This is a genomic window from Acidobacteriota bacterium, from assembly GCA_016716715.1.
In the GTDB taxonomy this organism is placed as follows: Bacteria; Acidobacteriota; Thermoanaerobaculia; order UBA5066; family UBA5066; genus Fen-183.
On the sequence record JADJVE010000005.1, the window covers coordinates 1 to 55,676 of the forward strand.

A 55,676-nucleotide genomic window follows, 5' to 3' on the forward strand; every position below is an offset into this window, starting at 1 on the left:
TACGCGGACTCCAGCGTCTTCACGCCGTCGTTGTCGCCGACGACGTACTTGCTGCCGCTCCAGATCGCGGCGCCGGCGGTTCTTCCCTTCGCGTCGACCGCGTAGAAGTTGACGTTGAACTTCGGACGGCCCTTTTCGTCGCGGTGGCGGGGGACTTTGTGCGTCTTCTCGTCGATGCGCTTGAGGGCGAGGAGGCAGGCCTCCTCCGGGCTCTTGCCCTGCCGCATGAACTCGACGACCGTGTGCGAGCCGCACGTCAGGAGGTTCGCCTCGCCGCGCCCCGTGGATCCGCAGCTCCCCACGCCGTTCTCGGAGTAGATGCCCGCGCCGATCACCGGCGAGTCGCCGAGGCGGCCGGGGATCTTGAAGAAGAGGCCGGACGTCGTCGTGACGCCCACGAGATCGCCCTTGGCGTCGCGGACGGACATGTGAATCGTCCCCTGCGGCCGGAAGAACTCGCTGCCGTACTTCTTGATGAACTGCTTGATGTCCGGATCCTCGGCTTCCTTGCCGGCCTCAATCCAGTCGTCGCTGTCCGACAGGCGCTCTCTCCAGTAGAGCCAGATCTTCCGCGTCTTCTCCGTGAGGAGGTCCTCGACGGGGAAGCCGTGCGCCGTCGCGAACTTCCGCGCGCCCGCGCCCACGAGGAAGACGCGGTCGGTTCTCTCCATGACGAGCTTCGCGACCTTCGACGGCGTCTTGCAGCCTTCCAGCGCGCCGACGGCGCCCGCGCGCAGCGTGCGCCCGTCCATGACGGCCGCGTCCAGCTGGACGACGCCCTCCTCGTTCGGGATTCCGCCGTACCCGACGCTCATGTCGTTCGGGTCGAGCTCGTTCACGTTCACGCCGACGATCGCGGCGTCGAGCGGGTCGTAGCCCTGGATGAGCGCCTGCCGCGCGGCCTTCGCGGCCTCGACGCCGTTGGCGGACGTCACGAGGACGTAGCCGTCGGTTGAGGGCGCGGCGCCGGGAGACTGCGCAGAGAGAATTTCTTCGAAGGGTGAAGAGGGGAAGGCGCTCGCGGCGGCTACAGCGGCCGCGGCCTTCAAGAATCGCCTGCGGGTATTAGCCATGCGGCGCAGGATACGCCGCCGGCCTTACTCCTCCGGCAGCTCGACTTCCTCGGACTCCTGGCGGACGCTGCCGGGCAGCGCGTACTTGAGGATGATGTCGCCGAGGTTCTGGGAGAACGTCGAGCGCATGAGCACCTGGTCGCAGCCGGACTTCTTGGCGCGCTCGATCAGCTCGAGCTGTTTGTGCTCGCAGTAGCCGACCACCATGATCCCCTTCGTCTTCGGGGCCTTCTTGAGGGCCGTGATCGCGGCGATCGGGTCGCTCTTGAGGGCGAGGTCGATCAGGACGAGCCCGACGCGGGCCGGATCGGCCTTTTTTTCGATCTCGGCGGGCGTATCGAGGAAGACGCCCGGCGTCTGGCTGGATTTCAGCGCGTGTTCGATCTTCGTTCTCCAGAAGAGGTCGTCTGTCAGGACGAGCACGGTGCGATTCATGGTCCCTCCTCGGAGGAGGCAGACCCCGGTCCCGGGTGGCCCGGCCGTCTACGTGGGACTGCGTCACCCTGAAGTATAGCCGCGACAGGCGTTTCCCGTTCGACAATCCGGGCGCTGGAGTGTCAGACTCCGCGCGTTTCCATGACCGAATATCGCCGAATGCACCGGCCGGCCTCACCCGCGACCCGCGGTGCAAGGAGGATTTTTTCCGCATGAGCGACAAGGATTTCAAGCCGTTCGTCCCCGCCGACTCCCAGATGCGGGAGTTCACGGGGCGAGCCCTCGTCCTGGGCCTCCTCATGAGCGTCATCCTGGGCGCCGCCAACGCCTACCTCGGCCTGAAGGCCGGCATGACGATCGCCGCGACGTACCCGGCGGCCGTCATCGGGATGGCGGTTCTCCGGATCTTCAAGGGCTCGCTCCTCGAGGAAAACTTCGCCCGAACCGTCGGGTCGATCGGCGAATCGGTCGCGGCCGGCGCGATCTTCACGATCCCGGCGTTCGTGATCCTCGGGATGTGGAAGTTCCAGGGCTGGAACGCCGCCGAGTACCTCACGGCGACGGCCCTCATGATCCTCGGCGGCTTCCTCGGCATCCTCTTCGTGACGGTGCTCCGGCGCGTCATGGTCGAGGACAAGTCGCTGCCGTTCCCCGAGTCCGTCGCCGCGGCCGAGATCCACAAGGCCGGCCAGCGCGGCGCCGAGGCGGCGCAGCAGCTCTTCAAGGCGATGGGCGTCGGGGCGGTCATCAAGTTCCTCGGCGACTTCGGGCTCTTCAGGGCCTCGAACGATTTCCAGATCGCGGTGGGCAAGGTTGGCGAGAGCTTCGTGCGTCTCGGCCTCAAGGGTGACGCGCGCAAGATCGAGACCGGCGGCGTCACGACGATGTCCGCCCCTGCCGCCACGCCCGCGTACTTCGGCGTCGGCTACATCATCGGACCCGAGCTGGGCGCCCTGAACTTCGCGGGCGGCCTCCTCGCGTGGGGCCTCTTCGTGCCGCTCCTCGTCTTCTTCCTCGGTCCGAACCACATCGGCGCCTACACGGCCGCCGACGGCACCCAGAACTGGGCGGGCCTCGCGGGCCACCTCTACCGCTACATCGTCCGGCCGATCGCGGTCGGCGGCATGCTAGTCGGCGCGTGCTTCACGCTCTTCCGGATGCGGAAGAACCTCGTCGCCGGCATCAAGCGCGGCGTTCAGGACGTCAAGAAGTCGGCGGCGGCCGCCGCGGCCACCTCGCGCATCGAGAAGGACCTCAGCCTGAAGGTCGTCGGCCTCGGCATCGCGGCCGTCTTCGTCCTCATGGTCGGCCTCTACTACTACTTCACGGGCGTCATGGGCGGCGCGTTCCTCGCGGCGCTCGTCATGCTCGTGACGGGCTTCTTCTTCGCGGCCGTGTCCGGAAATCTCGTTGGGATGATCGGCTCGTCGAACAACCCGATCTCGGGCCTCACGCTCGCGACGACGATCGTCGCCGCGCTCACCATGGTCATCATCGGCGTCAAGGGCGCGCAGGGCGTCGCGGCCGTCCTCGGCGTCGCGGCGGTCGTCTGCGTGTCGTCGGCGGTCGCGGGCGAGATGCTGCAGGACCTCAAGGTCGGGCACATCCTCGGCGGCACGCCGTGGAAGATGCAGCTCGGCGACATCCTCGGCGTCCTCGTCGCGGGCCTCGTGATGTTCTTCCCGCTCTACCTCCTCCACACGTCCGACCTCGCCTCGAACCCCGGCGTCGGCGGCTTCGGCGGGCCGAACCTCCCGGCCCCGCAGGCGGGCCTCATGGCGGCGCTCTCGCAGGGCATCGTGGGCGGCGAGATGGCGTGGCCGCTCGTCCTCGTCGGGATCGCGATGGGCCTCTCGCTCATCCTCATCCGCGTCAAGAGCCCGATGCTCTTCTCGGTCGGCATGTACCTGCCGCTCGAGACGACGTTCGCGATCTTCATCGGCGGCCTCATCAAGGGCGCCGTGACGAAGTCCGCCGACAAGCGCGGCTACAACGAGGCGCAGAAGGCGCGCGTCGAGAACGCGGGCGTCCTCGCGGCGTCCGGCCTCATCGCGGGCGAGGCGCTCGTCGGGCTGCTCGTGGCGGGCGTCGTCGCGTTCCGGTCCGACAACAAGTTCCCGCAGATCGGCGGGATGTTCGACGCGGTGGGCGGATGGCTCGCGATCCCGATCATGCTCATCCTCGCGGCGTACCTCGTCTGGGTGCCGCTCGGGAAGGCCGGAGCGGCCGACGAGCCGGCTCCTCCGACCGCAATGATGTGAGCCGTCGAAAGATACTGAGCCTGGGGACCGCCGCGCTCGCCGCGGCGGTCCTTTTCCTTTTCGACCCTGCGACGACGGGCTTCTACCCGCCGTGCCTCTTCAAGACCATCCTCGGAACGCAGTGTCCCGGCTGCGGCTCGCTGCGCGCCGCGCACCAGCTCCTGCACGGAAACATCAGCGAGGCATGGGCGCTCAACAAGTCGCTCCTGATCGCGCTGCCGCTTGCGGCTGCGATCTCCCTCTTCACCTTTCTAAGAAGATCTTCGAAACCCCCGGTCTGACCTGCGCAGGCGTCACAGAAACGTGCACTGTCCCCTCTTCGCTGCACGAAACCGTGCGAGGCGTGATGAAAGTCACGCCCCCCGGGCTGGCACGGCCTTGCAACTCTCTTTTCGTCCGGGGCAAGACAGCCCAGGGCAGAAAGAGAGGCCGATCATGAACACCAAGATGCGCAACCTGACGCTCGCCGCCGCGGCCCTCGCGGCCCTGACGGTGACCGCTCCGAAGGCGGCTGCGGACGACCACGGCAGGAATCAGAACCGCCGCGAGACGCCGAGGCAGGAGTACCGCGAGCGCGGGCGCGGCGGGAGCGGCCGCTACGAGGGCCACCGCCGCGCGTACGTCGCGCCCGTCCGCCCGGTGGCCCGCTACGGCTACGGCCACGGCTACGCCGCGCCGTTCCGGATCTTCTCGGGCTTCCGCTTCTACTCGGCGTATCCCGGCCCCGGCTACGTCTACATCGCGGACCTCGGCTGGGTCGTGCCGCCCTTCTTCGGCGCGGTCTGGATCCCGAGCCACTACGACGTCGGGGGCTACTGGGTCGACGGCTTCTGGCGCTGAGCGAAGCCTGCGACGCGGACGGCGGGCGGCCTCAGGGCCGCCCGCTCTCGCGTTTCAGGAGCTCGCGCTTGCGTGCGACCCCCCATCGGTAGCCGCCGAGGGCGCCGTCGTTCCTCACGATACGGTGGCACGGGACGACGAGGGCCGCCGGGTTGTGTGCGCAGGCCGAGGCGACGGCGCGCGCGGCCGAGGGCCGGCCGATCGCGGCCGCGAGCTGGGAGTACGAGCGCGTCTCGCCGCGCGGGACTGCGCGCAGCGCTTCCCACACGCGCCGCTGGAACGTCGTCGCGCGCAGGTCGAGCGGGATCGACGAGAGGTCGACGGCCTCCGCCAGCGACCGCGCGATGCGCTCCGTCCACGCCGCGAGCGCGGCGGGCGCCTTCTCGATCAGGGCCTCGGGGTACTCGCTTCGGAGGCCCGCCTCGAGCGCGCGCTCCGAGTCGCCGAGCGTCACGGCGCAAACGCCGCGTTCCGTCGCCGCGACGAGGAGCCGCCCGAGCGGGGTCGGGACGGTTGCGAATCGGACGTGCAGGCCCTTGCCGCCGCGCGCGTAGCGCGCGGGAGTCGTCCCGAGGTGGCGTGGGGCGTTCGCGTACGCGCGGCTGGACGAGCCGTACCCGGCCTCGAAGCTCGCGGAGGCGACGGGCGCCCCGTCCTTCAGGAGCGCCTTGAGCCGGTCGGCGCGCTGCGCGTCGGCGTAGCGCTTCGGCGTGACGCCGAGGAGCTTCTTGAACGTCCTCTGGAAGTGGAAGGGCGAGAGGCCCGCCACGCGCGCGAGCGTCGCGAGCGGGACGCTCTCGTCGGCGTGCGCCTCGAGGAACGCGACGGCCCGCCGGACGGCGCGCACGGCTTCGGGCGGCTCGGTCGTTGCGGGCCTGCAGCGCAGGCAGGCGCGGAAGCCGGCGGCCTCGGCCTCGCCGGGCCCGGCGAAGAAGCGCACGTTTTCGCGGTTCGGGCGGCGGGCCGCGCAGGACGGCCGGCAGTAGACGCCGGTCGTCGCGACGGCGAAGACGAAGCGGCCGTCCTCGGAGGCGTCGCGGGAAACCACGGCCTTCCAGGCGGCGCGGGGGTCGGGGGAGGACGGCGCGGGCATCGCGGTGATCATCATGCCGCCAATGTGCGGCGGGGAAGGCCCTTCCTCTCCCCGGATCTTGCTGCCGAATCCGCTCCAGGAAACGGTCAGCGCTTGAACAGCGGCAGCAGCGTCGTCTCGAGGCGCTTGAAGAGGGCCGCCGTCGCTTCCACGTCGCGCCGGCAGTACTCGGCTACCTCGGCGAGCCGCCCCTCGCGATACGCGTCACCCACGGCGTAGCCGTGCATCTCCTCGCTCTTCGGCGAGGGGATGCCGAACGCGAGGCAGGCGGAGTGAAGGGAGGGCCACTGGTCACGGGAGACGGTTCCGTAAAACGTCAGCACTTCGAGGAGGTCGATATGCGATTCGACGGAATACCGATAGCCGGAAAGATTCTTTGAAGGTGAAAGAGCGTGGGCCGCGCTCCTCACGGAAAGGAAGGGTCCGTCGAAGGCGCGGCCGTTGAAGGAGACGAAGACCTCGAACTTCGAGAGGGCCGTCCAGAACTCGACGAGCATCTCCCGCTCACCGCATCCGACATATTCAAAGAATCCGTCTTCTGACTTCTCTTCGCGCCGATCCGCCGCCTCGTACCAGACCTTTCCCTGCCCACTCTCGGGATTCATCATCGCAATCACGATGACCTTGCCCGTATAGGGAGAGAGGGCCCCGCCCTCTTTCATTCTAAGAAAATCCTCGTGGTCTTCGGCCCGGCGCGTCAGCTTCTCCCTCTGGAGGGGGTCCAGCTCGAGCCACGGGAACGACACCGTCTCGATGTCGAAGACGACCGTCTTCACGGGGCGGAAGCTTACTTGAGGCGCTCGGAAAGCCAGTCGAAAACGGCCTTCTCGGCCTCGGGGTGCTCGCGCAGGACCGCGAGGTTGTGCGCGGCCCCCGGAAGGAGCAGCAGGCGTTTCGGGGCCTGCGCGGCCGCCTCGAGCTTCTTCGCCGAGTCGGCGCGGCCGGGGTCGGCCTCGCACGCGAGGAGCAGGAGCGAACGCGCGACGGGCGGACTCTGCCCCGCGAGGCCCGCGACGCGCGGCTCGTTCACGGAGATCACGATCGCGGCGTCCACCTGCCCGCGCGCGGCCGCGAGGAGCGCGAGGTACCCGCCCACCGAGAAGCCGAGCGCGGCCGTCTTCGGCGCGCGCGCCTTCATCCACGCCGCGGCCGCCTCGACGTCGCGCGGGAAGCCGTTCGGATCCTTGAGGAGCCGCGGAGAAATCGGGATCGGCTGTCCGCTCTTCTTCGTCGACTCGCCGTGGGCGCGCAGGTCGATCGCGAGCGTCGCGTAGCCGGCCGCGCCGAGTTTTTCCGCGAGAGGCTCGAGCTCGCGCCGCTCGCGCGAGAAGTCGTGGATGAGCAGGACCGCCGGCGCCTGGGCGTTTCCGTCGACGGGCCGCCACGACGCCGCGAGCGCGACGCCGTCCGGAGTGCTGATGGTCACCCGGGCCGGGTCGGGCGGGCGCGGCACGGCCGTGGGCTCCGGTGCCTTCCGCTTCTTCTTCGCGGCGGCGGCCGGAGAGGCCGTGAGAAACGCGACGGCCGCCAGGGCGGCGGCCGCGCGGCGCAGGCGGAACCGGTGTGCCGTCACTTCGGGCGGAAGCCGCTCCCGAAGGCGAAGAGCACGTGGTCGTGCGCGTAGTGCACGAGGAGGAACGACAGGACGACCGCGTAGTAGCTCGGCTCGGCCGGCAGCTTCAGGACGATCGTGAGGAGGACGATGATGAACGTCGCGCCGGTCGTCAGCAGGATGTTCCAGCCGTAGTAGCGGAAGAACTTCCCGGGCTTGGCGAGCCTCTTCGCGAGGCTCTCCTTCGCGATCGTGTTGTCCTGCTGGAGGATGAGATACGTGAGGCCGAGGTACTGGAAGGAGTGCCACGCGTTGAAGCCCTGGAAGGAAACCGAGAGCTCGGGCATCCGCGGGATGACGAGCGCGACGCCGACCGTGAGCGCCATGAAGAACACGTACGGTCCGCCGACTTCCTTACGCCGGATCTGGTTCAGCGTGTAGACGACCCATGTGGCGATGAGCCCGGCCGTGACGACCGCGAACGAATCGGCGAACCAGGCGTGCTTGAGGAACTCCGGGAACCAGAGCGACGTGTCCCCGATCTTGAACGTCCCGTTCACGTGCCGGTACATCGCGTAGCTGTAGAGGGAAAAGAGGATTACGGAGACGTCGAGGCCGCGCTGCCAGGGCCTGGCGGCGCCGCCCTTCTCGCGGTAGAGGTACGCGATGTACGAAGCCTGGTCGCACACGTGCATCGAGGCCCAGGTGAAGAAGAACGTGAGGAGCCACTGGAAGGCGAAGACGGCCCCGAAGATCACGATCACGGGGATGATCACGACGGGTGCGAACGTGAGCGCGGGATGGAGCTTCCGGAAGTTCGGCTCGAACACCGTCTTCAGGAAGGTCGCGTACATGTGGGGGCCGCCGACGAGAAGCGTGATGAGGATGTCCACCCCGCCTGCCGTCGTCTTTCCGAGGGAGTGGACGAGCGGCGGCACCGCCACGAGGACGGCGGAGAAGGAGAGGACGATCAGGTCCCAGCGCGGATTCGAGATCCACGGAGACGCGGAAGGCGATGAAATGGCTTCGGCGCGTGCGCTCATCTATACCCCGCTGGCCCTTCCGGCCTTCGGCGCGGCGAGTGTAGCAAAGGGAATTCCGGGGGTTTTGCCGGGCGTTAAGATGAGCCGCATGAGTGCGATCGATTCTCGTTCCCTCGAGGCGGAGATCCGGCGCCTGAAGAAGGAGCGGAACGCGATCGTCCTCGCGCATTACTACCAGGAGTCCGAGATCCAGGACCTCGCCGACTTCGTGGGCGACTCGCTCGAGCTCGCCCGCCGCGGCAAGGAGGCGACGGAGTCCGTCATCGCCTTCGCGGGCGTCCACTTCATGGCCGAGACGTCGAAGATCCTGACGCCGGAGAAGACGGTCGTCGTGCCGGACCTCGAGGCGGGCTGCTCGCTCGCGGACGGCTGCCCGGCGCCGCTCTTCGCCGAGTGGCTGAAGAAATTCCCGGGCCACACGGTCGTCAGCTACATCAACTGTTCGGCCGGCGTGAAGGCCCTGTCGGACGTCATCGTGACGTCTTCGTCCGCCGAGGTCATCCTCAGGCAGATCCCCGACCCCGTCGTCTTCGCGCCGGACCGCAACCTCGCGGCCTGGCTCGAGAAGAAGCTCGGCCGGAAGTTCGTCGTCTGGCCGGGGACGTGCGTCGTCCACGAGACGTTCTCGGAGCAGAAGCTCCTCGACCTCGTGGCGCGCCACCCGGAGGCCGAGGTCATCGCGCACCCCGAATGCGAGCCGCGCATCCTCGCGCACGCCGCGTTCGTCGCGTCGACGTCCGGCCTCCTCAAGCGCGTCGTCGGGTCTCCGAAGCAGGCGTTCATCGTCGCGACCGAGGAGGGGATCCTCCACCAGATGCGCCTCGCGGCGCCCGGCAAGACGCTCATCCCGGCGCCGCCGGTTGCGGACTGCTCCTGCAACACCTGCCCGCACATGAAGCGCAACACGCTCGAGAAGCTCGCCCGGTGCCTGCGCGACCTCGCGCCGCAGATCGAGGTGCCCGAGGCCGTCCGCCTCCCGGCGAAGAAGGCGATCGACCGCATGCTCGAGATGACGGCGGGGCAGACGCTCGCGCCGGCCGGCGCGCGGTCTTGAGCGCCCGCCTCCCGCGCGTCTCGCTCTTCGGAGGCTTCGCCCTCCTGGGGGCCGGCCTCGCCGCGGCGTTCGCCGTCCTGCCCGAGTGGCGGGTCGTGCCACCGCGCCCCTCGAATGCGGTGGAGTCCGCGCGCGCCGCGATGCGTGATGCGGGGGCGACGCTCGCGAAACCGGCTCTCGTCTTCGAGGCGCGCCCGAACCTCGCGTCGGAGTTCGAGCGGGCCTACCGCAGGCTGGGCGCGGACGCGCGGACGTACCTCGAGACCACGGGCGGGGCCTTCGCGTGGACGGTGAAGGGCGCCGTGTCGGTTCCGGGGGGCGGCGCGGGCCCCGTCGAGATCGCCCTCTCGCCCGACGGCTCGGTTCAGTCGGTGGACTGGTCGCCCGAGGGCTCCATCTTCGAGGGGCCCGACGAGAAGACGCGCGCCGCGCGGCGCGCGTTCGCCGCGAAGCTCGAGGACCTCGTGCGCGGCGGCCGGAGAAGGGCCGGTGAGGAGCTGGCCTTTCCTGCGACGAACGTCATGGTCCGCATCCAGCCGCTCGAGTCCGCGCCCGGCGCCCCGGCCGAGAACGTGCAGACGCTGGAGTCCGGCGGGATCAAGCTGTCCGTCTCGCGCCGGCTGCGCGATCCGGAGGCGCCGAGGCACTTCAACGCCCAGGGGCTCGCGCGGCGCCTGTACAAGTTCATCCCGTCTCTCGTCGTCTTCCTCGCCGTGGGGGTCGCGTTCGGCCTCCTCCTCTACCGGCGCCGCCTCGGGTTCCGGATCGCGATCTTCCTCGCGACGCTGGCGCTCCTCTACGAGGTGCTCGGCGGCGTCTCGGGCGAGGATCTCTCGGCGGGGGGCTTCGTCGCGTTCGCGATCGGGATCCGGATCTTCTCGCTGCTCTACCTCCTCGCGCTCTGGGCCGTCGCCGAGTCGCTGCTCCGCGACACGGTGCCCGGGTTCACGACGAGCCTCGATTCCTTCGTCGCCCGGCGGCTCGGGCCGCGCGGGGGCGTCGCGATCCTGTCGGGGCTCGGAGCGGGCGCGGCGACGATCGGGATCACGCTCCTCGCGTTCGCGGCGGCCGCCCTCGCGGCACCGCACGGCGCGTGGCCGACGGGCCCGTCGTTCGCGTACCCGCTCTTCCAGACCCAGAAGGGGCCGTTCTACGAGGGCACGTTCGACGCGGCGCTCTTCGTCCTGTTCGTCGCGCTCCTGCGGTTCGTTTTGCCGCGCCGGTGGGCGGGGACGGCCGGAGCGATCCTGTTCGCGCTGTATCTCTCGTCCGCGATGCCGCTCGCGCCGTGGGGCGCGGGCCTTGCGCTTTGCCTCCTCTACGCGCTCGTCTTCCGCAGCGTGTTCGATGCGCACGGCCTCGCGGCCCTCCTCGTCGCCGCCGTCTCGTCGGCGCTCCTGAGGGACGCGCTCGTCGCGTGCCGCGCCCTCGACGGGAACGCGCTCGCGGCTCTCGCCACCGTGCTCCCTCTCGCTGCGATCGCCGCGGCCGGAGTCATCGGCTGGATGCGGCCCGACTCCGAGGACGAGGGCCGTCTCGACGCGCCCGAGTACGTGCGGCGGCTCGAGTCCGAGCGGCGCGTGAAGTACGAGATGGACCTTCTCTCGCGGATGCAGCTCTCGCTGCTGCCCGAGAAGCCCCCCGCGGTCGAGGGGCTCGACCTCGCCGTCAAGACCGTCCTCGCGACGGAGGCGGGCGGGGATCTCTTCGACTTCGTCGTCGACGATGCGGGCACGCTCTGGATCGCGGCGGGCGACGTCTCCGGGCACGGGTACTCGTGCGGCATCCAGCAGGCGATGGTCATGGCCGCCCTCTCGAGCCTCGTGAAGGCCGGGCGCAAGCCGTCGGAGATCCTCGTCGAGATCGACCGCGTGCTCCGCATGGGGCGCAGCGGGCGTCTCTTCACGTCCGTCGCGCTCCTGAGCCTCGACCCGCGGACGGGGAAGGGCCTCCTCGCGAACGCGGGGCACCCGTACCCGCTGCTGCTCGAAGAGGGCGGGTGCCGCGAGATCACGGGCTCGGGGCTGCCGCTCGGTCAGGGTCCGAAGCGCACGTACGACGACATCCCGGTCGACCTCCCGAAGGGCGGCGTCCTCATCCTCGCATCGGACGGGCTCTACGAGGGGCCGGACCTCGTCGACGTGCCTTACGGTTACGACCGGCCGCGCGACGTGCTGACCGCGGTCAGCCTCTGGCGCCGCCCCGCGGAGGCGATCGTCGAGGCTCTGTTCGCGGACTGGCGGCGGCACGTGGGCGAGGGCACGCCCGCGGACGACACGACGATCCTGGTCATCAAGCGTCCGCTCTTCTGATGCGCAGGCCGCCCCTCGACGGCGTCGTCGTCCTCGATCTCTCCCGCGTCCTCGCGGGGCCGCTCGCGACGATGCTCCTCGCGGATCTCGGCGCGCGCGTGATCAAGGTCGAGGAACCGCACGGCGGCGACGTCTCGCGCAGCTGGAAGCCGCCGGCTCTCGACGGCGAGGCGGCGTACTACCTCTCGGTGAACCGGCGCAAGGAGTCGGCGGCCGTCGACCTCGGCACGCCGGAGGGACAGGAGTTCGTCCGGCGCTGGGCGGCGAAGGCCGACGTCCTCGTCGAGAACTTCCTCCCGGGCGCGCTCGAGAAACGCGGACTCGGCGTCGCGTCGCTGCGCGCTCTCAACCCGCGCCTCGTCGCGTGCTCGATCTCGGGGGCCGGTGACGAGGGCCCGCAGGCCGGCGACCCCGGATTCGATCTCCTCGCGCAGGGCGCCACGGGCCTCATGTCGATCACGGGGCCCGCGGAAGGCGCCCCTCACAAGATCGGCGTCGCGCTCGTGGACGTCCTCGCGGGGTGGGCCGCGCTCGCGGAGATCCTCGCGGCGCTCCACGCCCGCGAACGCGACGGGATCGGCGCGCACGTGAAGACGAATCTCGTCTCGACGGGCCTTGCGGCGCTCGTCAACGTGGCCGGCTCGGCGCTCGTGACGGGGCGCGAGGCGACGCGCCACGGAAACTCGCACGCCACGATCGAGCCCTACCGTGCGTTCGAGGCGTCGGACGGGGGCTTCCTGCTCGCGGTCGGGACGGACCGGCAGTTCGAGGTCCTCTGCGAAAGGGTCATCGGGCGGCCGGACCTGGTTGCGAATCCGCGATTCGCCACGAATGCGGGACGCGTCTCGAACCGCGCGGAGCTCGTTCCGATCCTCGAAAAAGTCTTCGCGCGGGAGTCCCAGGCCACGTGGCTCGCACGCGCCCGCGAGGCCGCTCTTCCCGCCGGGCCCGTGCTCGGCGTCCTCGAGGCTCTTCACGCCGCAGGCGCGCGCGCTCGGGAGCGTCCTCGTCACGGAGCGCGACGGGCGGAAGGTGCCCACCGTCCGTCCGCCCTTCTTCCTCGAAGGATTCTCCGATCCGCCGCAGCGGCCCCGCCGCGTCTCGGCGAGGACACGGAGAGGCTCTTCGCCGAGGTCGGCCTCGTCGCGCCGCGTCAGCTCGTGAGCGTGCGGACGAACATCTTCACCGACTCGACTGCGTTCCCATAGTCCCCTGCGTGCCCGGACCCTGCAACCCAGGCTTTGGCGCGGCAGTCGGCGTCTTGTTCTGAACGCCGGGGAGTTGGATCGCCGGAGCCTTTGCCGCGGAGGCCTGGACCGCGGGAAGCCGGACCGCAGGCAGGAGCAGGCCGATCAAGACCTCGTTGCTCCCCGGCGAGGCGATGGCTCGCGTCTCGCCCTTCCGGACGCCGCCCTGCGACAGGGTCGCGCGGACCGAGCCGTCGGCAAACGTCGAGACGTGTACGTCATACGCGCCCGGCTCGATGCGGGTCCTCACCGATCCGTCGCAGAAGCCGGCCTGGGAGACCGTCAAGCGCGCATCGAACCCGCTCTTTTCGACCAGCGAGAACGTAGCGCCCGGACGAGCCGTGAAGAGGGCCGCGAGGCCGATGACGGCTATGAGGAACTTCGTGCGGGCTTTCATGAGGTTCTCCTCTCGAGAGAAGCGGTCCCCTGCGGCGTTCACTTGGCGGGCTGAACCTTCTGCGCTCCCTGCGCGCCCGGCATGTCGATCGGGCCGATGATGCCCTTCTGGACCGCGGGCAGCAGGAGGCCGATCAGGATCTGGTTCGTGCCCTGCCCGCTGACGACGAGATTGAGCTTGTCGCCCTGCTTCTGGAAAGCCTGCGCCGAAGTCGGGTGAAGGCCGAGGTCGTTGAAGGAGGTGGCGTTCCTGCCGCCGGGGCCCGGGCCGGGGCCCGGACCCTTGCCACCGCCCAAGGCCTGGTTGCTGCCGCGGACGGCGATGATCCCGTTCGCCTCGCCCTTCTTCGCACCGCCCTGGAAAAACGTCGCGCGGACCTTGTTGTTGCCGAGCGACTCGAACTTCACGTCGTAGGCGCCCTTTTCCAGGCGGACGCTGCCGTCGCAGAGCACGGCGCTCTCGAGGACGACGCCCTTCTGAAACGTCTGACCCGCCGCGACGACGGGACCCGTCTCGACGGCGGTCGGCATCGCGGAGGCTACGGTCGAGGAGAGGAGGACGGCGAGCAGGGCTTTTCTCACTTCACTTCTCCCTTCATTTCTCCCGGAGGGTCGGCCTTGCGGGGCTGCACGGGCGCGGCGGCGGGGTTCACCTGCACTGCCGGCAGCAGGAGGCCGATGAGGATCCGGTTCGCGCCCGGGTTGCCGATCACGAAGTCGACCTTGCCCGCGCTCTTCGTGAAAGCGTACGGCGCGTTCGCGTCGAGGCCGAGGTCGGCGAGCTTCAGCGCGCCCTTCCCGTCCGGGCCCTGGCCCGCGCGGCGGGCGGGGCGGCTGTTGACGATGATGAGCCCGCTCGCCTCGCCCTTGCGAAGGCCGCCCTGGAAGAACGTCGCCTTGACCTTGCCCGCTCCGAGGGACTCGATCTCGACCTCGGCCGGGGAGCCCTTCAGGAGCATCCCGCCGTCGGGGAGGCGGGTCTCGGTGTCGATTGAGACGTTCGGCCGGCGGAAGCGCTCGCCCGCGGAAACGTCGTCTGCGTTCTGGATGGCGGGTGCGGGCGCCGCGATCACGGCGGCGAACGCGGCGGCGATGACGGACGGTCGGATCTTCATGGCGCTCTCCTGTCAGCTCGGCAGCGTGAGGCCGATGAGGATCTGGTTCGAGCCCAGGCCCTTCACGATCACGTTCAGCCTGGTGCCGACCTTCTGGTAGACGACCGCGCTCTGCGGCGTGAAGCCCAGAGTCGCGAAGGTCTGTGTGCTGGAGGTGCCGAGCGACGTCGTGCTCAGCGAAGTCGGACTCAGGGAACTCGTCGCGGCCGTGAGGGTTCCGGGCGCCTGGCAGGTCTTCCCGTTGCCGCTGAACGTCCCGCGCACGTTTCCGGGGCTCAGGGACTCGATCTTGAGGACGTAAATGCCGGCGGGGAGGAGGATGCCGGTCGTGCCGCACTTGGCCGGAGACGCGAGTTTGACGTTGATCTGGAACGCGGCCATCGAAGGCAGGGACGGGCTCGTCGACAGCGAGTAGCTCTGCGCGGGCAGGGGGCTCGTGGTCAGAAGGAGCACGGCCGCGAGGAGAGACGCGAGGATCGGGCGGCGGATCTTCATGTGTTCAGTTCTCGGGATCAGTGGGGCTTGTTCGCCGCCTCGCGGACCTTCTGGACCGCGGGAAGCAGAAGGCCGATCAGGATCTGGTTCGATCCCTGGCCTTTCACGATCACGTTCAATTTGTTCCCCTGCTGCTGGAACTGAGCCGGACTCTGCGGCGTGAAGCCCATGGTCGCGAAGGACGGCGCGGCCGGCTGCTGACCGGCTGGCTGGATCTTCTGCACCGACTCGGCCGCCCCGGGCTGAAGTCCGCCCTGGACGACGACCTCGTGTCCCTGGACCTTCCCGGTCGCATGACCGGTCTTCCCGTTGCCGCTGATCGTCGCGCGAACGGAGCCGTCGCCGAGGGACTTGAAGCTGACGTCGTACAGGCCGGGCTCGAGACGGACGCTGCCGTCGCATAGCACCGCCTGCTTGAACTCGACCTTCGTCCTGAGCGCCAAAGTCGCCCCGTTCGGGATGTTCATGTAGATGGGCGCCGGCATGGGACTGACCGCGAGGAGAAGCACGGCGGTGACGATCGACGCGAGGAGCGGGTGGCGGGTCTTCATGGGGCCTCCTTGTTCACGGCAAATTAGTCCGAATCGCACCGGGAATCGAGGGAGACGCTTGGACCGGGCGCGCCAGACGATGGTCTGCACGCGCCGGAGTGAGGAGGATCACGTCCTTACCGGGTGCGGTAGTCTCGCCCCCGCATGAAGGTCGCGTTCATCGGCACCCACGGGGTCGGAAAAACCACGCTCTGCTACGACCTCGCCGCGGCGTTGAAGAAGCGGGACCTCACCGTCGAGCTCGTCCGCGAGGTCGCCCGCGAGTGCCCGCTCCCGATCAACCAGGAGACGACGCTCAAGGCGCAGTCCTGGATCCTCCACACCCAGATCGCGTGGGAGCTGCAGGCCGAGGCGAAGGCCGACGTCGTGTTCTGCGACCGTGCGGTCCTCGACAACTACTGCTACATGAAGCGCGCGTTCACCGGCGCCCCCGAGGAGGCGGTTCTCGAGGGCCTCGTCCGGAGCTGGACGCGCTCGTACGACGCCCTCTTCAAGGTGCCGATCGTGGGCGACCCCCGGTTCGACGGGGTGCGCGACACGGACCTCGCCTTCCAGCACGAGATCGACCGCTCGATCCAGCAGATTCTCGCCGTGTGGGGCGTGCCCCACGTCGTGCTCGATCCCGCGCGGCGCGCCGACTGGTCCCAGAACGTCCTCGACACACTGCTTCCGCGGCTGAAGCCGCAGGAGCTTCTGTTCCCGGAGCTCGACAAACCCCTGAACGGCGTCCGCGCCGGCTGAGGAGACCCCATGGAAGACTTCGAACGCCGCCGCTTTTTCGAGACCCTCGCCACGACGCCGCAGACGCTCAAGGCCGCCCTCAAGGGGCTGTCGAAGAAGGTCCTCCTCTGGACGCCCGCGCCCGGCAAGTGGTCCATCCTCGAGATCCTCTGCCACATGCGCGACATGGAGCGCGAGGCCTACATCGAGCGCTACACGCGCATCCTCGCCGAAAACGAGCCGGCGCTGCCGAACCTCGACGGCGAGGCGTTCGCGATTCTCCGCGCGTATCGCAGCCAGAAGGCGCCCGAAGTCGTGCGCGAGTGGGTGGCGCTCCGCCGCCAGACGCTTCAGCTCCTGCGCAAGGCCGGCAAGGCCCAGTGGGCGCGCGCCGGGGTCCACGCGACCGCGGGCCGCCTCACGATGGAAGACATCATCCAGCGCCACGCGGTCGGGAACGACGAGGCGCACCTCCGCCAGATCGAGGCGATCAAGCGGCGCTACACGGTGCTCGAGCGGCTCGCCGCCTCGCCGGCCGCGCTGGCGGCGGCCCTCAAGGGCGCGCCGGACGACGTCCTCCGCCGCAAGGCCGCAAGCGGGAAGTGGTCGATGATCGAGCACGCCGCGCACGTCCGCGACATCGAGCGCGTCTACCAGGCCCGCTTCTCGCAGATGGCGTTCGGCGACAAGCCGTCGTTCTGGATGCTGGACAACGACCGCGCGGCGGAGGCTTTGAAGTACGCCGAGGCCGACCCTGCCGAGGTCGCCAAGGAGTTCAAGCGCCTGAGGGAGGACTCGATCGCGCTGCTGCGCGCGCTCCCGCACGAGGGCTGGCAGAAGACGGGGCTGCACCCGGAGGCGGGCGAGATCACGGTCGAACAGCTGGCCGTGCGCCTCGCGGACCACGACGACTCCCACCTCGGGAAGATCAAGGCTCTCCGAGGGTAGCCACACCTCGGGGAATAAAACGCGCCTCTTCCGGATTCCCGGAGGGCACTCCTTCGCGTGCCAGAATCCCGGCCGCTTGAGGGGGACCCATGGACGCTTATTACAAGCAGGAGCATCTCGCGCACTTCGCCTCGATCGCCGAGGGCAACAAGGACCTCGCGGACAAGTTCTTCGCCTGGTACGGCGCCGTCTTCGCCGACGGGGCGCTCTCGGCGCGGGAGAAGGCGCTCATCGCGCTCGCCGTGGCTCACGCGGTCCAGTGCCCGTACTGCATCGACGCGTACACGCAGGAGAGCCTGAAGAACGGGGCGGACCTCGAGCAGATGACCGAGGCCGTTCACGTCACGGCGGCGATCCGCGGGGGCGCGTCGCTCGTACACGGGATGCAGATGCTCGAGCACGCGAAGAAAGCCTCGATGTGACGCTGTCGCTGCACGCGCGGGGCGCTCCGCTGGCCGCCCCGGAAAAGCAGATCGCCGCGGTCGAAGCCGTGGACCTGTCCGCCTCGGCGCACGGGGGCGACTTCGCCCGCGCGCTCGCGGCGAGCGGGCGGGACGCGCTGCGTCCGGGCCCGGTCGAGATCTTCCAGATCAACCTCGGCAAGCTCTGCAACATGACGTGCCGCCACTGCCACGTCGACGCCGGGCCGGACCGGACGGACGAGATGATGGACCGGGCGACGGCCGAGGCGTGCCTTCGCGCCCTCGACCGGACCGGCGCGCACACGGTCGACCTGACGGGCGGAGCCCCGGAGCTGAGCCTGCAGTTCCGGTACGTCGTCGACGAGGCTGCCGCGCGCGGCAAGCACGTCATCGACCGCTGCAACCTGACGATCCTCCTCGTGCCCGGCCTGCGCGACCTGCCGGCGTGGATGGGCGAGCGGGGCGTCGAGGTGGTCTGCTCGCTGCCGCACTGGAGAAAGCGCGGCACCGACGCCCAGCGCGGCGACGGCACGTGGGAGAAGTCGCTCGAGGCGCTCCATCTCCTGAACGAGGCGGGCTACGGCGCGGGAGATCCGCGCCGCCGGCTGACGCTCGTGTCGAACCCCGTCGGCGCTTTCCTCCCCGCGAACCAGCACGCCACGGAGCGCGAGTGGAAAGAGGGGCTCGCCCACGAGCACGGGATCGCGTTCGACCGGCTCATCTTCCTGAACAACATGCCGATCTCGCGCTACCTCGAGTGGCTCGAGTCGAGCGGAAACCTCGCGAGCTACCTCGAGCTCCTCGTCGCGTCGTTCAACCCGGGGACGATCGACGGCCTCATGTGCAAGAACACGCTCTCGATCGGATGGGACGGCCGCGTCTACGACTGCGACTTCAACCAGATGCTCGACCTGCCCGCGCGCGGCTCCTCGAACGGCGGCTTTCACGTCCGGGATCTCGACGTTTCCGCCCTCGCGGCGCGCGAGATCGTGACGCGCCGCCACTGTTTCGGCTGCACGGCCGGAGCCGGCAGCTCGTGCGGCGGGGCGCTCGAACAGGCCTGACGGGCGTCAGCGGCCGTCGAGCGGGATCAGGACTTCGTTCCGCCGCAGGAACCACGGCGTCCAAGGCGGGTTGTACCGGGCGAAGACGGGCGGCGCGCCGGCGGGGGAGAGGCCCTCTCCCTTCGCGTCGGACGCGAGCTTCGCCGCGAGCGCCTCGAACTTCTCCGCGCCCCACGTGCCCGAGAAGCGCACCGCCGCGACGCGCCGTGCCGGAACCTCGCGGAGCCTCACGCGCGCGTCGTCGGGGACGGGCAGCGTCTTCAGCGTGAAGGACGAGGGCATCGTGAAGGAGACGACCCAGCCTTCGGCCGTCTTTTCCGATCCGACGGGCGCGGTCATGGCGATCGACGTCCCTTTCGGGCCCGGGGACGGCTCGGCGCCGACGGGCGCCGTCATCGCGATCTTCCGGTTGCCGTCGTTGCCGCCGAAGATGTAGCCCGCGAGGCGGCGGAAACCCTCGTTCGTCCCGTCGCCGAACGAGCCCGTCACGGCCGTCTCCGCGACGACCGTGGGCTCGTAGACGCGGACCTCGAACGATCCGTAATCCTTTTCAATGCGATACTTCGGTTCTTCGGTGGCCAAGGCGACTCCTGTCGCCCCGAGCAGAACGAATCCGATCGGGGCGAGACGCGAGAACGTCATGCCGTCTCTACGCCGGGAGGCCATCCTCCGGTTTGGGGTTGAAACTTTTCGGCGCGAATTGCGTCTTCTCTAGGCAGCAGGCCCTTCGGGGCCGCGAGGAAAGGGGATCTTGGGAATCATGGAATCCGCGGCGGAACTTCACGAGGCACGTGTTCTGAGGGCGCAGATCGAGATCCGCGAGGGCGAGCTGCAGTCCGCCGGCAGGGAGGACCGCGTGCTCCTCGCCGAGGAGATTGCGCGCCTCAAGCGGGACTACCGGCGCGTTCTCGCCCGGCAGGCCGACGACGACTACCGCCGCCGGCGGGCGCAGTGGCGCGAAGAGCAGGACGCCGTGCCCGCGGCCCGGGCCTGCGCCTGAAGCAGCGGCCCGCTACTTCCGCCAGACCTCGAGCGTGACCTTGATGGTCTTCGCGAGCTTGTACTGGTGGGTCTTCATCCTGAGCGACAGCTTGTTCGTGTCCTCGCGCTTGCCCTTGTCGAGGGTTGCGGTCCGATCGTTCTTTCCGTAAGCGCCGTCGGCGCCTCCCGGGACCGTCACGGTGTACACGCACTTGTAGTCGTGGTCGTCGTCCCGGTTCGAGTACGTGAAGTCGACCCAGGCGGTGTGGGTGTCGGAGTGGTCCTTCTCGCCCTTCTGGAAGTCGTCGGAATCGGGCCAGTTCCGGATCCGGAAGGACTCGATCGTGACGTCCTGGTACTTGAACCCGATCTTGATGTCCTTGTCGCCCGTGAAGGGGAAGCTCTTCTCGAACTTCCCCTTCGCGGCCGGCTCCGCCGCCGCGAGCGAGAGGGATGCGGCGACGGCGAGGAGCGCGAGGGACGTCAGGCCGAGGCGTTTCATTGGAACCTCCAGGTTCTTGAATCCTATCGCCCGCCGGCGAGCCGTTCGTAGACCGTGAGGAGCGCCTGGGTGCCGTCCTCGCCGCGGCCCTCGGCCTCGAGCGACGCGAGGAGCTGGTGGACGAGCGCGACGCCCGGCAGCGGGACGCCCGCGGCGCGTGCGTTCGCGAGCACGATGGCGAGGTCCTTCTGCTGGTGCTTCACCGCGAACGCGGGCTTGAAGTCGCGGTCGATCATCTTCTGCCCGAGGACTTCGAGAGCCCACGAGCGCGCCGCGCCGCCGACGAGCGCCTCGTGCAGCGCTCCGAGCGGGAGGCCCGCCCTCGCGGCGAACGCGAGCGCCTCGCATACGGCCATGAGGTTGTTCGCCACGAGGATCTGGTTCGCCGCCTTGCCGAGCTGTCCGGCGCCGGACGGGCCGAGGTGCGTGATGCGCCTGCCCATCGCCTCGAAGACGGGCCGCGCCCTCTCGAGGGCGGCCGCCTCGCCGCCGACGAAGAACGTGAGCGTTCCCTCTACGGCGCCCTTCTGGCCGCCGGAGACGGGCGCGTCGAGGAAGGCGATTCCCTTCGCGGCGAGAGCGGCGGCGATCGCGCGGGCGCGCGCGGCGTCGATCGTCGAGCAGTCGATCACGACGGCTCCCCGCGCCGCTGTCTCCGCCGTGCCGCCGGGTCCGAGATGGACCTCCTCGACCTCGGGCGCGTCCGGGACGCACGAGACGATCACGGAGGCCCCGCGCGCCGCGTCGGAGGGCGTCGAGGATGCGCGCACGTCGCGGCCGCCGCCGGCAAGCTCGTCAGCGATCGTCGCCGCCTTGCCCGGAGTCTTCGTGGCGAGAGAGAGGGGGAAGCCGGCGCGCGCGAGGTTCGCCGCCATCGGGCGGCCCATCGTTCCGAGGCCGACGAAGGCGACGCGCGGGAGCGGGGAGTTCGTCATGGTGACGCGAGTCTAGATCCTGCTACCATTCGTGCGTGGAGCCATCGGAGAGACGCGCTCCCGCGCTCGCGGCCGGCGCGGCCCTCGCCTTCGCCGTCGCCGCGCTCTCGTACCTTCCCGTCGCGCGGCTCCTGCACTACGCCTCCTTCTCGGGCGACGTCGACGCCTCGCGCCTCGCGTGGCTCGTGCCGCTCGCGGTCGCCGGCGCGTTCGCCTTCGAGCGCGTGGTGCGCGGCGCCTTCTACGCCTGGCTGCGCGCGAAGGTCCCGGCAGGCCTCGCGGCGCCGGCCGTCGCGGCGCTCGGCGCGATCCCGATGGCGGCCGCGCGCCTCGCGTTCGGTGCGCACTTCGACGGGCCACCGGTTCTCGGGCTCGTTCACGCGTACCTCGTCGCGTTCGCGCTGGGCCTCGGGCTCGCGTGGCTCGCGCTCGGAACCGGCTCGACGCTCCCGGGCGGCGCCGCGCTGGCCGCCGTCTGGGCCGTGAAGGCGGCCGCGCCCGTCGTCTCGCACGGCCGGCCCGTGCCTCTCCTGGAGCTTCTCGCCGCGGTCGTCGCCGCGGCGGCCGCCGCTCTCGTGCTGCACAAACCCCTCGCCCCGCATCGCGACGCGATGTGGGGCGCGTGACGTGGAGGCCCGCCGATGGACGCAGTCCGCTCCGGATCCCTCGTCCAGCTCGACCTCTTCGAATGTGACGCGCCGCCTCCCGAGGAGGTCCGCGCCGGCGAGCGTGACCTGCAGGCGCGCTACGACGCGCTCGCGCAGGCGCACGGCCTTCCGCCCGCGCGCGTGGTCCTCTCGGGCCGCCGGGCGACGGGCGGCGTCATCCAGTACGGGACGCGCGGGGACCCGCACGTAATCCGCGTCTCGAGCCACATGAGCGCGGACGACCGGCTCCAGACGCTGCTTCACGAGACGGCGCACGCGATCTGCGCGGCGCGCTGGGGCGCCGAGGAAGGCCACTCGCCGCGCTTCTGGGCGATCGCGCGCGAGCTCGGCGTCGTGCGCACGGCCGCGCCGGAGACGGAGCGCCTGCGCCGCGTCCGCGAAAGAAACGCACGCTACGCGTACCGCTGTCCCGGCTGTGCGGAGGAGTGGACGCGCCGCACGGCGTTCGGCCGCGCGCGCCTCTGCGCCGCGTGCGAGCGCGCCGGGCGGCCCGCCCGCCTCGTCCTCGTGCGGCGGCCGAAGCCCGCGCGCGGAGGCCGCGCGTGAAACGGCACGAATTCATCGCGGCGGCCCTCGCGGCCGCGACGGTGCTTCTCCTCGCGGCGGCGGCGTTCGCGGCGGGCCGCCCGTCTCTGGAGTGCTACTTCCAGACGACGCTCACGGACCCCGTCTACCAGAAGAAGACGTACGAGAAGGTCGCCGCGAAGTGGAAGTCGCCGGCGGCCTCGGAGATCCCGGCGGTCGGAAAGAAGACGGTCGTCCAGGCCGTGATCGCGAAGGACGGCGCGCTCGCGACGACGGAGGTCTCGATGTCGTCGGGCAAGAAGGGCTGGGACGCGGCCGCGCTGAAGGCCGTGAAGGCAGCCGCGCCCTTCGACCCGCTGCCGGCCGGGTTCAACTACCCGACCGTGCAGGTCCACTTCCACGTGTCGGTCGTCCCCTAGATCTCAGACGACGCCGAACTCCTTGCCGACGGCGATGAAGGCGTCCACGGCCTCCTGCAGGTCGTCGTCCGAGTGGACGGCCGAGATCTGGCACCTGAGGCGCGCGTGGCCCTGCGGGACGACGGGGAAGCCGAACCCCGAGACGTAGACGCCCTTTTCGAAGAGCGCGTTGCTCATCGCGAGCGCCTTCGCCGTGTCGCCGACGATGACGGGGACGATCGGGTGGATGCCCTCGGGGATCTTGAAGCCCGCCGCCTTCATCTTCGCGCGGAACGTCTTCGCGTTCATCTGGACCTTCAGCGCGGGCGCGGGGTCCTCCATGAGCATCCGGAACGCCTCGAGCGAGCCGGCCGCGACCGCCGGCGGGAGGGCGTTCGAGAAAAGCGACGTCCGCGAGCGCTGGCGCAGGAGGTCGACGACGGGCGCCGGCCCCGTCGTGAAGCCGCCGGCCGCCGAACCCATGGCCTTGCCGAGGGTGGACGTGAAGATCTTCACGCGGCTCATGACGCCGAGCTCCTCGGCCGATCCGCGCCCCGTCTTCCCGAGGACGCCGGTCGCGTGCGAGTCGTCGACGACCATCGTCGTGTCGTATTTCTCGCAGAGGTCCGCGAAGGCGCCGAGCGACCCGATCTCGCCCTCCATCGAGAAGACGCCGTCCGTGATGAAGAGGCGGCGGCGCTGGGATTGCGCCTCCTTCAGCGACGCCTCGAGGGCGGCGAGGTCGCCGTGCGGGACGAGGAAGCGCTTCGCCTTGCACAGGCGGATGCCGTCGATGATCGAGGCGTGGTTCAGCGCGTCGGAAAGGAGCGCGTCCTCCTCGCCGAGGAGCGGCGCGAAAAGCCCCTCGTTCGCGTTCCAGCAGGACATGTAGAGGATCGTGTCCTCGGTGCCGAAGAACTTCGAGATCGCGGCCTCGAGGTCCTTGTGGAGCTGCTGCGTCCCGCAGATGAAGCGAACGGAGCCGAGGCCGTTCCCCCATCGGCCCAGCGCGTTGCGCGCGGCGTCCACGACGCGGGGATGGTTCGCGAAACCGAGGTAGTTGTTGGACGTGAGCATGAGCACGCTGCGCCCGTCCACGCGCACGCGGGCTCCGGTCGGTCCCTCGAGGACGCGCTCCTTCTTCCAGGTCTTCGCGGCCTTCAGAGACTCGATCTCGGCGTTGCAGTATTCGATGAGGCTCGTCATGCGACGAGCCTACCCGAAAAGAGATCGGCGGGCCGCGCGGCCCGCCCGCCATTACTTCTTCGTGATCTCGGTCGCGAGGATCTGCGGCGTCGCCGCGGGCGCGAAGACGGCCATCGGAAGCGTCACGCCCTTGACGTGCACGCGCGTGCCCTTCGCGATTCCGGCGTCGACCTTCGTGACCTGCGAGACGAGGACGTCCCTGCCCGAGATCGTCCAGTGGCCGAGAGGAACGCTCTTGAGGCCGGCGAGGCTCGGAGGCATCGACTCCACGATGCCGTCGAACTCCACCGTGCGGTCCGTCGGCGGGGGCGGCGTCGAGACGACCTTGACGATCGAGATGGCGACGGGAATCGGCGGCGGGGCCGCCGAGCCGGGCGGCAGGACCTGGACCTTCGCGAGGACGTCGACCGTGTCGCCCACCTTCGGATCGCCGACGATCTTCGTGTCGGCGTTCACCTGCACGCTCCTCCGGTCGATCGTCCACAGGGTTGCGTCCTGGGTCTCGACCTTGCCGCGGAACGCCTCGATCCGCGTCGTCGGGGGCGCGTACGCGAATACGCTCTTCGCGGTGACGCCGCTCGCGTCGGCCGTGACGACGGCGACCGCCTGCATGCCGGCCGAGAGGTCCGAGAGGTCCTTGACGCGCGAGCCGTCGGCCTTCGTGCCGGACCACTCGGTCGCCGTGTTCGTCTTGACGCTCGTGTAGAGGAGCGTGAACGTGCCCTGCGCCTCGCCGATGCCCTGCACGATTCCGGAGAGGCTCCCCGAGCTCGTGAGGAAGACGACCACGCTCGTCGCGGGGAGGCGCGGCGGGAACACCGCGGGGATCGCGTCGGGCACGGTCACCTGGGCGACGATGCGCGAGCCGGGCAGGATGCCGGCCCAGGGCACGGGGCTCGCGAAGCGGTCGTCGCCGCCCGTGATCTTCGCGTTCGTGACGTCGAGCTGAAGCGAGCCGCCCAGAACGTCGAGGATCGGCCCGCTCACCCGCAGGACCACGGAATCGACGCTCGAAACGGGCGCGGCGATGGGCATCATCGCCGTGCCCATCGAGCCCTGCGCGAACGCGGGCATCGCGGAAACGGCCAGAACCGAGAGGACGAGAGCCACGACGACCGGGGCGGTGGGATTGGGGCGGATTTCGTGGCGGGCCATTTGAGGCGGGATGGAGACGAACGTCATGGCTCCTCCTGTCGGACATTTCGGAGTGCCGTCCGGAGGAGCCATCCCACGCGGGCCGCGCGCCGGTCAGCGCCGGCGGGTGGGCTTCTTCGCGGCCTTCTTTGCGGCCTTTTTCTTCTGCGCCGGCTTCTTCGCGGCCTTCTTCGGCGCCGGCTTCCGGGCGGCCTTTTTCGCCGCCGGTTTTGCGGCCTTCCTGGCGGGCTTCTTGCCGGTTCCGCGCGCCTGCTCGCGTTTCTTGCGCGCATTGAGCTTCTGCTTCACGAGGTCGTCCACGCCCGAGGCCGGGACCCACTCCTCGTCGGGGTGGAGCTCGGAGGCCTGGAACAGGATGATCCGGTAGCCGTCCGGATCGAGGATCTCGGCCGAGCGGCCCGTGAACTCGTCCGCGGGAGGCCGCGTGACCGTGACGCCGCGCTCCTTGAGGCGCGCGATCGCGTCCTCGAGGCCCGCGGTCGAGAACACGGCGGCGACCTGGTTGCGCGCGGGAACTTCCGAGGGGCGGAGCGGGGTGAGCTTCAGGAGGAGCGGACCGAGCGCGAACTCGACCCAGTCGTTCTCGAACCCGCCCGACTCCGGGAGCCCCAGCGTTTCACCGTAAAAACGGCGCGACCTCGAAAAGTCGCTCGCGAAAACATGGATTCGCCTGAGGGCGAGGAACATCTTCAATCCTCCGAAATGGGCGCCGGAGGATAACAGGAAGTCCCTTACTTTTCAATGGGTTTACGCGGAATCCGGATTTCCGGAGGGGGCATGCGAGGGGTCCCCGCAGGGTTCGACCCACGAGGTTCCGTCCGGCCCGAACTCCTTTTTCCAGATCGGCACGCGGGCCTTGATGGCCTCGATTCCGGCCCGGCACGCTGCAAAGGCCTCGTCCCGGTGGGGCGCCGCGGCCGCGACGGCGACGGCGACGTCCCCGATGGCGAGGCTGCCGATCCGGTGGCGAAAGGCGACCCGGACCCCCGGATGGGCCTGCTCGATCCCGGCCGCGATCCGGTCCATCTCCTTCTCGGCCATGGGGATATAGGCCGAGTACTCGAGCCGGGTCACGCGCTTTCCGTCGTTGTGGTCGCGCACGACGCCCACGAAAAGCGCTAGGCCGCCGTCCCCGTCGCGCCGAACGGCGGCGAGGAGCTCGGCGGGCTCGATGGGGGTCTCGGTCAGATGCGACATCGACTCATGATAAGACCCGCCGCCATGACCCTGCGGCGCCGGAGAATCCTGGCCGTCTCGGCTCTCAAGGGAGGCGTCGGCAAGACCACGACGGCCGTGAACCTCGCCGCAGCCGCCGCTCGTGCCGGCCGGAAGACCCTCCTCGTGGACGTGGACCCGCAGGGCAGCGTCGCGACGTCCCTCGGTCTTCCGGCGTCGGCCGGTCTCTCGAAGTGGCTCCTGAAGGAGGCGGACTTCGAGGAGGCCGTCGTGCGCGGCTCGCGGCCGAACCTCGACGTCCTGCCGGCCGGCGAAGACCTCCTCGGCGCCGAGGACGTTCTCCGCGAAAAGGGAAAGGAAAAGCGCGTGGGCCGGCTCGCGCGGCGCTTCGCGTCGCTCGAGGACGAAGGTTACGAAGCGATCGTTCTCGACTGCCCGCCCGCGGCGGGGCTCCTGCTCGAGAACGTCTACCACGCGGCGGACGAGATCCTGCTGCCGGCGAAGCTCGACTTCCTCTCGCTGCCCGCGCTCGAGAAGACGCGCGTCTTCGTGAGGCACGCGAACGCGACGCGCGAGAAGGCGCTGAAGATCGACGGCGTCCTCCCGACGTTCTACGACCTGCGCACGGCCGTTTCCTCCGAGCTCCTCGACACGCTGCGCGAGCGCTTCACGAAGATCCTCACGCCCATCCGCATCAACGTGGCGCTGGCCGAGGCGCCGTCCGTCGGCAAGACGATCTTCGAGTTCGACGGATCGGCGCGCGGCGCCGTAGACTACGCGCTCCTCGCCGAGGAGCTGAGGCTGGATTAGCCGCCCGCCGGGATGACCAGAAAGGTCTATCATCTGGTCATGAGCAGCGTTTCGATCGCGGACCTGAAGGCGCGGCTTTCGCATTACGTGAGCCTCGCGCGGCGCGGGAGGATGGTGACCGTGACGAATCGGGACATCCCCGTGGCGCGCCTCGTTCCCCTCGAAGAGAAGCGGGCCGCGCTCGTGGCCCACCGGCCCGCGCCCGGCACGCCGGCGCCCGGCAAGGTGAAGCTGCCGCCTCCGTTGAAGACGAAGCGCGACATCGTGGACCTTCTCCTCGAGGAGCGGCAGAGCCACCGGTGATCCGCTACGTCGATTCTTCGGTCGTCCTGAGGGCCGTCCTCGGGCAACGAGGCGCTCTCGCGGGATCGGACCGACCCGGCCAGTCGATCACGAGCGCACTGACCCGGGTGGAGTGCCTGCGAACTCTGGACCGCCTGCGACTCGAAGAGGGTCTTTCGGACGACGAGACCGTCCTACGGCGGGAAGCGGTCTTTCGCGTGCTCGCCAGCCTCGTTCTCGTGGACGTGACCCCGCCGGTCCTCGAGCGCTCCGCCCAGCCGCTTCCAACGGTTCTGGGAACGCTCGACAGCATCCATCTGTCGACGGCACTGCTCTGGCGGGAAATCGAGGCGGAGCCCGTCTCCTTCGCGACGCACGACCACGCCTTGGCTCGCGCGGCCCGGGCCTGCGGGCTGGAAGTGATCGGGGCTCCCTGAGCCCGATGTCCAGCGGTCAGCCGCCGGCGACGGGCGGCAGGAGCGCGACCGTGTCGCCGGCGTTCACAGAGTCCGTCTCGCGCGCCCACGTTTCGTTCACGGCGGCCTTCGCCTTGCCGCCGAAGCGCGCGATCGCCGGGTAGGCGGCCTCGAGCGCGCGCACGAGCGACGCGACGGTCGCCGGCTCGGCGACCTCCACGGACACCTGCGGCCCGAGCTCGTCCTTGAGCGCCGCGAAGAGGAGGACGTCGACCTTCACGTGAGGAATTCTATTGCGGGAACGGGAGAGTTCATCGGAAGAAACCGTTTACGTCGAGGATGAAGTGAACTGCGGCCGTCGAGTCGTTGCGGACCGTGACCGTCCCGGAGGGAGTACCGCCGAGCGCCACGATCGCGTTGTTCGCACGGGTCTGGCCCGCACGGAAGCTCACGATTCCCGTTTGCGGAGGGACGAGGCCTGCCGGGAAGGCGTTGACGGAACCCCCCGATTGGGGGACCGTAACGGTCGCGTTGGCGGAGATCGCGACCGCATCGGCGGGAATGCCGCACGTTCCGGAGATCGGGAAGTCACGCTCCGAGGAGCCTGCGAGAGCAGGCCCGCCGAGCGCGGCGGCCGCGAGGCGCGTGTCGAGGACGCGGCAGGGGGCGAGGGGGAAGAACGAGGCGGAGCGACCCAGTGCGACGTGGGAATACGCGAACACGTCCTCCGTGTGGTTCGCATCCGCGGAGGCGAGATCCGACGAGAAGCTCCCGAAGACGACCGTGTTCCCGTCCGCGCTGATGATGGGAAGGAAGGACAGGTCGTTGCCCGTGACGTCGTCGGCTCCCAGCGCGTGGCTCAGGAGCCACGTCTTCGAGGAATCGCGGTCGAAGAGAAAGACGTCGTCCCCTACGTTCGATTTGGTCATGGACGGGATGAGGTCCTGCGCGGCGCTGTTGAACGCCACGCGGCGCCCGTCCGAGCTCATTACGGGATTGACGGAGTTGCCCGACGCGCCGCTCGCGGGCCCGGAAACTGAATGGCTCACGAGTCTCGTCGTGCCCGCTGCGACGTCGCGGAGGAATACGTTATAGCGCCCGGCAAGTGACGCCTGGCCGGCGACGAGGTTCGTTGCCCGGCTCTCGAACACGATCCATGCGCCGTCGTCACTCACGATCGGCTGGACGGAAGTCGCATTGGCCGGAGCCAAGGGAACAGAGCCGACGGTAAGGACCGAGCTTGTTCCGGTCTGGCGGTCGTAGAGATAGAGGTTCTCCACACCTGGCGCCACGGCCGCGCCCGAGACCAGATCGGTCGCGAGACTCTCGTACGCGACAAGCGACCGTCGCGGCTCAGGCTCGAGAGAAACGAAGCGGACGCCTGATTGCCGGGGACCAGAGGCTCCGCAGCCCGGTGGCTCACGAGCGTCGATGTTCCCGACGTCCGATCGAACAAGAAGACGTTCTGCGAGGGCGTCGGCCCCTGGCCGGCGACGAGATTCGTCGAACTGCTCACGAACAGGATCCACCGGCCGTCCGCATTGATGGCGACGCCGCCACCGCCGTGGTCGCCCGTCGCGGACGGGGATGCCAGAGCACGGCTCACGAGCATGGAGTCGCCCGTCGTGCGGTCGTAGCAGAAGACGTCTATCGAGAGGTTCGAATCGATCTGACCCGCCACGAGATTCGTCGCGCGACTGGAGTAGAGAACGAAGCGGCCATCCTGGCTGATCCTCGCGATCAACGTCGACGAATTCCCGAGGTTGGCCGTCGTCATCGGATCGATCGCGTCATGCGAGATGAGCGTGTTGGAGCCGTCGAGGCGGTCGAAGAGAAAGAAGTCGTAGTCGTCGTTGTTGTCGACGATTCCCGCGACGAGATCCGTAGAGCTGCTCGCATAGGCGACCCATCGTCCGTCGGCGCTGATGCTCGCCAGCTGGGAGTTTCCGTCCCCGTTCTTCAGGGGGGAGGAGGCGGAATGGCTGACGAGCGTCGTCGTCCCGAGGACGCGATCCCGGAGGTAGAGGCCCGTCCCTCGCAGGGGAACCGGCGCAATCTGGCCGGGAACCAGGTTCGTGCCGTCACTCTGGAAGACCACGTACCGTCCGTCCGCGCTGACAGTCCTGAGCGCGAGATTCACGGGCGTGCTGGTGTCGCTGTGTTGGTTCGCGGTGCCGCCCGTGGAGGCGACCGAAATCGGTTCGAGGACGCCTGCGGATGCGACGTGCGTCGCAAGACACGCCAGGAACACGGACACGGGCGCGAGGCGGTTCACGAGGAGCAATTTACTCCTTGAGGCGATCCTGACCCTCTTAGAATCGCCCCCTTCGGAGGTCGCGACATGGCCGGACGTCTCGCCGGAAAGAACGCTCTCGTCACGGGTGCGAACAAGGGCATCGGCAGGGCCATCGCGCTCCGGCTCGCGGCCGAGGGCGCGCGCGTCGCGGTCGCCTCCCGCAAGGAAGCCGAAGCCGAGGCCGTGGCCGCCGAGATCGTGAAGGCCGGCGGCGAGGCCCAGGCGATCGTCCTCGACGTGACGGACCCTGCGTCCGTCGCGACCGGCGTCGAGCGGGCCGCGCGGCCGGACCGGCGCATCGACATTCTCGTGAACAACGCCGGACTGGGCGGACCGTCGCCCCTCGACGGCGACGCCCGCTCGGACGAGGCGTGGCACGCGATCCTCGAGGTGAACCTCACGGGGGTCTGGCGCGTCCTGCGCGCGGCGAACCCGTTCCTCGCGTCCGGCGGGCGCGTCGTGAACCTCTCGTCGGTCACCGGGCGGTTCGGCGTCGCCGGGATGGCGGCGTACACGACGTCCAAGCACGGCGTCATCGGTCTCACGCGCGCGCTCGCTCTCGAGCTCGCGCCGCGGAAGATCACCGTGAACGCGATCTGCCCGGGCTGGGTCGACACGGAAATGGGCCGGTCGGGCATCGCGCGGATGGCCAAGGGGATGGGGAAGAGCTTCGACGAGACGTTCGCGTTCGCGGGAAAGATGGCGCCGCTCGGCGAAGTGCTCACGCCGGACGAGGTCGGCGGCCTCGTCGTCTATCTGGCGTCGACGGACGCGCGGAACGTCACGGGTCAGGCCATCGTGATCGACGGCGGCCAGGTGATGCCCTGAAGCCCATCCGGGCCGTCTTCTTCGACGCGGGCGACACGCTGCTCCGCGCCGACCCGCCGGTCGAGGAGGTCTACCGCGAGGCCTTCGCGCGGCACGGCGTCGTCGCAAACGCGGAGGACGTCCACGGCGCCGTCCACGCGACGTGGCGCGACGTGGACGTCGCGCGCGAGCGCGGCGAGGAGCGCTGGGGCGGAGTCGACGGCGAGGCGGGATTCTGGCGGCGGTTCGTCGGCACCGTCTACGCGCGCGTGGGCGGCGGCGCGATGCCCGGCCCGCTCCTCGGCGAGCTCATCGCTCATTTCGGCGCCGAGCGGCACTGGGCCGTGTACCCCGAGACGCACGCCGTCCTCGCGGCCCTGCGGGCGGCGGGACTCCGCCTCGTGATCGTCTCGAACTGGGACTCGACGCTCCCCTCGCTCCTCGAGCGCCTCGGGATCGCGGCCGCGGTGGACGATGTCGTGGTGTCCGCCCTCGTCGGCGTGAGCAAGCCCGCGCGCGGGATCTTCGACGAGGCCGTGCGGCGCGCGGGCGTCGCCCACGCCGAGGCGCTGCACGTCGGGGACTCGCTCACGGACGATTACCACGGCGCGCGGGACGCGGGCCTCTCGTCCCTCCTCCTCGATCGCCGCGGGCGGGCGCGGGAGGGCGTCGAGGCGATTTCCTCTCTCGACGAGGTCCCGCGCCGCATCCTCGCCCGTTAGACTCCTGCGACCCCGTCGCGAAACGAGAGGAACGAGAGGGAGGCTCCTTGCTGAATCAGCTGTTCCGGACGAAGACCATCGAGCAGCTCAAGGCGAGCGTGGACGAGCCCGGCCACGGCCACCTCAAGCGCACTCTCTCGGCATGGGACCTCACGCTCCTCGGCGTCGGCGCCATCATCGGCGCAGGCATTCTGTCGAGCCTCGGAACCGGCCTCGCGGGCGGCTTCGACTCGTCCTATGGCGTCACGCGGCCCGCGGCGGGGCCGGCGCTCGTCGTGAGTTTCCTCCTCACCGCCGTCGCGTGCGGGTTCACGGGCTTCTGTTACGCGGAGATGGCCTCGATGATCCCGGTCTCCGGCTCGGCGTACACGTACGCCTACGCGACGCTCGGCGAGCTCATGGCGTGGATCATCGGCTGGGACCTCCTCCTCGAGTACGCGATCTCGAACGTGGCGATCGCGATTTCGTGGGGCAGTTACGCGAACAACCTTCTCCTCGGGATGGGAATCAACCTGCCGGGCTGGCTCGCGATGGACAGCCGCACGATGCTGCAGGTGACGGCCGACTTCCTGAGGGCGCATCCGGACGCCTCCAGCATCTCCGCGCGCCTCGGGTACCTCGCGCAGGCGAAGGCCGGAGCGCTCGCGGGCGGCGACGTCTTCGCGAACTGGTCGACGGTCCAGGGCGCCCCGCTCGTGGGCGGCTTCCCGGTGGGGATGAACATTCTCGCGATGCTCATCACGATCCTCATCACGGCGCTCTGCGCTTGGGGGATCAAGGAGTCCACCCGCTTCAACAACGTCATCGTCGCCGTGAAGATCGTCCTCCTCCTCGGCGTCATCGCGATCGGCGCCTTCTACGTGAAGCCCGCGAACTACCACCCCTTCGCGCCGAACGGCCTCAAGGGCATCCAGGCGGGCGCCGCGATCATCTTCTTCGCGTTCATCGGCTTCGACGCGGTCTCGACGACGGCGGAGGAGACGAAGAACCCGGGCCGCGACCTGCCGCGCGGCATTCTCGGGAGCCTGGCGATCTGCACCGTGATCTACGTCGGCGTCTGCGCGGTCGTCTCCGGAATGCTCCCGTACACGGCGTACCACGGCGTCGCGGACCCGATCGCCCACGCCTTCTCCTCGATCGGGATGAACAAGGTGGCCGGGATCGTCTCGATCGGCGCCGTCGCGGCGCTGTCGGGCGCGCTCCTCGTGTTCCAGCTCGCGCAGCCGCGCATCTTCATGGTCATGGCGCGCGACGGGCTGCTCCCACGCTGGTTCGAGAAGGTCGGGCCGCGCGGCACGCCCGTGAACGCGACGTGGGTGACGGGGATCCTCGTCCTTCTCCCCGCGGGCCTCATGAACATCGACGAGGTCGTCCAGCTCACGAACATCGGAACGCTCTTCGCGTTCGTCCTCGTGAGCGCGGGCGTCCTGATTCTCCGCGTGAAGCGCCCGGACGCGCCGCGCAAGTTCAAAACGCCGCTCGTCTGGTTCAGCGCGCCGGCGGGAATCCTCTTCTGCCTCTGGCTCGCGCTCGGCCTCCCGCGCACGACGTGGGAGCGCTTCGTGATCTGGCTCGTGATCGGGCTCTTCCTGTACTTCCTGTACAGCGTCCGGCACAGCCACATGCGCCGGACGCCCGAGTAGCCGTTACTTCGCGGTCTTGTCGCCCGGGTTCGTGCCCTTCGTGATCTCGTCGAGGTTGGACACGCCGTCGCCGTCCGAGTCCTTCTTCTCGATCGCGGCGAAGTCGTACTTGCCGTCCTTCCCCTTTGCCGCCTTGACGTCGTTGCCGTAGGCGTTGTTCGCGTGGTCGCCGTCCTTCTTGGGCAGGGCCATCGTGTGGCACGTCGAGCACTTGCCGTTTACGGCCTTGGCGTCCGGGTACTTCTCCTTGAACGCCTTCTGGATGTCCATGGTGGCGAGCAGGCTCGTGCCGAGGCCGAGGGCGGCGAGAAGGGCGAGAACGGAAATCGTCGGTTTTTTCAAAGGGTCCTCCTTGACGGTGAGTATTTGACCAGAGAATCGGATCAGTTGATCGGCACGCCGAGCGCGAGGTAGAAGCTGTGGTAACCGCGGTCGGCGAGGCCGAACGCGACGTAAAGAGGCCCGAGCGACGTGTCGGCCGCGAGGAATGCGGAGCCGGCGAGCCGGAGATCGGAGGCCGTGAGGCCAGAGGCCCAGGCGTTTCCGGTTTCGATCGAGATCCCGGCGTAGACGCCCGTCCCGAGGAGCGAGTTCATTTGAGCGAGGCGCTGGAACGCGATGAGACGGGCGAGGAACGCGTTGTCGGCGTAGAGCTGGCCGGGCGCCAGGCCCGAGAGATTCAGGAAACCGCCGAGCTGGGCCTGGTCGTACAGGGGCCGCAGATCCGGGCCTATGCGAACGTCCGCCTTCAGGCTCGCGACGACGGTGCTCTCGCCGAAGCTCTTCGCGAACCCGGCGCCCGCCTTGAATTTTCCGTACCGGTCGTCGCCGCCGGCGCTGTCGAAGGCCTCGAAGACCTGGAGGCGCGCAACCCAGCCGTGGCGCGGGAACGTCACGCTGTCGGTCTGGTCGAGGATGGCGCGCAGCTGCAGGGCGGCCGTCTGCGCGGTCCCCTCCGTCGGCTGGCCGGTGAAGATCTCGGTCTTGAAGTTCGTCTGCGCGCGGACGGCGCCGAGCCGGACCTCGCCGTACCGGCCGAGAGACACGCCGACGTCGAGTGATCCGGCGATCTCGTCGGTCCGGAATCGCGCGACGTTCGCGTTGTCCACGTAGAAGTCGAACGGCAGGCGGGTGAACGAGACCGTCGGGGAAACGAAGAACCGGCCGTGGAAGTCCGTCGGCTGGTAGAACTCGAAGAGGATGCTGTTCTGCCGGCCGACCTCGATCTTCGTCCTGAGCTCGCCGCGCAGGGCGTTCAGCCGCGTGAAGTAGGCGCCGAGCCTGAGGCCGAACGAGCTGTTCGAGAAGTCCGTGTTGAGAAGAAGGCCGAACCGCACGCGGGTGGGGGCGGGAGGCTTCGGCGCGCCGCCGAGGACGAGGATCTTGCGCGCCCTCGGATTCGATGCGGAAGTCGACCGTCTCGTAGTCGCCGAGCTCGTAGAGGCGGGCGAGGTCGCGTTCGAGGACCGGCCAGCTCACGGGTCCCGGCTTCGAGTCCACGCGGCCCGCGATGAGGCGCGGGTCGACGCCGGGAGGAGGCTCGACGCGCACCTCCTGGACGACGGGGTCCGTGCGCGGGACGCGCTGCCTCTTCAGGAACGCCGCGTACTCGGCCTCGGAGACCGCGTACGGCGCGAATTTTTCGCGCATCGCGTCCGCGGCGAGGAGGCCCTGCGAGGAGGCCTTCGGGAACTGCTTGAAGTCCAGCGTGTCGACCATCTCGAGGTCGGGGACCACGAGGATGTCGTGGTCCTTCTTCAGCGTCGCGATCTGCTGCTCGACGTTGAGGCGGGTCAGGAACCCCGACGTCTGGCCGGCGATCGAGAGGAAGCTCGTGATCTCGTCGCGTTTCTTGAGCGGGGTCGAAATGTCGATCGCGATCACGACGTCGGCTCCCATCGAACGCACGACGTCCACGGGCAGGTTGTCCGCGGTGCCGCCGTCGGTGAGGAGCTTCCCGTCGATCTCGACGGGGTCGAAGAATCCCGGAATCGCCATGCTCGCGCGGACCGCGCGGGCGAGGTCGCCCTTGCCGATGACGATCTTCGCTCCCGAGACGATGTCCGTCGAGACGCAGCGGAACGGGATCGGCAGCCTGTCGAAGTCCCGGACGTTCGAGGCGGGGAGCATGAGCCGGCGGAGGAGGTAGTTGAGCTTCTGCCCGGCGACGAGGCCCTTCGGGAGGACGAGCTTGCCCTTGTTGAAGCCCAGCTCGGCCTTGATGAGGTAGAGCTGGTCGTCCTCTTTCTGGCGGTAAGGCTGGTCCTGGCGCGGCTGGTCGTCCTTGAGCGCGTCGTCCCAGTCCGTCGTCGCGAGGACCTTTTCCATTTCGTCCGGCGACATGCCGGAGGCGTAGAGGGCGGCCACGATCGACCCGATGCTCGTGCCCGCGACGACGTCCACGGGCACGCGCATCTCCTCGAGGACCTTCAGGACGCCGACGTGAGCGCCGCCGCGGGCTCCGCCGCCCGCGAAGGCGATGCCGATTTTCGGGCGCCGGGCGGGCGCCGGAGCGTCCTGGGAGAAGGCGGGCAGGGCGAGCGCCGCCGCGAGGGCGGCCGCGGCGGCGGTGCGGGATCTCAAGGCGGTCAGCGCTTCTGCTGCGCGAGGAGGTCGCGGATTTCCTTGAGGAGGACCTCCTGCGGCGGCGGACCGGCGGCGGACGCGGCCATCTTCGAGCCGAACTTGTTGAACGGCAGGACGATCAGGAAATAGAGGCCGGCCGCCTTGATGAGGAACGCGATCAGCGCGTTGATGAAGTTGCCGACCGCGACCCCGCCGACCTTGATCGCCGAGAAGTCCGGCTGGCCGCCGACCATCCCGATGATCGGCGTGATGAGGTCCTTGACGAGCGAGTCGACGACAGCGCCGAACGCGGCGCCGATGATGACGCCGACCGCGAGGTCGATCACGTTACCGCGGGCGACGAAGTCCTTGAATCCCTTGAGCATGTTTCCTCCCTGTCGGGCGATTCGGGCGGGAGTTTAGCGGAACAGGCCGAGGCCTCCCGCCCCTGCGTAGCCCGTCATTTCGACGTACGCGCGTCCGGCCGGGGCGCCGCCGGGCGTCTTCACGTCGCACGCCCCTTCCCAGTACGTGACGCGCGTCGACTTCTCCGTGACGAGCTCCTGGTCCGCCACGAGCGGTGCCACGTCGAGGACGAGGCCCGCCTTCGGGACCTTCAGCGTCCAGCGCGCCGGATACGTCGCGCCGCTCCTCGCGCTCTTCCACTTCGCGGTTTCCTCGATCGTGAAGTCCGCGGATCCGAGGGCTACGGCGCGACCGTCCTTCTCGACGAGCGTGCCCGACGAGAACGGCGTTCCGTTCCCGGCGGCGCCACGCAGGCGGTAGAGCATGAGGTCGCGGCCGTCGAGGAGGTGGACGGCATACCAGTCCCAGCCCTGCGTCTCCTTGCCGATCGAGCCCGAGCCCCACTCGTGGTCGAACCACGAGAGCCCCGTGACGGCCTCGCTCGTCCCGCCGGACGTCCACCAGCCCGCGCTCGCGAGGCGCGTGAGGCTGACGTACTTGCTCACCGCGTCGGGCTCGGGGCCCTTCCGCGAGATCCCGTTCGGGCCGTGGAGAACGGGAGGCTTCTCCGGCGAGAGGATGAGCGACAGCTCGTCGCCGCCGTCCCTCGCAAAGAGGACGATCCGGCCGCCGGCTTCCTCGAGCCGCCAGTCCTCGTTCGCGACCGACAGTCGCCCCGAGCGCGCGTACGCGGCGCCGGGGCCGTCGCGGTGCAGGCGCTCGGCGAAGCGGAACGTGCCCGCCTTACCTCCCGTCACGTCCGTGCGTGCGAAGTGCGCGAGGTGGACGTCCTTCGCCGCGAATGACGACGCGCGCGGCGCGGCGTCGTCCGTGACGCCGGTGCGGAAGAACGTGAGCTGGTAGCCGAGCCTCTTCCCCGACGCCGTCTCGAGCTGGCCCGTCACGTACCACCACTCGACGCGCGAATCCTCGTGCGCCCCGTGGTCGCGCGGGAAAGAGATCTTCTGGTTCGGATCGAGAGGCTGGAAGCGCCCGGCGAACAGGAGCAGCGCGAGTGCGAGATGTTTCATCACTCTTCCTTCAGCGCGGCCGCGGCGTCCGTCGCGGCCGCGAGGCCGGCGGGGCGCGCGGCGGCGAGGAGCGTCGTCGCGAAGACGAGCGCGAGCGCGCCCGCGAGGAACCCCAGTGGCCAGTGCATCGCGATCGTCCAGCCGAAGCTCTGGCGGTTGATGACGTGGACGAGGACGAGCGCCATCGCAGCGCCCGATGCGAGGCCGAGGGCGATCCCCAGGCCACCGATCGCGGCCGCCTCGTACCGCACGGCGCGGCGCACGCGCGCGGCCGACGCGCCGAGGACGCGCAGGAGGCCGATCTCGCGCCGCCGCTCGAGGACGAGCGCCGTGAGCGTGTTGAAGACGCCGAGGACCGCGACGGCGATGGCGACGGCCTCGAGCGCGTACGTCACGGCGAACGTGCGGTCGAAAATCTGAAGGACGAGCTTGCGAAGCGTTGCGTTCGTCCGGACGCGGAGCGCGAAGCGCCCGCGCACGGCCTGCTCGATCCGCCGTGCGCCCTCCTCGGGGGAGACGCCGGGCGCGAGGACGACGCTCATCGTCGACGCGCCGGAGAGCGGCCAGATCCGCCGGAAGTGCGCCCGGTCCAGCGTGACCGTGCCGCGGTCGTTCGAGTAGTCGGTATAGACGCCGGCGACGCGCACGCGCACGAGGCCCGACGGACCGGGCAGGTCCACGGAGTCGCCCGTCTTCACGCCGAACTTCTCGGCGTAGGGCTCGGAGACCATCGCCTCGCCGTTCGCGAGGGCCCCGGCGAAGACCCGCTTCGGGTCGCGCCCGTCGACGAGGGGGAGGTTCCCGTACTTCGCGACGTACGCGAAGAGGCCCGAGCCGACGGTGTAGGGCGCGCCGTCCCGCGTCGCGGAGAACGCGAGGAACGGGTCGACGTCGGCGACGCCGGGGACGGCGCGGATCGCCTCGATCGCCTCCTCGGGGACGCGCCCGAGCGACGGCCCCGAGCGCCCGCTGGCGGGTCCGACGAAGACGTCGCCGGCGAGCGTCTCGCCCACCCACGTCGCGACGGTCGTCCGGAAGGAACCGACCATCACGGCGACCGCGACCATCATCGAGAGGCCCATCGTGAGCGCGGCGACGGCGACGGACGTGCGCGAGAGGCTGCCCGTCAGGTTCGCGCGCGCGATCCGCGCCTCGACGCCGAAGAGGCGGAGCGCGAGGCCGTCCGCGCGCGCCGCCGCGAACGTCACGGCCGCCGGCGCGAGGAGCGACGCGCCCGCGACGACGAGGAAAACGGAGACGAAACCGAAAACCGGAAGACCGAGCACGGGCCCGGGCCGCGTGGCCGCCCACGCGAGGACGAGAAGGACCGCGCCCGCGAGCGCGAGCGGCCGCGTGCGCCGCCGGCGCGCGGCCTCGACGGAGCCGTGCCGCATCGTGGCGGCAGGCTCCACACCGGCCGCCTCGAAGGCGGGTGCGAGCGCCGAGAGGACCGACGTCGCGACGCCGAGGGCGAACGCGAACGCGAGAACGCCGGGGTCGAGGCGCAGAACGGGGTGGGCGGAGGGGACGTACAGCTCCGTCGCCGTGCCGCCCACGACCTTCAGCGCGCCCGCGGCCAGGGCCGCGCCGAGCGCGAGGCCGAGGACGCTGCCGAGGACTCCGAGCGAGAGGCCCTCGAGCAGGAAGGCCGCGAAGACGGAGCGGCGCGAGGCGCCCAGGGCCCGCACGACGCCGATGTCCGCGCGGCGGCGGAGGACCGAGATCGAGAGCGTGTTGTAGACGAAGTACATCCCGACGAGGAGCGCGATCGCGCCGAGCGCCGAGAGGTTCACGCGGAACGCACGCACCATGCGGTCGACGGTCTCCGTCCGCCGCTCCGGGCGGCCCGCGGTCACGCCGGGCGGAAGCGACGCGGAGACCTCCTCGAGGACGCGGGCGCGATCGGCGTCGGAGAGGGACGCGGGGAGAACGACGTCGATGCGGTCGAGGCGCCCGACCTTCCCGAACGCCTCCTGCGCGGCGGCGATGTCCATGAAGACGATCGAGCCCGACGCTGCGCGCGCGGCGCCCGCCGGACGCAGCACGGCGGCGACGCGGAACGTGCGTTCGACGGAGTTCGTGACGAGACGAAACTCGCTGCCGGGCTTCACCGCGTGACGAGCGGCGAATGTGCTCGTGACAAGAATGGATTTTTCTTCGAATATGGAGAAGAGACCGGGAGAAGGCTCTTTCCTCTCTTCACCTTCTAAGAAAATCTTCTCTTTCTTTTCTTTCCCCTCTTCAGCAAAAGAATATTCCCGGGCAGAGGGGTCCGCGAGCGGGTCGATGCCGAGGACCTCGATGATCTCGCCGTCGTTCGCGCCCGTCGCCGCCGTCTCCGTGATCGCCGGCGCGAGCGTCGCCCCGATCCCGCGCAGCCACGCGAGGCGCTCGAGCGTCTCCTCCGGGATGCCGGGGCCGTCCGCGAGGATCGTGATCGACGCCTTGCCGGCGACGAAGTCGACCGTGTCCGAGAACGACGACAGGACCGACGCGTTCGCGAGGCGGATCGCCGCCATCGTCGCGACGCCGACGGCGATGCCGGAAACGGTGAGCGCGAAGCGCAGGCGGTCCTTCGCGGCGGGCCGGAGGACGAGCGGCGGAAGGAGGTGGCGGATCAAGGGACGAGCCGCCCGTCGAGGAGGTTGAGGACGCGCGACGCGCGCGCGGCCGCACCGGCCGAGTGGGTCGCCATCACGACCGTGATCCCCTTTTCCGCGACGAGACCCGAGACGAGGTCGAGGACCTGAGTGCCCGTCTTCGAGTCGAGGTTGCCGGTCGGCTCGTCGGCGAGGAGGAGCGCGGGCCGGTTCGCGAGCGCCCGCGCCACGGCGACGCGCTGCATCTGCCCGCCCGAGAGCTCGTACGGGTACGCGCGTTCCTTGCCGGAGAGGCCGACCTCGGCGAGGAGCGACGCGGCGCGCGCATCGGCCTCGGACGGCGCGGCGCCGTCGAGGAGGAGCGGCAGCGCGACGTTCTCGAGCGCGTTCATCGTGGGCAGGAGGTTGAAGAACTGGAAGATCGTCGCCGCTGTCCGCCGGCGGTACGTGTCGCGCTCGTCCTCGCCGAGCGTCGCGAGGTCCCGCCCGTCCACGAGGACCCGGCCCCGCGTCGGCCGGTCCAGAGCGCCGAGGAGGTTGAGGAGCGTCGACTTGCCGCAGCCGGAGGGCCCGAGGAGCGCGGTGAAGGTCCCGGGCTCGAGCTCGAGCGAGACGTCCGCGAGCGCCTCCACGGGCGCGGCGCCTGGCCCCGGAAGGTAGGACTTGGAGACGGACTCGGCGGCGACACGGGCTCCCACGGCGCCCATCCTACGTATCATCGGTCCTTCGGGATGGACGCGACGTGCTGAAGAACCTGGCCGGCCTCTGGCGCCACCGCGCGCTGGTCGGCGTCCTCGTCTCCCGGGAGCTCAAGGCGCGCTACCGCGGAAGCGTCCTCGGGTTCTTCTGGTCGCTCCTGAACCCGCTCCTCATGCTCGCGGTGTACTCGGTCGTCTTCGCGTTCATCTTCCCCGGAAGGAGCGCGTCGACGAGTCCGTACGCCCTCTTCCTTTTCACGGGCCTCCTCCCGTGGAACTGGCTCGCGGGCGGCCTCACGGACGCCGCGTCCTCGCTCACGACGCACGGCGCGCTCCTCAAGAAGATTCTCTTTCCGGCCGAGGTTCTGCCGCTCGTCGCCGTCGCGGCGCAGGGTGTCCACTTCCTTCTCGCGCTGCCCGTCCTCGGGGCGGGCCTCGCGCTGGGCGCGGCGGGCGTCCTCGGGCCGGCGGTGCCGGTCGGCTGGCCGATTCTTCAAGCTGTCCCACTGCTTTTCCTCGAGGGCGTGTTCGTCGCGGGCGTCGGACTTCTCCTCGCCGCGCTCACGGTCCACTTCCGCGACGTGAAGGACATCCTCGCGACGGGCCTGACGCTCTGGTTCTTCGCAACGCCGGTGCTCTACGCCCTCCCGGACATCCGCTCCGAGCGGCTCCGCGCGGCGCTCCTGTGGAACCCGGCGACGCCGTTCTTCGAGGCGTGGCGCGACGCGTTCTTCCGCGCCGCGTGGGTCGCGCCGGAGCGCTGGGGAATCCTCGTCCTGATTTCGTTCGGCGCGTTTTTCATCGGGTACGCATTCTTCGACCGGCTGCGCGACTCCTTCCCGGAGGCCGTGTGACCGCGCCCGCCGCCGTCGTCGCGCGGGGGCTCTCGAAGTCGTACCGCAAGTGGGGCCGGACGCGCGCCTTCGGCACGCTCAAGTCCGCGCTGCTCGGCCGTGGATTCGGCGCCGCGCTCGCGCCGTCGGAAGTCGTCCAGGCACTTTCGGACGTGTCGTTCACGGTCGCGCGCGGCGAGACGTTCGGCGTCGTCGGCCCGAACGGCTGCGGCAAGTCCACGCTCCTGAAGCTCGTTGCGGGCCTCTTCAAGCCGACGGCGGGAACGCTCGCGGTGACGGGGAAGGTCTCGGCGCTCATCGAGCTCGGCGCGGGTTTCCACCCGGAGATCTCGGGCCGCGAGAACGTCGTGATCAACGGCGTCATGCTCGGCCTCACCCGCAAGGAGATCGAGAGGAAGCTGCCCGAGATCGTCGCGTTCTCCGGGCTCGAGGAGTTCATCGACGAGCCCGTCAAGACGTATTCCTCGGGCATGTACGTGCGCCTCGGGTTCGCGGTGGCCGTGCACGTGGACCCCGACGTCCTCGTCGTGGACGAAGTGCTCGCCGTGGGCGACGAGGCGTTCGCGCACCGGTGCCTCGACACGATTGCGGACTTCTCGCGCCGCGGCAAGACGATCTTCTTCGTGTCGCACTCGCTCGCGCTCGTCGAGGAGCTCTGCGACCGCGTGCTCTACCTCGACCACGGCAGGACGAAGGCGCTCGGCGACCCGAGGGAGACGCTCGCGCGCTACCGCATGGACGTCGCGGACGAGGAAGGCGCGCGCCTCGCAAAAGAACACAAAGAGGAAGAGAAGATTTTCTTAGAAGGTGAAGAGGGGGAGGGGCGCGCCGCATCGGCGGCGCACGGCGGGGAGGCCGCCCCGCACCGGGGCGAAACACACACTTTCGAAGAAATCCCCCCGTCCCCGTCCCCTGTGCCCGTTGAGAAACCTCGCCGATGGGGATCGCGGGAGGTCGAGATCACGGGCTGTCGAATGCTCGACGCCTCCGGCGCCGAACGCTACGCGTTCCGTTCCGGCGAAAGCGTCACGTTCGAGATCGCCGTGACGCCGCGCGCGCCTCTTTCGGATTTCGTCTTCGGCATCGGGATCTTCACGCCCGAGGATGTCTGCGTGCACGGCACGAACACGGAGCTGGACGGCTTCCTGCCGTCGAAGCTCGACGGCCCTGCCTTCGCCCGCGTGACGCTGCACACGCTCGACCTCGGGACGGGGACGTACCTCGTGGACGTCGCGGTCCACTCGCGGCGGGAGGCGCCGTACGACTACTGGCGGGGCGCGTGCCGTTTCCAGGTCGATTCGCCCGACCGGAGCGCGGGCCTCTGGCGCGCGGCACGCAACTGGTCCTTCTCCGGCCCGCTTTCGCTCCGGAAGACGAGGGACAGGAAATGACGCTGCGCCTGCCGAAGGACGCGGGAGAGAGGACGCTGCTCGTCCTGCTTCTCCTGGCGACGTTCCTCCTCGTCCTCGAGCCGGGGCGCGTGCCGCTCTTCGAGCCGGACGAGGGCCGCTACGGCGAGATCCCGCGCGAGATGCTCGCGACCGGCGACTGGGTGACGCCTCGCCTGAACGGCGTTCTCTACTTCGAGAAGCCGCCGCTCTACTACTGGTCCGTCGCGGCCTCGATGGCGGTACTCGGCCCGACGGAGCTCGCGGTGCGCCTGCCCGGCAAGCTTTCGGCGGCGGGCATGGTCCTCCTCGCGGTCGCGTTCGCGCGGCGGCGATACGGGGCGCGGACCGGCCTCCTCGCGGGCCTCGTGTGTGCGTCCTCGCTGCTCGTCGTTGCGCTCGCCCGCATCGCGATCATCGACCCGATGCTCTCTCTCGCGATGTCGGGCGCGGCCTTTGCGTTCGCGGCGTTCGCGGAGGGCGACGCGGAGGGCGACGGCAAGCGCGCGCGCCGCGCGCTGTACGGCTTCCACGTCGCGTGCGCCGCAGCGGTGCTCCTGAAAGGGCTCATCGGCGTCGTCCTGCCGGGCGGCGCGATCGTCTTCTGGACGATTCTGACCGGCCGCTGGCGGACGCTCGCGCGGGTCTTCTCGCCGGGGCCGCTGCTCGTCTTTCTCGCGCTCGCCGTTCCGTGGCACGTCGCGATGGCCCGGCGGCACCCGGATTTCCTGCAGTTCTACTTCGTCCACGAGCACTTCGACCGCTTCGCGAAGACGGAGCACAAGCGCACGGGCCCGCTCGTCTATTTCGTGCCGGTTCTCCTGGCTGGGTTCCTGCCGTGGACGGCCTTCCTCGGGCGCCTCAAGGAGACGTGGCCGGGCCTTTCGCGCGCGGCGTGGAAGGCGCGGGCGACCGAGGGCTTCCTCTGGATGTTCTCGGGCCTCGTGTTCGCCTTCTTCTCGGTGTCCCGCTCGAAGCTCATCCCGTACGTCCTCCCGATCTGGCCCGCGCTCGCCGTCCTCCTCGCGCTCGGGATCGAGCGCGCGCGCGTCCGGGGCGCCTCGTTCCGGGGCGAGCGCGTCGCGACGGGCGTTCTCTTCGGAGCGCTCCTCGGCGCGGGCGCGGCCTACGGGTTCGGCGCGGGCTACCTCCAGCGCTTCGGGGCGGAGGCCGCGGGAGCGTGCGCGCTCCTCGCGCTGCTCGGCGGGTTCGTCCTGAACGTCTCGCCCCGGCTGACCGGGAGCGCGGAAGCGGGGCCTCTCGTTGCCGCGCCGTGGCTCGCGTTCATCGCGTTCCTTCTCGCCGTCCTGCCGGGCGCGGCGCACTGGGTGACGCCGTGGCCGGTCGTCTCGCCGGCGCTCGCCGCGGCGGGCGGGGACGCCGTTCTGGTCCAGCGCGGCCACTACCTCGAGGTGCTGCCGTTCTACGCCGGGCGGACGACGCCGGTCGCGGCGCTGGGCTGGAGCGAACTCGACTTCGGACGGTCACACGCGGGAACGGAGTCGCTGTTCCCGTCGGACGAAGCGTTCGCAGCCCTCTGGAACGGACCCCGAAAGGTCGTCGTGATGGTGCACCGGGACCACCTGGCCGCGTTCGCGAAACCGCCTCTTTCGGACACGTCCGCGGGCATCCTGGGCCGCGAGAACAACGCCAAGCACTTTGCCCTCACGAACCGGATTACGGAATCCCAATCCAAGTAATTGGATCGGGATGAGGGCCGTAATCGCTGGGACGAAACCGCACCCTTTGACTGCAAAGGCTTAGATTGGGTACGCTTGCGCCTCTTGACGGCAGCGCCCTTGCACCCGTTTTCGTGGGTCTGGTCACACGACCGTGTGACGGACGTGCGGACGCTTTGATTTTCACGCTTGCGTCGAGTGCAGAAGGAACGAGGACGAGAGAGAAAGCAACAGGGTCAGATGCTTCCGAATCAGTATTTTCGAAAGGAGGAGCCCGGCTCCAATTCTCCGCAATCTTCTTTACGGGAAACCGTCAACGAAGTTTCGATCGACACTTAAATTTCAGGAGGTAGACAGAATGAAAACTCGCTGGCTGAGCATCTTCGTGGTGCTCGCGCTCGCCGTCGTCGGTCTGACGGCGAACGTCGCTCTCGCCCAGACCACCGGTGACATCGACGGCACGGTCACCGACGCCAACGGCGCTCCGCTCCCCGGCGCGTCGGTCACGATCACGTCGCCGTCCCTGCAGGGCACCCGCACGGCCGTCACGGACGCCGCGGGCCGCTTCCGCTTCCCGGCGCTGCCGAGCGGCACCTACACGGTGACGGGCGCGCTCTCGGGCTTCACGAAGTCCGAGCGCCGCAACGTCGCCGTGAAGATCGGCGGCGTGGCCTCGGTCCCGCTCACGATGTCCGTTTCCGTCAAGGAAGAGGTCGTCGTCACGGGTGAGGCTCCGGTCATCGACACGGCCAAGACGACGATCGGCGTCACGGGCACGTCGGAGCAGATCTCGCGGCTCCCGCTCGCCCGCAACTTCACGTCCATCGCCACGACGGCGCCCGGCACGGGCACCGACAACTCGGGCGGCATCACGTTCTACGGGGCGACGGGCCTCGAGAACCAGTACATCATCGACGGCGTCAACACGACCGGCGTCAAGATCGGCAACGTCGGCAAGACGCTCACGAACGAGTTCGTCCAGGAAGTCGAAGTCAAGTCCGGCGGCTACGAGGCCGAGTTCGGGCGCGCCCTCGGCGGCACGATCAACGTCGTGACGAAGTCGGGCGGCAACGAGTTCCACGGCGACCTGTTCGGCTACTACGACAGCTCGAACCTCGCGTCCTCCGACGACCACTCCGCCGACCGCACGGCCGTCGGCGCGTCGCAGGTCATCCAGCCCACGCGCTACGACATCGGCGCGGACCTCGGCGGCTACTTCCTGAAGGACCGCCTCTGGTTCTTCGGCGCGTACAACCGCGTGTCGCGCGACCAGGACTACGTCCGCAACACGAGCATCTACTACACCCCGACGGGCGGCCTCGACACGACGAAGGGCACCGGCGGCTTCTCGACGACGTCGGGCACGGACGAGACGCGCAACAACCTCTACTCGGGCAAGCTGACGTTCCGCATCGGCGAGGCCCACACGCTCTCCGCGTCGGTCTTCGGCGACCCCGGCACGTTCAACGGCCGCCAGGTCACCGCCCGCGGCCCCGACTCGGGCGTCATCTGGGAGACGGAGACCGGCGGCACGGACATCGCCGGCAAGTACGACGGCATCTTCGGCACGTCGTTCCTCCTCTCGGCGCAGTACTCGCACCACGAGGAAAAGAACGACAACCAGTCGCCCTACAGCAACACGCTCTCGAACCTCCAGAATCGCGGCGGCCGCACCCAGATCGTCAGCGGCGGCCCGACGTACTTCGTGAACGAGAGCTACAAGCGCGACGACTTCAAGCTCGCGGCCTCGTTCTTCGCGGGCGCGCACGAGATCAAGGTCGGCGGCGAGTACGAGAAACTGGCCTCGTCGTTCTCCGAGAAGTACCCCGGCGGCGCGCGCATCTTCCAGTTCATGACGGCCGGCGGCGCGTTCAACTACGCGTACCAGCGCTACTTCGCCAAGGTTCCCCTGAACTGCATCGCGAAGTACGACGCCTCCGGCAACCTCCAGACGGGCAACTTCGGCACGCCGACCTCGGCCGCCGCGGCGAACGCCTGCGCCGGCTTCCAGACGGCGGCGTCGGTCGACAACCCGCCGACGACGAACAACCTCGCGATCTTCGCGCAGGACTCCTGGAAGGTCCTCAAGAACCTCACGGTCAACTTCGGCATCCGCTACGAGGAGCAGGAGCTCCTTGACGCCGCCGGCAACACGGCCATCAAGATCAACGGCGAGTGGTCGCCGCGCCTCGGCATCATCTGGGATCCGATGAGCAACGGCCGCTCGAAGGTCTACGCCTCCTTCGGCCGCTACTACTCCACGATCCCGCAGGACATCCAGACCCGCGCGCTCGGCAACGAGTACACCGTGTTCGCGTACAACTACACGCGCGACAAGGTGGACCCGATCACCGACTACGCCTTCTTCGGATACCAGACGATCCAGGGCGGCGAGCTCACGCAGCCCGACCTGAAGGGCATGTACCAGGACGAGGCGATCGCCGGCATCGAGTACGAGGTCTTCAAGGGCTGGTCCTTCGGCGTCAAGGGCATCTACAAGAAGCTCGGGCGCACGATCGAAGACCGCTGCGACCTTCTCGACCCGCGCGTCAACCTCGCTTCCTACGTTCCCCCGACGGCGCTCACGACGTGCGCGCTCGTCAACCCGGGCGACGACAGCCCGCTCCAGGTCATCAAGGACCCGACGAACCCGGCCTGCCAGGGCCCCGCGGGCTCCACGGTGCTCTCGGGCAACTGCCCGTCGATCAACCCGAGCCGCTACTACCGCGGCGTCGAGCTGACGGCCATCCACCGCTTCTCGAACAACTTCTACCTGCTCGCGAGCTACATCTACTCGCAGCTCCAGGGCAACTACTCGGGCAACTTCTCGCAGACGCGTGAGGGCGGCCAGAGCGACCCGAACATCAACGCCGACTTCGACTACATCGACCTGACCCCGAACAACTACGGCACGCTCCGCAACAACCGGGCGAACCAGTTCAAGCTGACGGGCACGTACGCGTTCAACTTCGGCCTCGTGACGTCGGTCAACGCGAACTACGCGGACGGCCGCGCGATGTCGGTTCGCGGCTACGCGCGCCCCGGCTACAGCCAGGAGCGCTACTACATGGCGCGCGGCAGCTTCGACACGCTCCCGTCCACGTACAACGTCGACCTGCACCTCGAGTGGGGCATCCGGCTCGGCGCCGTCACCCTCACCCCGGTCGTCGACGTCTTCAACCTGACGAACTTCCAGGGCGTCACGTCGCGTGACGAGGTCTTCTGCACGTCGTCCACCACGGGCGGCACGGGCTGCAATGCGGTCCTGGCCTCGACGGGCAAGCAGCGCAAGGAAGGCCCGTACACGAACGCAAACGCCGGGAACCCGAACTTCAACCGCGACATCGCCTGGGTGGGCCCGCGGGTGCTCCGGCTCGGAGCCCGCGTCTCGTTCTAGGATTCCTTCCCGGTTAGACTCGAGGGGAAGCCGAAAGGCTTCCCCTCTTTTTTTTCGCCATGAGACGCGCCTTCTCCTTCCTCTGTGGAGCCCTGCTCCTGACGGCCGCGGCGGTGCCCCTCTGCGCCGCGAGACCGGCGCCTCCGGCCGCGCGCCCGCCCCGCGTCATCGTCGTGGGCTGGGACGGCGCCGACTGGAGCCTCCTCGATCCGCTGCTCGCGTCCGGGCGGCTCCCGCACCTCAAGGCTCTCCTCGAAAAGGGCGCGCAGGCCCGCCTCGAGACGTACCGGCCCCGCGCCTCGCCGCTCCTCTGGACGACGATGGCCACGGGCCTGACGCCGCCGGAGCACGGCGTCGTGGATTTCCAGGAATTCGACGTCGCGACCGGATCGTCCCTGCCCGTCTCGGGCCGCTCGCGCACGGGCCCCGCGATCTGGAACGTGGCCTCCGCGAAGGGGCTGACCTCGGGCGTGGTCGGCTGGTGGGCCACGTGGCCCGCCGAGGCGGTGAAGGGGTTCTTCATCTCCGACCGGGCGTCGCCGGTTCTCTTCGATGCCGCGACGCTCTCGCAGTCTCCCGGCCTCACGTGGCCGCCCGACCTGGCCGACGGCGTCCGCCTTCTCGGCCGCCGCGAGGGGAGCCCGGGGTACGAGGACGTCGCGAAATTTCTCCACGTCTCCCGCGCCGCGTTCGACGCGTCGGTTGCGGCCGGCCGCGATCTCGACGACGAGGTGACGGGGTTCCGGAAGATCCTCGGCTCGACGCGCGTCTACGCGAGGACCGCGCTCGACCTCTACGACCGCAGCAAGCCCGACCTCCTCATGCTCTACCTCGAGGGCACCGACGAGATCGGGCACGTCCTCGGCAAGTACAACCCGCCGCTCCTTCCGGGCGTCGACCGGGACGAGTTCGAGAAGTACAGGGACGCCGTGGCCCTCTTCTACGCGGAGTGCGACCGGATCCTCGGCGAGCTGGCCGTGCGCGCGGAGAGGGACGGCGCGACGCTCGTGCTCGTCTCCGACCACGGCTTCAAGTGGGGCGCGGACCGGCCGGTGCTCGTATCGTCGGTCCGGGCCGAGACGGCGTACCTCTGGCACGAGCCGTGGGGCGTCTTCGTCCTCGCGGGCCCGGGGGCCGCGCACGCGAAGGAGCGGCGGACCGTCAACGTGTTCGACGTCGCGCCGATCCTCTGCCGCCTCCTCGGCCTGCCGCCCGACGTCCGGATGAAAGGGAAGATCCCCGCCGGCCTCCTGACGGCGGCAGCCCCGGCCGCGAAGCCGGCCGTCGCATGGGACAAGGCGTTCAAGGTCGAGCGCGCGGCCATCACGCGCAACCTCGCCGCCGAGAAGAAGGCGGGCGAGGAGTTCGCGAAGAAGCTCGTCTCGCTCGGCTACCTCTCGGGCTCGTCGGCTCAGGCGCCGGTCGCCGCGGGCTCCGGCACGGGCGACGTGCGGATGACGCCGTACGGGGTCGCGAACATCGGCGTCTTCTATGCGGAGAGCGGGCGCGTGAAAGAGGCCATCCCCTGGTTCGAGAAAGCGGTCGCCGCGGACCCGAAGGCTCCGACGCTCCGGACGAACCTCGCGGACGCCTGGGAGAAACTCGGCCGAATGGAAGCCGCCGACGCCGAGGCCCTCAAGGCCCTCGAGCTCGGCGGAGAGGACGCCAACGACCTTTTCCTCGCGCGGGTCGTGAAGCGCATGGAATCGGGGAACGCGCCCGCGGCGATCGCCCTCCTCGAGAAGGCGACGCGGCAGGTGCGTCCCGCCCGGCCGCAGCTGCAGGACGCGCTCGGCCGCCTCTACTTCGACCGTCGCCGTTGCGTGGAAGCGCAGCGCGTGTTCGAGGAGCTCTCCGTCTCGACGCCGCAGGATCCCGGCGCCTGGCTCATGCTCGGCCGCACGCGCCGCTGCACGGGCGACGCCTCCGGCGCGCGCGCCGCTCTCGACCGCGCCGCGCGCCTCGGCGGCAACCCCGCCGCGATTGCGCGCGAAATGGAAGCCCTCGGAGGCCCTCGCTGATGCCGACCGTCCGCCGCCTCGTCGCCCTTCTGCTCGCCGCCGCGCTGCCCGCGCTCTCGGCGCCCCCCGCAAAGACCGCGGCGCCCGCGCCGAAGAAGGCCCGCGTCGTCCTCGTGGGCTGGGACGGCGCGGACTGGAAGTACCTCGACCCGCTGCTGAAGGCGGGCACGCTCCCGAATCTCGCGGCCCTCGTCGCGAAGGGCCGGACGTGGAACCTCGACACGTACCAGCCGATGGCTTCGCCGCTCGTCTGGACGACAGTCGCCACGGGCCGCACCCCCGTGGACCACGGCGTCACGGACTTCCAGGAGCTGGACCCGAAGACGGGCGTGCGCCTCCCGATCTCGGGCCGGTCGCGCCGCGTTCCCGCGATCTGGAACCTCGCCTCGGCGAAGGGCCTCACCGTGGGCGTCGTGGGCTGGTGGGCGACGTGGCCCGCGGAAAAGGTGAACGGTTTCCTCGTCTCGGACCGCGCCGCGCCGGTCCTCTTCGACCCCGAGTCGCTCGCGCGCTCGCCCGCGGTCGCGTGGCCGGAGGGGCTCGGCGACGGCGTGCGGATGATCGGCCGCCGCGAGGGCAGCCCGCCGTACGAGGACGTCGCGAAGGCTCTCCACGTCTCGCGTGCCGAATTCGACGCGGCCGTCGCCGCGAAGAAGGACCTCGCGGATCCCATCACGGGCTTCCGCAAGATCCTCGGCGTCACGCGCACGATCGCGAAGATCGGCCTCGAGCTCTACGACCGCTCGAGCCTCGACCTCTTCATGGTCTATTTCCAGGGCACGGACGAGATCGGCCACGTCCTCGGGCGCTACGAAGCCCCGAAGCTGCCGGCGGTTTCCGAGGACGACCACCGGAAGTACCGCGACGGCATCGCGGCGATCTACGTGGAAGCCGACCGGGTTCTCGGCGAGCTTGCCGCGCGCGCACAGAAGGACGGCGCGACGCTGATCCTCGCGTCCGACCACGGCTTCCGGCACGGCGCGGACCGCCCGGCGTTCGTGTCCGGGACGCAGTTCGACACGGCGTTCCTCTGGCACGAGCCGCCCGGCATCCTCGCGGCGGCCGGGCCGGGCGTGATCCCCTCTCCAACGAGAGGGAGGGCGAGCGTCTTCGACCTCGCGCCCACTCTCTGCCGTCTCCTCGGCCTTCCGGCGGACCCGGCGTTCGAGGGAAAGCTCGTCCCCGGATTCACCGGCCTTCCGGCGGTTCCGGCGGCGTCCTGGGCGAAGGCCGCGCCGGTGGAGCGCCTCGTGCCCGCGACGAACGCGGCGACCGAAAAGGAAGAGAAGAAGGCCGCCGACGAGTTCACGAAGCAGCTCATCTCGCTCGGTTACCTCACGGGCGCCGAGGCGTCGGCCGTGGACGCGCGGCCCTCGAACCGCGCGGGCACGGAAACCGCGGGCTCGTTCCAGAACGTGGGAACGTTTTTGCGCGACCGCGGAAAGCCCGCGGAGGCCGTCGTCTGGTACCGGAAGGCGCTCGAGGTGAACCCGAAGTCGGCCACGGCCTGGGTGAACCTCGCGACCGGCCTCCACCAGCTGGGGAAGTACGACGAGTCCGACGACGCGCTCCTCGCCGCGATCGCGAACGGCTATCACGACCCGGAAGCCACCGTGTACCGGCGCGTGAAGCTCTACACGGATGCGAAGGGGAAGGACCAGCGCCCGCAGCTCGTCTCCTTCCTGAAGAAGGTCGTCGCGGCGTACCCGAGGGAAGACCGCTACCGCGCCTCGCTCGGAAAGGCGTTCTTCGAGACGGGCGACTGCGCGAGCGCGCGGGAGCTCTTCGAGGAGCTTTCCAGCCGCCCCGCGCCGGAGGTCGAGAACCTGAACCTCCTCGCCCTCACGAGCTGGTGCCTCGGCGACCTCGCGCGCGCGAAGGCCGCCTTCGAGCGCTCGCTCGCGATCAACCCGAACCAGCCGGTCGTGCGCGAGGGCCTCGCGACCATCGAGAAGGGGAGACCGATGCGATGAGCGTCCCGCGAAAGGTCTCGGTCGTCGTGCCCGTTTACAACGAGGAGGCGAACCTCCCGCTGCTTCTCCCGCGGCTCCTGCCGGTCCTCGCGGGCATGGGCCGTCCGTACGAAATCGTCTTCGTGGACGACGGCTCGCGCGACCGCTCGCTCGAGATCCTCAAGGCCGCCGCCGCCGCGAACCCGGGGGCCGTCAAGGTCGTCGAGCTCGTCCGGAACGCGGGCCAGCACATGGCGATCCTCGCGGCCTTCACGGCGACGGACGGCGAGTACGTCATCACGCTGGACGCGGACCTCCAGAACCCGCCCGAGGAGATCCCGAAGGTCGTCGCGGCCATGGACGCCGGACACGACGTCGTCGGGACGATCCGCCAGAACCGGCAGGACACCTTCTTCCGCCGCGCGGCGTCGCGTCTCGTGAACCGGACCACGGCCGCCATCACGGGGATGAGGCTGAACGACTACGGCTGCATGCTCCGCGGCTACCACCGGGACGTCGTGGACGTCATGTCCGCCTCGGACGAGGCCGCGACGTTCATCCCGGCTCTCGCCCAGCAGTACGCCCGGCGGCCGGTGGAGATCCCCGTCGCCCACGCCGAGCGCACGGCGGGCGAGTCGAAGTATTCTCTCTACAAGCTCGTGCGCCTGAACTTCGACCTCATGACCGGCTTTTCCGTCGTCCCGCTGCAGGTCTTCGGGCTGCTGGGCTTCGTGACGGCCGTCTCCGGGGTCGCGTTCGGCGTCTTCCTCCTCGTCCGCCGGATCGTGGTCGGAGCCGAGGTGGACGGCGTGTTCACGCTGTTCGCGCTCGCCTTCGTCGTCATGGGCGTCCTGATGGCCGGAATCGGGATCGTCGGCGAGTACGTGGGCCGCATCTACCAGCAGGTGCGCGGCCGGCCGCGCTTCCTCATCCGGAAGGTGTGGGGGGCGAACTGATGGGCGGCCTCGTCGTCTGCGCGTACTCGGACGTCGGCTACAAGTGTCTCGAGTGGCTCTTCGACCAGGGCGAGAGCGTGCGCCTCGTGTTCACGCACGCCGACACGCCCGGCGAGGAGCGGTGGTTCGGCTCCGTGGCGGACCTCGCGCGAAAGCACGGCCTCGAGCCGCGCGTCGTGGCCGACCTGAACGACCCGGCCGACGAGGAACGGATCCGCGCCGTGCAGCCGGACTTCCTGTTCTCGTTCTACTTCAAGAAGATGATCCCGGAGCGCGTCCTCTCGGTGCCGAAGATGGGCGCCCTGAACATGCACGGCTCCGTCCTCCCCGCGTTCCGCGGCCGTTCGCCCGTGAACTGGGCGATCCTGAAGGGCGCGACGGAGACGGGCGCGTCGCTCCACTACATGACGGGCAAGCCGGACGCCGGCGACCTCGTGGACTTCGAGCGCGTGAAAATCGGGCCCGACGACGACATCCTCGGTGTCTCGCGCCGCGTGGGCGACGCGGCCGTCTCGGTGCTCGCGCGCGCGATGCCGAAGCTCAAGGCCGGCACGGCGCCGCACGTGCCGCTCGACCTCGCGAAGGGGAGCTACTTCGGCGGGCGCAAGCCCGAGGACGGCGAGATCGACTGGACGAAGAGCGCGAAGGAGATCCACGACCTCGTCCGCGCCGTGACGAAGCCGTGGCCGGGGGCGTTCACGGACGTGTTCGGGAAGACCGTCACGATCTGGAAGACGCGCCCCGCGCCGTACCTGGGGCACGACGTCTTCCCGGGGAAGGTCGAGCTGACCGAGAGCTCCGTCGTCGTCTACGCGGGCGACGACCGGACGCTCGAGATCCTCGCCGCGCGTCCGGAAGGCGGGATGGATCTCGACGCCGCCGGCTTCCGCGATTGGCTCGTCCGGCCGTCCGGCATCTTTCCGCGCGTAAAGGAAGACACATGAGAGTCCTGATCCTGGGAGTGAACGGATTCATCGGAAACGCCCTCACGCGGCGGATCCTCACGACGACAGACTGGGAGGTGTTCGGCCTCGACGTCGGCAGCGAGCGGATCGAGGAGTTCCTCGGCGAGAAGCGCTTCCGCTTCCTCGAGGGCGACATCTCGATCAACCGCGAGTGGATCGAGTACCACGTCAAGAAGTGCGACGTCGTCCTGCCGCTCGTCGCGATCGCGACGCCCGCGACGTACGTGAAGAACCCGCTCTCCGTCTTCGAGCTCGACTTCGAGGAGAACCTCCGGATCATCAAGATGGCGGGCAAGTACGGCAAACGCGTCGTCTTCCCGTCCACGTCCGAGGTCTACGGGATGTGCCCGGACAAGGAGTTCGACGAGGACCGCTCGCCGCTCGTCTACGGGCCGATCGCCAAGCCGCGCTGGATCTACTCGGCGTCCAAGCAGCTCCTCGACCGCGTCATCTCCGCGATGGGGACGGCGCAGGGCCTCCAGTACACGCTCTTCAGGCCCTTCAACTGGTACGGCCCGCACCTCGACAACGTGGACGCCCCGAAGGAAGGGTCGAGCCGTGTTTTGACGCAGTTCCTCCACAACATCCTCTACGGCGTCCCGATCAAGCTCGTCGACGGCGGCGCCCAGCGCCGCTGCTTCACGTACATCGAGGACGGGATCGACGGCCTCATGACCATCCTCGAGAACCCGAAGGGGAAGGCCGACAGCCAGATCTTCAACCTCGGGAACCCGTCCGCCGACCTCTCGATCGAGACCCTCGCGCACGCGCTGATCGACACCGTCGCCACGTACCCGAAATTCGCGGCCGCGGCGAAGAAGACGCGGATCGTGAAGGTCACGTCGAAGCAGTACTACGGCGAGGGCTACCAGGACATCACGACGCGCGTCCCGTCTGTCGCGAAGGCGAAGAGGCTTCTCGGGTGGACGCCGAAGACGGACTTCCCGACGGGCCTGAAGAAAACGCTCGACTTCTACCTGAAGGGGCGCAAGCCGCCCGAAGTGTGAGCGGTCCGCGCCTCGCCCTCAAGGTCGACGTCGACACGTACCGGGGCACGCTCGAGGGCGTGCCGCGTCTCCTCGACCTCTTCGCGAAGGAGGGCGTGAAGGCGACGTTCTTCTTCTCGCTCGGCCCCGACACGAGCGGCAAGGCGATCAAGCGCATCTTCCGGAAGGGCTTCGTGAAGAAAGTTCTCTCCGCGAGCCCGGCGGCGTCGTACGGGCTGAAGACGATGCTCTACGGGACGCTCCTGCCCGCGCCGGACATCGGCGGGCGGCCGGAGACGGTCGCGCGCATGCGCGAGGCCGCGAAGGCCGGCCACTCCGTCGGCATCCACGCGTGGGATCACATCGACTGGCACGACCATCTCCCGCGGATGACGCGCGGCGAGATCGAGGCCGTCGTCGCGAAGGAGCACGCGCGCTTCCTCGAGATCTTCGGCGCGCCCGCCGCGTTCCAGGCGGCGCCGGGCTGGACGGCAACGCCGCTTTCCGTCGAGGTCCAGGAGGCGCACGGCATCCTCGCGACGTCGGACACGCGCGGCGGCGAGCCTTTCCACGCGCTGCGGGCGGACGGCACGCCGAGCCGTGTGCTGGAAATTCCGTCGACGCTGCCGACGCTGGACGAGCTGCTCGCCCTCCCGCTCCGTGGCGCCGGGACTCAGGCGGATAAGGCCTGCGAATTTCTTCGAATGAGTGTGAGAGAGGAAGGGGCGGCGGGGAGCGGAGGCGCGGTGCGGGGGCCGGCCCGCTGCACGTCCATTCCATCCACACGGAGATCGAGGGCGCCGCCTCGTTCCACGACTGGTTCGCCGAGCAGGTCGCCGCGTGGAAGAGCGACGGCGTTCGCTTTCTCACCTTCGAAGAAATTTGCAGACCCTTGCTCTCTGCTTCCGCGCCTGCAAGCGCGGAGAGGGAGCAAATCGATATCCCGATCAAGGCTCTCTCGTGGACGACGCTTCCG

Annotated in this window: 58 protein-coding genes and 2 pseudogenes; 30 read left to right on the forward strand and 30 right to left on the reverse strand. The window is 69.5% G+C overall.

Annotated elements, in window-relative coordinates:
- Positions 1–1,073: N(4)-(beta-N-acetylglucosaminyl)-L-asparaginase (locus IPL89_09180; GenBank protein ID MBK9063351.1), on the reverse strand; the 1,073-nt coding region annotated here is incomplete at its 3' end.
- Between the two features lie 24 nt (positions 1,074–1,097).
- Positions 1,098–1,508 carry a hypothetical protein gene (locus tag IPL89_09185; protein ID MBK9063352.1) on the reverse strand — a complete coding sequence of 137 codons (411 nt, stop codon included), beginning with the start codon at positions 1,506–1,508 and terminating at the stop codon, positions 1,098–1,100.
- Positions 1,509–1,720: 212 nt separating this feature from the next.
- On the opposite strand from IPL89_09185, the gene IPL89_09190 reads away from it, so the two are divergent.
- The 3 genes from IPL89_09190 to IPL89_09200 all read left to right on the forward strand — a co-directional run bounded on the left by IPL89_09190 (position 1,721) and on the right by IPL89_09200 (position 4,609).
- On the forward strand, positions 1,721–3,769 hold the full coding sequence (locus tag IPL89_09190) for an oligopeptide transporter, OPT family (protein ID MBK9063353.1): 2,049 nt from the start codon (positions 1,721–1,723) through the stop codon (positions 3,767–3,769).
- Positions 3,766–4,050: a DUF2752 domain-containing protein gene (locus IPL89_09195; GenBank protein MBK9063354.1), complete on the forward strand. Its 285-nt coding sequence runs from the start codon at positions 3,766–3,768 to the stop codon at positions 4,048–4,050. Before IPL89_09190 ends, IPL89_09195 begins: the two co-directional genes overlap by 4 nt.
- 154 nt (positions 4,051–4,204) lie before the next feature.
- Positions 4,205–4,609: a hypothetical protein gene (locus tag IPL89_09200; protein MBK9063355.1), complete on the forward strand. Its 405-nt coding sequence runs from the start codon at positions 4,205–4,207 to the stop codon at positions 4,607–4,609.
- Positions 4,610–4,640: 31 nt separating this feature from the next.
- Here IPL89_09200 and ada read toward each other — a convergent pair whose 3' ends face one another.
- The 4 genes from ada to IPL89_09220 all read right to left on the reverse strand — a co-directional run bounded on the left by ada (position 4,641) and on the right by IPL89_09220 (position 8,297).
- Positions 4,641–5,702, reverse strand: coding sequence for a bifunctional DNA-binding transcriptional regulator/O6-methylguanine-DNA methyltransferase Ada (gene ada / locus IPL89_09205; protein MBK9063356.1), 1,062 nt, complete (start codon positions 5,700–5,702; stop codon positions 4,641–4,643).
- 86 nt (positions 5,703–5,788) lie between these two features.
- The gene (locus IPL89_09210) at positions 5,789–6,478 is read right to left on the reverse strand and encodes a ribonuclease H-like domain-containing protein (GenBank protein ID MBK9063357.1); all 690 of its coding nucleotides are present in this window, start codon (positions 6,476–6,478) and stop codon (positions 5,789–5,791) included.
- Positions 6,479–6,489: 11 nt separating this feature from the next.
- Positions 6,490–7,275 carry an alpha/beta fold hydrolase gene (locus tag IPL89_09215; protein ID MBK9063358.1) on the reverse strand — a complete coding sequence of 262 codons (786 nt, stop codon included), beginning with the start codon at positions 7,273–7,275 and terminating at the stop codon, positions 6,490–6,492.
- The gene (locus IPL89_09220; protein MBK9063359.1) at positions 7,272–8,297 is read right to left on the reverse strand and encodes a hypothetical protein; all 1,026 of its coding nucleotides are present in this window, start codon (positions 8,295–8,297) and stop codon (positions 7,272–7,274) included. The genes IPL89_09215 and IPL89_09220 overlap by 4 nt, the downstream gene beginning before the upstream one ends.
- Before the next feature lie 79 nt (positions 8,298–8,376).
- Here IPL89_09220 and nadA point away from each other — a divergent pair, with 79 nt between their 5' ends.
- From nadA to IPL89_09235, 3 genes are read left to right on the forward strand one after another with little or no spacing between them, the layout of a single operon-like run.
- Complete coding sequence (nadA, locus tag IPL89_09225; GenBank protein MBK9063360.1) at positions 8,377–9,351, forward strand: quinolinate synthase NadA; 975 nt, start codon at positions 8,377–8,379, stop codon at positions 9,349–9,351.
- On the forward strand, positions 9,348–11,663 hold the full coding sequence (locus IPL89_09230; protein ID MBK9063361.1) for a SpoIIE family protein phosphatase: 2,316 nt from the start codon (positions 9,348–9,350) through the stop codon (positions 11,661–11,663). Before nadA ends, IPL89_09230 begins: the two co-directional genes overlap by 4 nt.
- On the forward strand, positions 11,663–12,871 hold the full coding sequence (locus tag IPL89_09235; GenBank protein ID MBK9063362.1) for a CoA transferase: 1,209 nt from the start codon (positions 11,663–11,665) through the stop codon (positions 12,869–12,871). The genes IPL89_09230 and IPL89_09235 overlap by 1 nt, the downstream gene beginning before the upstream one ends.
- Here IPL89_09235 and IPL89_09240 read toward each other — a convergent pair.
- From IPL89_09240 to IPL89_09260, 5 genes are read right to left on the reverse strand one after another with little or no spacing between them, the layout of a single operon-like run.
- The gene (locus tag IPL89_09240) at positions 12,846–13,307 is read right to left on the reverse strand and encodes a hypothetical protein (protein ID MBK9063363.1); all 462 of its coding nucleotides are present in this window, start codon (positions 13,305–13,307) and stop codon (positions 12,846–12,848) included. The genes IPL89_09235 and IPL89_09240 overlap by 26 nt on opposite strands.
- A gap of 38 nt (positions 13,308–13,345) precedes the next feature.
- On the reverse strand, positions 13,346–13,888 hold the full coding sequence (locus IPL89_09245; protein MBK9063364.1) for a hypothetical protein: 543 nt from the start codon (positions 13,886–13,888) through the stop codon (positions 13,346–13,348).
- Entirely contained in the window at positions 13,885–14,421 is a 537-nt protein-coding gene (locus tag IPL89_09250; GenBank protein ID MBK9063365.1) for a hypothetical protein, read from the reverse strand. Before IPL89_09250 ends, IPL89_09245 begins: the two co-directional genes overlap by 4 nt.
- 12 nt (positions 14,422–14,433) lie before the next feature.
- Positions 14,434–14,916: a hypothetical protein gene (locus IPL89_09255; protein ID MBK9063366.1), complete on the reverse strand. Its 483-nt coding sequence runs from the start codon at positions 14,914–14,916 to the stop codon at positions 14,434–14,436.
- Between the two features lie 17 nt (positions 14,917–14,933).
- Positions 14,934–15,467: a hypothetical protein gene (locus IPL89_09260; protein MBK9063367.1), complete on the reverse strand. Its 534-nt coding sequence runs from the start codon at positions 15,465–15,467 to the stop codon at positions 14,934–14,936.
- A gap of 144 nt (positions 15,468–15,611) precedes the next feature.
- On the opposite strand from IPL89_09260, the gene IPL89_09265 reads away from it, so the two are divergent.
- The 4 genes from IPL89_09265 (at position 15,612) to arsS (ending at position 18,621) form a co-directional block, all read left to right on the forward strand.
- Positions 15,612–16,208, forward strand: coding sequence for an ATP-binding protein (locus IPL89_09265; protein ID MBK9063368.1), 597 nt, complete (start codon positions 15,612–15,614; stop codon positions 16,206–16,208).
- A gap of 9 nt (positions 16,209–16,217) precedes the next feature.
- Entirely contained in the window at positions 16,218–17,135 is a 918-nt protein-coding gene (locus tag IPL89_09270; protein ID MBK9063369.1) for a DinB family protein, read from the forward strand.
- An 89-nt stretch (positions 17,136–17,224) separates the two neighbouring features.
- Positions 17,225–17,557 (forward strand): carboxymuconolactone decarboxylase family protein, encoded by a 333-nt coding sequence (locus IPL89_09275; protein ID MBK9063370.1) that lies wholly within the window; start codon positions 17,225–17,227, stop codon positions 17,555–17,557.
- Positions 17,554–18,621: an arsenosugar biosynthesis radical SAM protein ArsS gene (gene arsS, locus IPL89_09280; protein ID MBK9063371.1), complete on the forward strand. Its 1,068-nt coding sequence runs from the start codon at positions 17,554–17,556 to the stop codon at positions 18,619–18,621. Before IPL89_09275 ends, arsS begins: the two co-directional genes overlap by 4 nt.
- A 6-nt stretch (positions 18,622–18,627) precedes the next feature.
- On the opposite strand, the gene IPL89_09285 is transcribed toward arsS, so the two are convergent.
- A complete protein-coding gene (locus IPL89_09285) occupies positions 18,628–19,203 on the reverse strand; it encodes a heme-binding protein (protein MBK9063372.1) in 576 nt (191 codons plus the stop codon).
- A 178-nt stretch (positions 19,204–19,381) separates the two neighbouring features.
- Between IPL89_09285 and IPL89_09290 the strand changes: the two genes are divergently transcribed.
- Complete coding sequence (locus tag IPL89_09290; GenBank protein MBK9063373.1) at positions 19,382–19,621, forward strand: hypothetical protein; 240 nt, start codon at positions 19,382–19,384, stop codon at positions 19,619–19,621.
- A 12-nt stretch (positions 19,622–19,633) separates the two neighbouring features.
- Here the strand turns inward: IPL89_09290 and IPL89_09295 are convergent, their stop codons facing one another.
- Positions 19,634–20,104: a hypothetical protein gene (locus IPL89_09295; protein MBK9063374.1), complete on the reverse strand. Its 471-nt coding sequence runs from the start codon at positions 20,102–20,104 to the stop codon at positions 19,634–19,636.
- Positions 20,105–20,127: 23 nt separating this feature from the next.
- A complete protein-coding gene (locus IPL89_09300; GenBank protein MBK9063375.1) occupies positions 20,128–21,039 on the reverse strand; it encodes an NAD(P)-dependent oxidoreductase in 912 nt (303 codons plus the stop codon).
- 35 nt (positions 21,040–21,074) lie between these two features.
- On the opposite strand from IPL89_09300, the gene IPL89_09305 reads away from it, so the two are divergent.
- The 3 genes from IPL89_09305 to IPL89_09315 are packed head-to-tail and all read left to right on the forward strand — an operon-like array spanning position 21,075 to position 22,651.
- Complete coding sequence (locus IPL89_09305; GenBank protein ID MBK9063376.1) at positions 21,075–21,665, forward strand: hypothetical protein; 591 nt, start codon at positions 21,075–21,077, stop codon at positions 21,663–21,665.
- 15 nt (positions 21,666–21,680) lie between these two features.
- Positions 21,681–22,253 carry a hypothetical protein gene (locus IPL89_09310; GenBank protein ID MBK9063377.1) on the forward strand — a complete coding sequence of 191 codons (573 nt, stop codon included), beginning with the start codon at positions 21,681–21,683 and terminating at the stop codon, positions 22,251–22,253.
- A gap of 14 nt (positions 22,254–22,267) precedes the next feature.
- A complete protein-coding gene (locus IPL89_09315; protein ID MBK9063378.1) occupies positions 22,268–22,651 on the forward strand; it encodes a TonB family protein in 384 nt (127 codons plus the stop codon).
- A gap of 3 nt (positions 22,652–22,654) precedes the next feature.
- Here the strand turns inward: IPL89_09315 and kbl are convergent, their stop codons facing one another.
- The 4 genes from kbl to IPL89_09335 form a co-directional block, all read right to left on the reverse strand.
- The gene (kbl, locus tag IPL89_09320; GenBank protein ID MBK9063379.1) at positions 22,655–23,836 is read right to left on the reverse strand and encodes a glycine C-acetyltransferase; all 1,182 of its coding nucleotides are present in this window, start codon (positions 23,834–23,836) and stop codon (positions 22,655–22,657) included.
- Between the two features lie 51 nt (positions 23,837–23,887).
- Complete coding sequence (locus tag IPL89_09325; protein ID MBK9063380.1) at positions 23,888–25,018, reverse strand: hypothetical protein; 1,131 nt, start codon at positions 25,016–25,018, stop codon at positions 23,888–23,890.
- A 66-nt stretch (positions 25,019–25,084) separates the two neighbouring features.
- Entirely contained in the window at positions 25,085–25,678 is a 594-nt protein-coding gene (locus tag IPL89_09330; protein ID MBK9063381.1) for a VOC family protein, read from the reverse strand.
- Positions 25,679–25,738: 60 nt separating this feature from the next.
- Positions 25,739–26,188: a molybdenum cofactor biosynthesis protein MoaE gene (locus IPL89_09335; protein MBK9063382.1), complete on the reverse strand. Its 450-nt coding sequence runs from the start codon at positions 26,186–26,188 to the stop codon at positions 25,739–25,741.
- A 24-nt stretch (positions 26,189–26,212) separates the two neighbouring features.
- Here IPL89_09335 and IPL89_09340 point away from each other — a divergent pair, with 24 nt between their 5' ends.
- Genes IPL89_09340 through IPL89_09350 form a run of 3 tightly spaced genes read left to right on the forward strand, consistent with a single transcriptional unit; the run spans position 26,213 to position 27,696 of the window.
- On the forward strand, positions 26,213–26,977 hold the full coding sequence (locus IPL89_09340) for a ParA family protein (GenBank protein MBK9063383.1): 765 nt from the start codon (positions 26,213–26,215) through the stop codon (positions 26,975–26,977).
- Positions 26,978–27,016: 39 nt separating this feature from the next.
- Positions 27,017–27,280, forward strand: coding sequence for a type II toxin-antitoxin system prevent-host-death family antitoxin (locus IPL89_09345; GenBank protein MBK9063384.1), 264 nt, complete (start codon positions 27,017–27,019; stop codon positions 27,278–27,280).
- Positions 27,277–27,696, forward strand: coding sequence for a type II toxin-antitoxin system VapC family toxin (locus tag IPL89_09350; protein MBK9063385.1), 420 nt, complete (start codon positions 27,277–27,279; stop codon positions 27,694–27,696). The genes IPL89_09345 and IPL89_09350 overlap by 4 nt, the downstream gene beginning before the upstream one ends.
- A 16-nt stretch (positions 27,697–27,712) precedes the next feature.
- On the opposite strand, the gene IPL89_09355 is transcribed toward IPL89_09350, so the two are convergent.
- From IPL89_09355 to IPL89_09365, 3 genes are all read right to left on the reverse strand, one after another.
- On the reverse strand, positions 27,713–27,955 hold the full coding sequence (locus tag IPL89_09355) for a MoaD/ThiS family protein (GenBank protein ID MBK9063386.1): 243 nt from the start codon (positions 27,953–27,955) through the stop codon (positions 27,713–27,715).
- 31 nt (positions 27,956–27,986) lie between these two features.
- On the reverse strand, positions 27,987–28,664 hold the full coding sequence (locus IPL89_09360; protein MBK9063387.1) for a hypothetical protein: 678 nt from the start codon (positions 28,662–28,664) through the stop codon (positions 27,987–27,989).
- Between the two features lie 182 nt (positions 28,665–28,846).
- Positions 28,847–29,950 carry a PD40 domain-containing protein gene (locus IPL89_09365; protein MBK9063388.1) on the reverse strand — a complete coding sequence of 368 codons (1,104 nt, stop codon included), beginning with the start codon at positions 29,948–29,950 and terminating at the stop codon, positions 28,847–28,849.
- 66 nt (positions 29,951–30,016) lie between these two features.
- On the opposite strand from IPL89_09365, the gene IPL89_09370 reads away from it, so the two are divergent.
- A complete protein-coding gene (locus IPL89_09370) occupies positions 30,017–30,799 on the forward strand; it encodes an SDR family oxidoreductase (protein MBK9063389.1) in 783 nt (260 codons plus the stop codon).
- Here IPL89_09370 and IPL89_09375 read toward each other — a convergent pair.
- Entirely contained in the window at positions 30,760–30,924 is a 165-nt protein-coding gene (locus tag IPL89_09375) for a hypothetical protein (GenBank protein ID MBK9063390.1), read from the reverse strand. The genes IPL89_09370 and IPL89_09375 overlap by 40 nt on opposite strands.
- 27 nt (positions 30,925–30,951) lie before the next feature.
- On the opposite strand from IPL89_09375, the gene IPL89_09380 reads away from it, so the two are divergent.
- Complete coding sequence (locus IPL89_09380) at positions 30,952–31,500, forward strand: HAD-IA family hydrolase (GenBank protein ID MBK9063391.1); 549 nt, start codon at positions 30,952–30,954, stop codon at positions 31,498–31,500.
- A 47-nt stretch (positions 31,501–31,547) separates the two neighbouring features.
- The gene (locus IPL89_09385) at positions 31,548–33,143 is read left to right on the forward strand and encodes an amino acid permease (GenBank protein MBK9063392.1); all 1,596 of its coding nucleotides are present in this window, start codon (positions 31,548–31,550) and stop codon (positions 33,141–33,143) included.
- Between the two features lie 3 nt (positions 33,144–33,146).
- Here IPL89_09385 and IPL89_09390 read toward each other — a convergent pair whose 3' ends face one another.
- From IPL89_09390 to IPL89_09420, 7 genes and pseudogenes are all read right to left on the reverse strand, one after another.
- Positions 33,147–33,485, reverse strand: a complete 339-nt coding sequence (locus IPL89_09390; protein ID MBK9063393.1) for a hypothetical protein — start codon at positions 33,483–33,485, stop codon at positions 33,147–33,149.
- A gap of 41 nt (positions 33,486–33,526) precedes the next feature.
- Positions 33,527–34,480 (reverse strand): BamA/TamA family outer membrane protein, encoded by a 954-nt coding sequence (locus IPL89_09395; GenBank protein ID MBK9063394.1) that lies wholly within the window; start codon positions 34,478–34,480, stop codon positions 33,527–33,529.
- Positions 34,481–35,048: 568 nt separating this feature from the next.
- Positions 35,049–35,735, reverse strand: a pseudogene (locus tag IPL89_09400) (patatin-like phospholipase family protein).
- Complete coding sequence (gene mscL / locus IPL89_09405) at positions 35,732–36,094, reverse strand: large conductance mechanosensitive channel protein MscL (protein ID MBK9063395.1); 363 nt, start codon at positions 36,092–36,094, stop codon at positions 35,732–35,734. Before mscL ends, IPL89_09400 begins: the two are co-directional and overlap by 4 nt.
- 33 nt (positions 36,095–36,127) lie before the next feature.
- Entirely contained in the window at positions 36,128–37,204 is a 1,077-nt protein-coding gene (locus tag IPL89_09410; GenBank protein ID MBK9063396.1) for a carotenoid 1,2-hydratase, read from the reverse strand.
- On the reverse strand, positions 37,204–39,825 hold the full coding sequence (locus IPL89_09415) for an FtsX-like permease family protein (GenBank protein MBK9063397.1): 2,622 nt from the start codon (positions 39,823–39,825) through the stop codon (positions 37,204–37,206). Before IPL89_09415 ends, IPL89_09410 begins: the two co-directional genes overlap by 1 nt.
- Positions 39,822–40,511, reverse strand: coding sequence for an ABC transporter ATP-binding protein (locus IPL89_09420; GenBank protein ID MBK9063398.1), 690 nt, complete (start codon positions 40,509–40,511; stop codon positions 39,822–39,824). Before IPL89_09420 ends, IPL89_09415 begins: the two co-directional genes overlap by 4 nt.
- A gap of 35 nt (positions 40,512–40,546) precedes the next feature.
- Here IPL89_09420 and IPL89_09425 point away from each other — a divergent pair, with 35 nt between their 5' ends.
- The 10 genes and pseudogenes from IPL89_09425 (at position 40,547) to IPL89_09470 (ending at position 55,083) form a co-directional block, all read left to right on the forward strand.
- The gene (locus IPL89_09425; protein ID MBK9063399.1) at positions 40,547–41,356 is read left to right on the forward strand and encodes an ABC transporter permease; all 810 of its coding nucleotides are present in this window, start codon (positions 40,547–40,549) and stop codon (positions 41,354–41,356) included.
- Positions 41,353–42,747, forward strand: a complete 1,395-nt coding sequence (locus IPL89_09430) for an ABC transporter ATP-binding protein (GenBank protein MBK9063400.1) — start codon at positions 41,353–41,355, stop codon at positions 42,745–42,747. Before IPL89_09425 ends, IPL89_09430 begins: the two co-directional genes overlap by 4 nt.
- Entirely contained in the window at positions 42,744–44,444 is a 1,701-nt protein-coding gene (locus IPL89_09435) for a glycosyltransferase family 39 protein (protein ID MBK9063401.1), read from the forward strand. The genes IPL89_09430 and IPL89_09435 overlap by 4 nt, the downstream gene beginning before the upstream one ends.
- Positions 44,445–44,781: 337 nt before the next feature.
- Entirely contained in the window at positions 44,782–47,820 is a 3,039-nt protein-coding gene (locus tag IPL89_09440; GenBank protein MBK9063402.1) for a TonB-dependent receptor, read from the forward strand.
- A gap of 59 nt (positions 47,821–47,879) precedes the next feature.
- Positions 47,880–49,841, forward strand: coding sequence for an alkaline phosphatase family protein (locus IPL89_09445; GenBank protein MBK9063403.1), 1,962 nt, complete (start codon positions 47,880–47,882; stop codon positions 49,839–49,841).
- A complete protein-coding gene (locus tag IPL89_09450; GenBank protein MBK9063404.1) occupies positions 49,841–51,814 on the forward strand; it encodes a tetratricopeptide repeat protein in 1,974 nt (657 codons plus the stop codon). The genes IPL89_09445 and IPL89_09450 overlap by 1 nt, the downstream gene beginning before the upstream one ends.
- On the forward strand, positions 51,811–52,749 hold the full coding sequence (locus tag IPL89_09455; GenBank protein ID MBK9063405.1) for a glycosyltransferase: 939 nt from the start codon (positions 51,811–51,813) through the stop codon (positions 52,747–52,749). The genes IPL89_09450 and IPL89_09455 overlap by 4 nt, the downstream gene beginning before the upstream one ends.
- Entirely contained in the window at positions 52,749–53,693 is a 945-nt protein-coding gene (locus IPL89_09460; protein ID MBK9063406.1) for a formyltransferase, read from the forward strand. The genes IPL89_09455 and IPL89_09460 overlap by 1 nt, the downstream gene beginning before the upstream one ends.
- Positions 53,690–54,721 carry a bifunctional UDP-4-keto-pentose/UDP-xylose synthase gene (locus IPL89_09465; protein ID MBK9063407.1) on the forward strand — a complete coding sequence of 344 codons (1,032 nt, stop codon included), beginning with the start codon at positions 53,690–53,692 and terminating at the stop codon, positions 54,719–54,721. Before IPL89_09460 ends, IPL89_09465 begins: the two co-directional genes overlap by 4 nt.
- Positions 54,718–55,083: pseudogene (locus IPL89_09470) on the forward strand (polysaccharide deacetylase family protein). The gene IPL89_09465 and the pseudogene IPL89_09470 overlap by 4 nt, the downstream one beginning before the upstream one ends.
- Here the strand turns inward: IPL89_09470 and IPL89_09475 are convergent.
- A complete protein-coding gene (locus IPL89_09475) occupies positions 55,059–55,250 on the reverse strand; it encodes a hypothetical protein (protein ID MBK9063408.1) in 192 nt (63 codons plus the stop codon). The pseudogene IPL89_09470 and the gene IPL89_09475 overlap by 25 nt on opposite strands.
- Positions 55,251–55,676: the final 426 nt, after the last annotated feature.

Bases quoted from the DNA above. Each gene is read 5' to 3' on its own strand.
- IPL89_09185 (MBK9063352.1), bottom strand. From the start codon at position 1,508: ATGAATCGCACCGTGCTCGTCCTGACAGACGACCTCTTCTGGAGAACG.
- IPL89_09190 (MBK9063353.1), top strand. From the start codon at position 1,721: ATGAGCGACAAGGATTTCAAGCCGTTCGTCCCCGCCGACTCCCAGATG.
- IPL89_09200 (MBK9063355.1), top strand. From the start codon at position 4,205: ATGAACACCAAGATGCGCAACCTGACGCTCGCCGCCGCGGCCCTCGCG.
- ada (MBK9063356.1), bottom strand. From the start codon at position 5,702: ATGCCCGCGCCGTCCTCCCCCGACCCCCGCGCCGCCTGGAAGGCCGTG.
- IPL89_09220 (MBK9063359.1), bottom strand. From the start codon at position 8,297: ATGAGCGCACGCGCCGAAGCCATTTCATCGCCTTCCGCGTCTCCGTGG.
- nadA (MBK9063360.1), top strand. From the start codon at position 8,377: ATGAGCCGCATGAGTGCGATCGATTCTCGTTCCCTCGAGGCGGAGATC.
- IPL89_09235 (MBK9063362.1), top strand. From the start codon at position 11,663: ATGCGCAGGCCGCCCCTCGACGGCGTCGTCGTCCTCGATCTCTCCCGC.
- IPL89_09240 (MBK9063363.1), bottom strand. From the start codon at position 13,307: ATGAAAGCCCGCACGAAGTTCCTCATAGCCGTCATCGGCCTCGCGGCC.
- IPL89_09250 (MBK9063365.1), bottom strand. From the start codon at position 14,421: ATGAAGATCCGACCGTCCGTCATCGCCGCCGCGTTCGCCGCCGTGATC.
- IPL89_09255 (MBK9063366.1), bottom strand. From the start codon at position 14,916: ATGAAGATCCGCCGCCCGATCCTCGCGTCTCTCCTCGCGGCCGTGCTC.
- IPL89_09260 (MBK9063367.1), bottom strand. From the start codon at position 15,467: ATGAAGACCCGCCACCCGCTCCTCGCGTCGATCGTCACCGCCGTGCTT.
- IPL89_09265 (MBK9063368.1), top strand. From the start codon at position 15,612: ATGAAGGTCGCGTTCATCGGCACCCACGGGGTCGGAAAAACCACGCTC.
- IPL89_09270 (MBK9063369.1), top strand. From the start codon at position 16,218: ATGGAAGACTTCGAACGCCGCCGCTTTTTCGAGACCCTCGCCACGACG.
- IPL89_09275 (MBK9063370.1), top strand. From the start codon at position 17,225: ATGGACGCTTATTACAAGCAGGAGCATCTCGCGCACTTCGCCTCGATC.
- IPL89_09290 (MBK9063373.1), top strand. From the start codon at position 19,382: ATGGAATCCGCGGCGGAACTTCACGAGGCACGTGTTCTGAGGGCGCAG.
- IPL89_09295 (MBK9063374.1), bottom strand. From the start codon at position 20,104: ATGAAACGCCTCGGCCTGACGTCCCTCGCGCTCCTCGCCGTCGCCGCA.
- IPL89_09300 (MBK9063375.1), bottom strand. From the start codon at position 21,039: ATGACGAACTCCCCGCTCCCGCGCGTCGCCTTCGTCGGCCTCGGAACG.
- IPL89_09310 (MBK9063377.1), top strand. From the start codon at position 21,681: ATGGACGCAGTCCGCTCCGGATCCCTCGTCCAGCTCGACCTCTTCGAA.
- kbl (MBK9063379.1), bottom strand. From the start codon at position 23,836: ATGACGAGCCTCATCGAATACTGCAACGCCGAGATCGAGTCTCTGAAG.
- IPL89_09325 (MBK9063380.1), bottom strand. From the start codon at position 25,018: ATGACGTTCGTCTCCATCCCGCCTCAAATGGCCCGCCACGAAATCCGC.
- IPL89_09330 (MBK9063381.1), bottom strand. From the start codon at position 25,678: ATGTTCCTCGCCCTCAGGCGAATCCATGTTTTCGCGAGCGACTTTTCG.
- IPL89_09335 (MBK9063382.1), bottom strand. From the start codon at position 26,188: ATGTCGCATCTGACCGAGACCCCCATCGAGCCCGCCGAGCTCCTCGCC.
- IPL89_09340 (MBK9063383.1), top strand. From the start codon at position 26,213: ATGACCCTGCGGCGCCGGAGAATCCTGGCCGTCTCGGCTCTCAAGGGA.
- IPL89_09345 (MBK9063384.1), top strand. From the start codon at position 27,017: ATGAGCAGCGTTTCGATCGCGGACCTGAAGGCGCGGCTTTCGCATTAC.
- IPL89_09360 (MBK9063387.1), bottom strand. From the start codon at position 28,664: ATGAGCTCGGACGGGCGCCGCGTGGCGTTCAACAGCGCCGCGCAGGAC.
- IPL89_09370 (MBK9063389.1), top strand. From the start codon at position 30,017: ATGGCCGGACGTCTCGCCGGAAAGAACGCTCTCGTCACGGGTGCGAAC.
- mscL (MBK9063395.1), bottom strand. From the start codon at position 36,094: ATGCTCAAGGGATTCAAGGACTTCGTCGCCCGCGGTAACGTGATCGAC.
- IPL89_09410 (MBK9063396.1), bottom strand. From the start codon at position 37,204: ATGAAACATCTCGCACTCGCGCTGCTCCTGTTCGCCGGGCGCTTCCAG.
- IPL89_09420 (MBK9063398.1), bottom strand. From the start codon at position 40,511: ATGGGCGCCGTGGGAGCCCGTGTCGCCGCCGAGTCCGTCTCCAAGTCC.
- IPL89_09435 (MBK9063401.1), top strand. From the start codon at position 42,744: ATGACGCTGCGCCTGCCGAAGGACGCGGGAGAGAGGACGCTGCTCGTC.
- IPL89_09440 (MBK9063402.1), top strand. From the start codon at position 44,782: ATGAAAACTCGCTGGCTGAGCATCTTCGTGGTGCTCGCGCTCGCCGTC.
- IPL89_09445 (MBK9063403.1), top strand. From the start codon at position 47,880: ATGAGACGCGCCTTCTCCTTCCTCTGTGGAGCCCTGCTCCTGACGGCC.
- IPL89_09450 (MBK9063404.1), top strand. From the start codon at position 49,841: ATGCCGACCGTCCGCCGCCTCGTCGCCCTTCTGCTCGCCGCCGCGCTG.
- IPL89_09455 (MBK9063405.1), top strand. From the start codon at position 51,811: ATGAGCGTCCCGCGAAAGGTCTCGGTCGTCGTGCCCGTTTACAACGAG.
- IPL89_09460 (MBK9063406.1), top strand. From the start codon at position 52,749: ATGGGCGGCCTCGTCGTCTGCGCGTACTCGGACGTCGGCTACAAGTGT.
- IPL89_09465 (MBK9063407.1), top strand. From the start codon at position 53,690: ATGAGAGTCCTGATCCTGGGAGTGAACGGATTCATCGGAAACGCCCTC.